The 55,771-nt window shown below is 68.5% G+C and carries 52 protein-coding genes and 7 pseudogenes (1 of these 59 cut by a window edge); 31 read left to right on the top strand and 28 right to left on the bottom strand.

Annotated elements, in window-relative coordinates; all coding sequences use genetic code 11:
- Positions 1-327 carry the 3' portion of an NAD(P)H-dependent oxidoreductase gene (locus AB0D14_RS33605; RefSeq protein ID WP_362786653.1) on the top strand. Its footprint begins 324 nt before the window's first position, so the window shows 327 of its 651 coding nt (coding positions 325-651); the start codon falls outside the window, past its left edge; the stop codon is at positions 325-327.
- Between the two features lie 262 nt (positions 328-589).
- Here AB0D14_RS33605 and AB0D14_RS33600 read toward each other — a convergent pair whose 3' ends face one another.
- The 3 genes from AB0D14_RS33600 to AB0D14_RS33590 all read right to left on the bottom strand — a co-directional run bounded on the left by AB0D14_RS33600 (position 590) and on the right by AB0D14_RS33590 (position 2,882).
- Positions 590-1,075 (bottom strand): MarR family winged helix-turn-helix transcriptional regulator, encoded by a 486-nt coding sequence (locus AB0D14_RS33600; protein WP_362786651.1) that lies wholly within the window; start codon positions 1,073-1,075, stop codon positions 590-592.
- Positions 1,076-1,179: 104 nt separating this feature from the next.
- Positions 1,180-2,094, bottom strand: coding sequence for an endonuclease/exonuclease/phosphatase family protein (locus tag AB0D14_RS33595; protein ID WP_362786649.1), 915 nt, complete (start codon positions 2,092-2,094; stop codon positions 1,180-1,182).
- Positions 2,095-2,441: 347 nt separating this feature from the next.
- Positions 2,442-2,882 (bottom strand): hypothetical protein, encoded by a 441-nt coding sequence (locus AB0D14_RS33590; RefSeq protein WP_362786647.1) that lies wholly within the window; start codon positions 2,880-2,882, stop codon positions 2,442-2,444.
- A gap of 202 nt (positions 2,883-3,084) precedes the next feature.
- Between AB0D14_RS33590 and AB0D14_RS33585 the strand changes: the two genes are divergently transcribed.
- A complete protein-coding gene (locus AB0D14_RS33585; RefSeq protein WP_362786709.1) occupies positions 3,085-3,396 on the top strand; it encodes a hypothetical protein in 312 nt (103 codons plus the stop codon).
- A gap of 36 nt (positions 3,397-3,432) precedes the next feature.
- A complete protein-coding gene (locus tag AB0D14_RS33580; RefSeq protein WP_362786645.1) occupies positions 3,433-4,296 on the top strand; it encodes an aldo/keto reductase in 864 nt (287 codons plus the stop codon).
- A gap of 184 nt (positions 4,297-4,480) precedes the next feature.
- Here the strand turns inward: AB0D14_RS33580 and AB0D14_RS33575 are convergent.
- Positions 4,481-4,594, bottom strand: a pseudogene (locus tag AB0D14_RS33575) (alpha/beta hydrolase); the annotation flags it as partial.
- 150 nt (positions 4,595-4,744) lie between these two features.
- Between AB0D14_RS33575 and AB0D14_RS33570 the strand changes: the two are divergent.
- Together AB0D14_RS33570 and AB0D14_RS33565 are read left to right on the top strand one after the other, a co-directional pair.
- Positions 4,745-4,990, top strand: coding sequence for a hypothetical protein (locus AB0D14_RS33570; RefSeq protein WP_362786643.1), 246 nt, complete (start codon positions 4,745-4,747; stop codon positions 4,988-4,990).
- On the top strand, positions 4,987-5,361 hold the full coding sequence (locus AB0D14_RS33565; RefSeq protein WP_362786642.1) for a fic family toxin-antitoxin system, toxin component: 375 nt from the start codon (positions 4,987-4,989) through the stop codon (positions 5,359-5,361). Before AB0D14_RS33570 ends, AB0D14_RS33565 begins: the two co-directional genes overlap by 4 nt.
- Before the next feature lie 267 nt (positions 5,362-5,628).
- Here AB0D14_RS33565 and AB0D14_RS33560 read toward each other — a convergent pair whose 3' ends face one another.
- The 5 genes from AB0D14_RS33560 to AB0D14_RS33540 form a co-directional block, all read right to left on the bottom strand.
- Complete coding sequence (locus AB0D14_RS33560) at positions 5,629-6,618, bottom strand: S66 peptidase family protein (protein ID WP_362786640.1); 990 nt, start codon at positions 6,616-6,618, stop codon at positions 5,629-5,631.
- Between the two features lie 303 nt (positions 6,619-6,921).
- The gene (locus AB0D14_RS33555; protein ID WP_362786639.1) at positions 6,922-7,458 is read right to left on the bottom strand and encodes a DUF4240 domain-containing protein; all 537 of its coding nucleotides are present in this window, start codon (positions 7,456-7,458) and stop codon (positions 6,922-6,924) included.
- An 80-nt stretch (positions 7,459-7,538) separates the two neighbouring features.
- Complete coding sequence (locus AB0D14_RS33550) at positions 7,539-8,885, bottom strand: hypothetical protein (RefSeq protein ID WP_362786637.1); 1,347 nt, start codon at positions 8,883-8,885, stop codon at positions 7,539-7,541.
- A gap of 123 nt (positions 8,886-9,008) precedes the next feature.
- Positions 9,009-9,335, bottom strand: a complete 327-nt coding sequence (locus tag AB0D14_RS33545) for a helix-turn-helix transcriptional regulator (protein ID WP_362786635.1) — start codon at positions 9,333-9,335, stop codon at positions 9,009-9,011.
- Positions 9,335-9,661, bottom strand: coding sequence for a tyrosine-type recombinase/integrase (locus AB0D14_RS33540; RefSeq protein WP_362786633.1), 327 nt, complete (start codon positions 9,659-9,661; stop codon positions 9,335-9,337). The genes AB0D14_RS33545 and AB0D14_RS33540 overlap by 1 nt, the downstream gene beginning before the upstream one ends.
- 301 nt (positions 9,662-9,962) lie before the next feature.
- Between AB0D14_RS33540 and AB0D14_RS33535 the strand changes: the two genes are divergently transcribed.
- Positions 9,963-10,481: a hypothetical protein gene (locus AB0D14_RS33535; protein ID WP_362786631.1), complete on the top strand. Its 519-nt coding sequence runs from the start codon at positions 9,963-9,965 to the stop codon at positions 10,479-10,481.
- Between the two features lie 336 nt (positions 10,482-10,817).
- Positions 10,818-12,511 (top strand): annotated as a pseudogene (locus tag AB0D14_RS33530) (DUF4158 domain-containing protein); the annotation flags it as partial.
- Positions 12,512-12,570: 59 nt separating this feature from the next.
- Here AB0D14_RS33530 and AB0D14_RS33525 read toward each other — a convergent pair.
- Positions 12,571-12,996: pseudogene (locus tag AB0D14_RS33525) on the bottom strand (recombinase family protein); the annotation flags it as partial.
- Positions 12,997-13,958: 962 nt separating this feature from the next.
- On the opposite strand from AB0D14_RS33525, the gene AB0D14_RS33520 reads away from it, so the two are divergent.
- Positions 13,959-14,141: a hypothetical protein gene (locus AB0D14_RS33520; RefSeq protein ID WP_362786629.1), complete on the top strand. Its 183-nt coding sequence runs from the start codon at positions 13,959-13,961 to the stop codon at positions 14,139-14,141.
- A 156-nt stretch (positions 14,142-14,297) separates the two neighbouring features.
- Positions 14,298-14,528, top strand: coding sequence for a hypothetical protein (locus tag AB0D14_RS33515; protein ID WP_362786627.1), 231 nt, complete (start codon positions 14,298-14,300; stop codon positions 14,526-14,528).
- Positions 14,529-14,687: 159 nt separating this feature from the next.
- Here the strand turns inward: AB0D14_RS33515 and AB0D14_RS33510 are convergent.
- Together AB0D14_RS33510 and AB0D14_RS33505 are read right to left on the bottom strand one after the other, a co-directional pair.
- Positions 14,688-15,777 (bottom strand): annotated as a pseudogene (locus AB0D14_RS33510) (DUF4158 domain-containing protein); the annotation flags it as partial.
- 48 nt (positions 15,778-15,825) lie between these two features.
- Complete coding sequence (locus tag AB0D14_RS33505) at positions 15,826-16,170, bottom strand: MerR family transcriptional regulator (RefSeq protein WP_362786625.1); 345 nt, start codon at positions 16,168-16,170, stop codon at positions 15,826-15,828.
- Between the two features lie 159 nt (positions 16,171-16,329).
- Between AB0D14_RS33505 and AB0D14_RS33500 the strand changes: the two genes are divergently transcribed.
- Positions 16,330-16,680 carry a putative quinol monooxygenase gene (locus AB0D14_RS33500; protein WP_362786624.1) on the top strand — a complete coding sequence of 117 codons (351 nt, stop codon included), beginning with the start codon at positions 16,330-16,332 and terminating at the stop codon, positions 16,678-16,680.
- 411 nt (positions 16,681-17,091) lie between these two features.
- Here AB0D14_RS33500 and AB0D14_RS33495 read toward each other — a convergent pair whose 3' ends face one another.
- Both AB0D14_RS33495 and AB0D14_RS33490 read right to left on the bottom strand, forming a co-directional pair.
- Positions 17,092-17,313, bottom strand: coding sequence for a hypothetical protein (locus AB0D14_RS33495; protein ID WP_362786707.1), 222 nt, complete (start codon positions 17,311-17,313; stop codon positions 17,092-17,094).
- A 74-nt stretch (positions 17,314-17,387) separates the two neighbouring features.
- Positions 17,388-17,432, bottom strand: a pseudogene (locus AB0D14_RS33490) (hypothetical protein); the annotation flags it as partial.
- A gap of 53 nt (positions 17,433-17,485) precedes the next feature.
- Here AB0D14_RS33490 and AB0D14_RS33485 point away from each other — a divergent pair.
- Positions 17,486-17,728 (top strand): hypothetical protein, encoded by a 243-nt coding sequence (locus tag AB0D14_RS33485; RefSeq protein WP_362786622.1) that lies wholly within the window; start codon positions 17,486-17,488, stop codon positions 17,726-17,728.
- Here the strand turns inward: AB0D14_RS33485 and AB0D14_RS33480 are convergent.
- The 5 genes from AB0D14_RS33480 to ilvN form a co-directional block, all read right to left on the bottom strand.
- On the bottom strand, positions 17,718-18,098 hold the full coding sequence (locus AB0D14_RS33480) for a RidA family protein (protein WP_362786620.1): 381 nt from the start codon (positions 18,096-18,098) through the stop codon (positions 17,718-17,720). The genes AB0D14_RS33485 and AB0D14_RS33480 overlap by 11 nt on opposite strands.
- A gap of 189 nt (positions 18,099-18,287) precedes the next feature.
- The gene (locus AB0D14_RS33475; RefSeq protein ID WP_362786618.1) at positions 18,288-19,652 is read right to left on the bottom strand and encodes a dihydrolipoamide acetyltransferase family protein; all 1,365 of its coding nucleotides are present in this window, start codon (positions 19,650-19,652) and stop codon (positions 18,288-18,290) included.
- 32 nt (positions 19,653-19,684) lie between these two features.
- Positions 19,685-20,716, bottom strand: a complete 1,032-nt coding sequence (locus AB0D14_RS33470; RefSeq protein WP_362786703.1) for an alpha-ketoacid dehydrogenase subunit beta — start codon at positions 20,714-20,716, stop codon at positions 19,685-19,687.
- A 2-nt stretch (positions 20,717-20,718) separates the two neighbouring features.
- Positions 20,719-21,816: a thiamine pyrophosphate-dependent enzyme gene (locus tag AB0D14_RS33465; RefSeq protein WP_362786616.1), complete on the bottom strand. Its 1,098-nt coding sequence runs from the start codon at positions 21,814-21,816 to the stop codon at positions 20,719-20,721.
- A complete protein-coding gene (gene ilvN / locus AB0D14_RS33460) occupies positions 21,813-22,328 on the bottom strand; it encodes an acetolactate synthase small subunit (RefSeq protein WP_362786614.1) in 516 nt (171 codons plus the stop codon). The genes AB0D14_RS33465 and ilvN overlap by 4 nt, the downstream gene beginning before the upstream one ends.
- 207 nt (positions 22,329-22,535) lie before the next feature.
- Here ilvN and AB0D14_RS33455 point away from each other — a divergent pair, with 207 nt between their 5' ends.
- A complete protein-coding gene (locus AB0D14_RS33455; protein WP_362786612.1) occupies positions 22,536-22,997 on the top strand; it encodes an Lrp/AsnC family transcriptional regulator in 462 nt (153 codons plus the stop codon).
- A 146-nt stretch (positions 22,998-23,143) separates the two neighbouring features.
- On the opposite strand, the gene AB0D14_RS33450 is transcribed toward AB0D14_RS33455, so the two are convergent.
- Together AB0D14_RS33450 and AB0D14_RS33445 are read right to left on the bottom strand one after the other, a co-directional pair.
- A complete protein-coding gene (locus AB0D14_RS33450; RefSeq protein ID WP_362786610.1) occupies positions 23,144-23,911 on the bottom strand; it encodes a FadR/GntR family transcriptional regulator in 768 nt (255 codons plus the stop codon).
- A complete protein-coding gene (locus AB0D14_RS33445; RefSeq protein ID WP_362786608.1) occupies positions 23,908-25,368 on the bottom strand; it encodes an amidase in 1,461 nt (486 codons plus the stop codon). Before AB0D14_RS33445 ends, AB0D14_RS33450 begins: the two co-directional genes overlap by 4 nt.
- A gap of 132 nt (positions 25,369-25,500) precedes the next feature.
- Here AB0D14_RS33445 and AB0D14_RS33440 point away from each other — a divergent pair, with 132 nt between their 5' ends.
- The 8 genes from AB0D14_RS33440 to AB0D14_RS33405 are packed head-to-tail and all read left to right on the top strand — an operon-like array spanning position 25,501 to position 34,185.
- Positions 25,501-26,574 carry an isocitrate/isopropylmalate dehydrogenase family protein gene (locus tag AB0D14_RS33440; RefSeq protein ID WP_362786606.1) on the top strand — a complete coding sequence of 358 codons (1,074 nt, stop codon included), beginning with the start codon at positions 25,501-25,503 and terminating at the stop codon, positions 26,572-26,574.
- Between the two features lie 5 nt (positions 26,575-26,579).
- On the top strand, positions 26,580-28,091 hold the full coding sequence (locus tag AB0D14_RS33435) for an ABC transporter substrate-binding protein (protein ID WP_362786604.1): 1,512 nt from the start codon (positions 26,580-26,582) through the stop codon (positions 28,089-28,091).
- A gap of 16 nt (positions 28,092-28,107) precedes the next feature.
- A complete protein-coding gene (locus tag AB0D14_RS33430; RefSeq protein WP_362786602.1) occupies positions 28,108-29,058 on the top strand; it encodes an ABC transporter permease in 951 nt (316 codons plus the stop codon).
- Entirely contained in the window at positions 29,055-29,933 is an 879-nt protein-coding gene (locus AB0D14_RS33425; protein WP_362786600.1) for an ABC transporter permease, read from the top strand. Before AB0D14_RS33430 ends, AB0D14_RS33425 begins: the two co-directional genes overlap by 4 nt.
- Complete coding sequence (locus AB0D14_RS33420) at positions 29,930-31,018, top strand: ABC transporter ATP-binding protein (RefSeq protein WP_362786599.1); 1,089 nt, start codon at positions 29,930-29,932, stop codon at positions 31,016-31,018. Before AB0D14_RS33425 ends, AB0D14_RS33420 begins: the two co-directional genes overlap by 4 nt.
- On the top strand, positions 31,011-31,883 hold the full coding sequence (locus AB0D14_RS33415; RefSeq protein WP_362786597.1) for an ATP-binding cassette domain-containing protein: 873 nt from the start codon (positions 31,011-31,013) through the stop codon (positions 31,881-31,883). The genes AB0D14_RS33420 and AB0D14_RS33415 overlap by 8 nt, the downstream gene beginning before the upstream one ends.
- A 5-nt stretch (positions 31,884-31,888) precedes the next feature.
- Entirely contained in the window at positions 31,889-33,382 is a 1,494-nt protein-coding gene (locus tag AB0D14_RS33410; RefSeq protein ID WP_362786595.1) for an aldehyde dehydrogenase family protein, read from the top strand.
- Positions 33,383-33,387: 5 nt separating this feature from the next.
- A complete protein-coding gene (locus tag AB0D14_RS33405) occupies positions 33,388-34,185 on the top strand; it encodes an SDR family oxidoreductase (protein WP_362786593.1) in 798 nt (265 codons plus the stop codon).
- 475 nt (positions 34,186-34,660) lie between these two features.
- Here AB0D14_RS33405 and AB0D14_RS33400 read toward each other — a convergent pair whose 3' ends face one another.
- Complete coding sequence (locus AB0D14_RS33400; RefSeq protein ID WP_362786591.1) at positions 34,661-36,928, bottom strand: arylsulfatase; 2,268 nt, start codon at positions 36,926-36,928, stop codon at positions 34,661-34,663.
- Positions 36,929-37,027: 99 nt separating this feature from the next.
- Positions 37,028-37,897 (bottom strand): formylglycine-generating enzyme family protein, encoded by an 870-nt coding sequence (locus AB0D14_RS33395; protein WP_362786701.1) that lies wholly within the window; start codon positions 37,895-37,897, stop codon positions 37,028-37,030.
- A 638-nt stretch (positions 37,898-38,535) separates the two neighbouring features.
- On the opposite strand from AB0D14_RS33395, the gene AB0D14_RS33390 reads away from it, so the two are divergent.
- Positions 38,536-39,495, top strand: a complete 960-nt coding sequence (locus AB0D14_RS33390) for a threonine/serine dehydratase (protein ID WP_362786589.1) — start codon at positions 38,536-38,538, stop codon at positions 39,493-39,495.
- 123 nt (positions 39,496-39,618) lie between these two features.
- Here AB0D14_RS33390 and AB0D14_RS33385 read toward each other — a convergent pair whose 3' ends face one another.
- Positions 39,619-40,779 carry a transposase gene (locus AB0D14_RS33385; RefSeq protein ID WP_362786587.1) on the bottom strand — a complete coding sequence of 387 codons (1,161 nt, stop codon included), beginning with the start codon at positions 40,777-40,779 and terminating at the stop codon, positions 39,619-39,621.
- Between the two features lie 59 nt (positions 40,780-40,838).
- Here AB0D14_RS33385 and tnpA point away from each other — a divergent pair, with 59 nt between their 5' ends.
- Positions 40,839-41,237 carry an IS200/IS605 family transposase gene (gene tnpA / locus AB0D14_RS33380; RefSeq protein ID WP_362786585.1) on the top strand — a complete coding sequence of 133 codons (399 nt, stop codon included), beginning with the start codon at positions 40,839-40,841 and terminating at the stop codon, positions 41,235-41,237.
- 241 nt (positions 41,238-41,478) lie between these two features.
- Here tnpA and AB0D14_RS33375 read toward each other — a convergent pair.
- Positions 41,479-41,919 (bottom strand): annotated as a pseudogene (locus AB0D14_RS33375) (transposase); the annotation flags it as partial.
- A gap of 150 nt (positions 41,920-42,069) precedes the next feature.
- On the opposite strand from AB0D14_RS33375, the gene AB0D14_RS33370 reads away from it, so the two are divergent.
- Together AB0D14_RS33370 and AB0D14_RS33365 are read left to right on the top strand one after the other, a co-directional pair.
- Positions 42,070-43,392 (top strand): MFS transporter, encoded by a 1,323-nt coding sequence (locus tag AB0D14_RS33370; protein ID WP_362786583.1) that lies wholly within the window; start codon positions 42,070-42,072, stop codon positions 43,390-43,392.
- A gap of 68 nt (positions 43,393-43,460) precedes the next feature.
- Positions 43,461-44,054, top strand: a complete 594-nt coding sequence (locus tag AB0D14_RS33365; protein ID WP_362786582.1) for a TetR/AcrR family transcriptional regulator — start codon at positions 43,461-43,463, stop codon at positions 44,052-44,054.
- A gap of 60 nt (positions 44,055-44,114) precedes the next feature.
- On the opposite strand, the gene AB0D14_RS33360 is transcribed toward AB0D14_RS33365, so the two are convergent.
- Positions 44,115-44,534 (bottom strand): hypothetical protein, encoded by a 420-nt coding sequence (locus AB0D14_RS33360; protein WP_362786580.1) that lies wholly within the window; start codon positions 44,532-44,534, stop codon positions 44,115-44,117.
- Between the two features lie 520 nt (positions 44,535-45,054).
- Between AB0D14_RS33360 and AB0D14_RS33355 the strand changes: the two genes are divergently transcribed.
- A complete protein-coding gene (locus AB0D14_RS33355) occupies positions 45,055-46,332 on the top strand; it encodes a PHB depolymerase family esterase (protein WP_362786578.1) in 1,278 nt (425 codons plus the stop codon).
- Positions 46,333-46,474: 142 nt separating this feature from the next.
- Here AB0D14_RS33355 and AB0D14_RS33350 read toward each other — a convergent pair whose 3' ends face one another.
- Positions 46,475-47,491 carry a LacI family DNA-binding transcriptional regulator gene (locus AB0D14_RS33350; protein ID WP_362786576.1) on the bottom strand — a complete coding sequence of 339 codons (1,017 nt, stop codon included), beginning with the start codon at positions 47,489-47,491 and terminating at the stop codon, positions 46,475-46,477.
- Between the two features lie 284 nt (positions 47,492-47,775).
- Here AB0D14_RS33350 and AB0D14_RS33345 point away from each other — a divergent pair, with 284 nt between their 5' ends.
- The 4 genes from AB0D14_RS33345 (at position 47,776) to AB0D14_RS33330 (ending at position 52,702) form a co-directional block, all read left to right on the top strand.
- Complete coding sequence (locus AB0D14_RS33345) at positions 47,776-49,089, top strand: extracellular solute-binding protein (RefSeq protein WP_362786574.1); 1,314 nt, start codon at positions 47,776-47,778, stop codon at positions 49,087-49,089.
- Positions 49,090-49,199: 110 nt separating this feature from the next.
- Complete coding sequence (locus AB0D14_RS33340; RefSeq protein WP_362786572.1) at positions 49,200-50,195, top strand: sugar ABC transporter permease; 996 nt, start codon at positions 49,200-49,202, stop codon at positions 50,193-50,195.
- A gap of 13 nt (positions 50,196-50,208) precedes the next feature.
- Positions 50,209-51,150 (top strand): carbohydrate ABC transporter permease, encoded by a 942-nt coding sequence (locus AB0D14_RS33335; RefSeq protein ID WP_362786570.1) that lies wholly within the window; start codon positions 50,209-50,211, stop codon positions 51,148-51,150.
- Positions 51,151-51,241: 91 nt separating this feature from the next.
- Positions 51,242-52,702 (top strand): GH1 family beta-glucosidase, encoded by a 1,461-nt coding sequence (locus tag AB0D14_RS33330; protein ID WP_362786568.1) that lies wholly within the window; start codon positions 51,242-51,244, stop codon positions 52,700-52,702.
- A 422-nt stretch (positions 52,703-53,124) separates the two neighbouring features.
- On the opposite strand, the gene AB0D14_RS33325 is transcribed toward AB0D14_RS33330, so the two are convergent.
- Positions 53,125-53,505 carry an AQJ64_40280 family protein gene (locus tag AB0D14_RS33325; RefSeq protein WP_362786566.1) on the bottom strand — a complete coding sequence of 127 codons (381 nt, stop codon included), beginning with the start codon at positions 53,503-53,505 and terminating at the stop codon, positions 53,125-53,127.
- Positions 53,506-53,742: 237 nt separating this feature from the next.
- Here AB0D14_RS33325 and AB0D14_RS33320 point away from each other — a divergent pair.
- A pseudogene (locus tag AB0D14_RS33320) lies at positions 53,743-54,974 on the top strand (IS3 family transposase).
- Between the two features lie 33 nt (positions 54,975-55,007).
- Positions 55,008-55,571 (top strand): dihydrofolate reductase family protein, encoded by a 564-nt coding sequence (locus AB0D14_RS33315; RefSeq protein ID WP_362786564.1) that lies wholly within the window; start codon positions 55,008-55,010, stop codon positions 55,569-55,571.
- The last annotated feature ends 200 nt before the right edge of the window (positions 55,572-55,771 follow it).

Raw genomic sequence — 55,771 nt, 5'->3', positions numbered from 1 at the left:
TGGCTGGACAATGTGCTCCTGCTCGGCCGCACCGCGGGCGAGACCCCCTCGGCCCAGGGCACCCCGGTCATGGTCGTCGCCAGCCGCGGCGGCTCCTACGCGCAGGGCACCCCGCGCGAGGGCTACGAGTTCGTACAGAACTACCTGGAGGCCGTCCTCAAGGGCACCCTCGGCCTGGACCTCGACTTCATCGTCCCGGAACTCACCCTGGCCCCCCGCAACCCGGCCATGTCTGAACTGATCCCCCTCTACGAGGCCTCCCGCAAGCGCGCCTTCGAGGACGCGACCACCAAGGCGAAGGAACTCGCGGAGCGCTTCGCCGCGTAACCCTCGGGCTCTGGGTGCCGCGCAACCTCCGCGCCCTGGACGCCGTGTGACGCCTCGCCCCGGGACCTCACACGGTGTCCTGGTCGCCTGCGCCCTCTCGGAGGGTGACGGTGGAGCTCGGTCTCCGTCGGCGACGAAACCCTGACCGCCGCCCGCGGTCAGGGGGCGCGACGGTGACCGCAGCTCTCAAGGCCGGGTTCGCCGCGAAGGCCGCATGACGCGAAGTGTGGCCACGCGGCAGGCAACCGGTACGCGGGCGCGCCTACGCCCCGCCGCCTGCGGGATGGGCGAACCGGGTCAGCAGTTCCGTCAGCTGCTCGGGCTCGCCGGGCCCGAGCTCGGTGACCAGACGCTCAGCCAGCGGCTCCGCCGACACATGAGCTGCATCGAAAAGTTCGACGCCCTGAGGCGTGATCTCCACCGCCCGCACCCGCCGGTCCCCCGGAACGGTCTTGCGTACGGCCAGCCCCTTACGCTCCAGGTCGTCGACGACCCGCATGATTCCCGCCTTGTCCGACCCCGTCGCCGCCGCCAAGTCCCGCTGCACTGTGGGCCCGCGGTCGACCAGCACGATCAGCACGGCAAAATGCCGCAACTCGATGCCGAGCGGCCGCAGCGCCTCCTCCATCACCGCGGCCGCGCGCCAGTGCGCCCGGCGCAGCAGCAGGCCGAGAGCGAAGGGCGAGGCATCCCCGGGGCGGTCGGTCACACGCGAGGTGGTGGTTCTGCGAGGAACGTCGGCGGTCATGAGGCCACATTACCGCCATCTATTCGTTCGATACGGTCTCATTTGAAACTAAATGTGGCTGCCTCTACTGCCGCCCTGTTCCCTCACAGGGAGCCGGAGGTGAGTCACCAGGAGTCGCGATCGAGGCCGATGTCGACGGCGACGGGCAGGTGGTCGCTGCCGGTGGCGGGCAGAGTCCGGACGTTCGTCACGGTCGCCGAGCGGGCCATGACGTGGTCGATCCGGGACAGGGGGAACGAGGCGGGCCAGCTGAAGGCGAAGGCCTGCCCTGCCGAGTCCATCCGCGAGGTGACCGGGTCCAGGCCCCGGTCGTCCACCGTGCTGTTGAGGTCACCGAGCAGGATCACCCTGTCCAGTTTCTCAGCGGCGATGGCCGCACCCAGCAACCCGGCACTCTCGTCCCGCCGGCCCGAGCTGAGACCGTTCCATCCGAGGCGGACCGAGGGCAGGTGGGCGACGTACACCGCGACATCGCCCCACGAGGTACGTGCCGTGGCTCGCACCCCGCGGCTCCAGCCCTCCTCGATCCCCTCCGGCCTGATGTCCACAAGCCGGACGGCCGACAGGGGGTACCTCGACCACAGCCCGACCGTCCCCTCGACCGCGTGGTACGGGTAGTCCGGTGCCAGGGCTTTCTCGTAGGCAGGCAGCGCGGTGGCCGTCAGCTCTTCCAGCGCGACGAACTCCGGAGCGGCTTCCATCAGGGCGCGTGCGGTGCCCGCAGGGTCGGAGTTCACGTCACTGACGTTGTGCTGGACCGCTGTGAGCTGGTGCTCGCCGCCGTCCTCGGCGAAGAGCCGCCCGCCGAACAGATGCCCCCACACGGCCGCAGGGAGCAGCACGACCACCGACGCGGTGGCCGAGCGGCGCAGTACGGCCAGAACCAGCAACAACGGAACAGCCAGGCCGAGCCAGGGCAGGAACGTCTCCAGCAGACTGCCGAAGCGGCCCACCGTATTGGGCACCGCGGAGTGGAAAGCCAGCAGGGCGGCGGTCAGTACGGCGAGCGACGCGAGCACACGCCCACGCGCCCAGGGCGACCGGCTTTCCGCGTCCGGGCCCCGACGGCGCCGATTGATGCGCCGACGCCACCGTGGGAGCGCCTCAGCTCTCGACGCCGTCGCCGCGCTGCCGTTCGCCGCCCGCTCCACCAAGTCCCACCCGTCTGCCCGGAATCGCCCTCGCCCCACGTCATGAGCGGGACGTGCCCGTAACGACGCACGGCACGGTGATCAGGTTCCCCACCGCGCGACACGCTGAGAGCTCGTGTCCGAGATACCGGCCCGACTGGCGCACGCCGACAGGCCCGCCGGAGCGGAGAACTCCGACGGGCCTGCGAGCAGGTACCTTGGCGGCGTCCTGTCGTTCAGAGACGGCCGCCGCTGAGACGGGAAAGCGGGCCGCGCTGCCGCAGACCGGCGCGGCGGCCCACGGCGTAGGAGCCGAGGACCACCGTTGCGGTTCCCGCGCCTGCGGCGACCGCCACGACCTTCCTGGCTTTCAGGAGAGTCCAGGCCAAGCCGGCCTTCCCGACCGTCTGCTGGGCAGCGGTGGAGACGGTGCCCTGCACTGTCCTGGCCGTTTCCTTGGCCTTCTGCGACGCGGCTCCGCCGAGGTTCACCAGGGCTTCCCTGCTGCCACGGCCGACAGCCCCGGCAGCGTCCCCGGCACTCTTCACCGCCTCGGTGGCAGCCTTCTGTGACTCCTTAGCCGGCGCTGTGGCACCTTCGGTCACGGTGTTCTTCGCCGCTCGCGCGTTCGCGGTGGGCGACTGTCCGTTCGTCGTTTTACTGTTCGCTCCAGCCATGAAACCCGGGTATCCGCCTCCGCGTTCGGCAAACGGGAATTGTGTTCTACGGCTTCACACCGATCCCGTACCGAGCACATGTGTGCGCACCTGCGGGAGGCGATCCGCAGACGCTACGGGGGCTTTGGGAAAGTCCGGGCGGCTCGGGCGGACGGCACCCGGAGCCTCCACCGGTAAGAGAGGTGGGCCATATCGGCAGGGGGTGCGGTATCGGCCGGTGCTCCGTGCGGCGGTGGTCTTCTGGGTGTCGGGCCGCAGCGCGTCGGGCCGCATTGGGAGGCCTGACGCGTGGACGGTCTCGCCAACCGGCAACCTGGACAAGACGGTTCGGGCGTTCGACCCGCACCAGGTCCTGCTGCTGCCCCCGTCGCTGGACGACTGGCTGCCCCAGGACCATCTGGCGGACCATCTGGCACGGTTCATCGACGAGCTGGTCGACGAGGTACTCGATCTGGGCAGGGGTCGAAAGTGGATCTTGGGCGCGAAGTGCCTGAACGCTTCAACCGGCCAGTGAGCGGCGGGGTATGGTCGGCCGCCGAGGGGGAAATTGATGACGTCAGGCACATCGAACCTGTCCGGCACGCCGAGTACGTTCTCTATCGGGGGTGACTACCGGGTATCCCGGCTCGGTTTCGGCGCCATGCGCTTGCCGACCGGGCCCGGCTCCGACCGGGACGCCGCCATCGCGGTGGCCCGGCGTGCTGTCGAGCTGGGCATCACTCTGATCGACACCGCCCACATGTACGGATGGGGAGCCAATGAGGAACTCCTTGCCGAGGCCCTGCACCCGTACCCGGACGGCCTGCTGATCGCCACCAAGGCCGGGATCACCCGGTCCGGCCCTGACGGGTGGGCGCACGACGCACGGCCGGAGAGCCTGCGCGCGCAGGTCGAGCAGAGCCTGTACCGGCTCCGTACCGAGTGCGTCGGCCTGCTCCAGCTGCACCGGATCGACCCGATGGTCCCCCTGGCCGAACAGATCGGCGCACTCCGCGAACTTCAGCAGGAGGGAAAGGTCGGACACATCGGGCTGTCCGAGGTCACTGCCGAGCAGCTCGCCGAGGCCCGGCAGACCGCTGAGATCGCGAGCGTGCAGAATCGCTATAACCTCCTCGACCGAGAGCACGAGCCCGTCCTCCATGCCTGCGAGGCCGCGGACATCGCCTTCCTCCCCTGGCAGCCAGTCGCCGCCGCAGCCTCCGGCCCGACACCCGCGGTACACGCCGTCGCCACCGAACTCGGCGCCACCGCACCCCAGGCCCTGCTCGCCTGGCTGCTCGCCCGGTCCCCGGTCGTCCTGCCCATCCCCGGGACCAGCTCGCTTGCCCACCTGGAGGAAAACCTCGCCGCGGCAGACCTCCAACTGACCGAATCCCAGCGGCAGCGCCTCGACCGTACGGCGTTGCCCGCGTAGGGCGTACATCCAATGTGCTGGTCGCAGCCCCTCGTTGATGGCTGCGACGAGCACGGTCGCCTCGTGGTGCACCTGCTCGGTACGACAAACGCGACTGCATATTCATCGGCGCTCTCACCGTCACCGTGATCCGGCTCCGCGACACCGCCCAAGAGCCATCAGAAACGACCTGGTGCAGGTCGTTCAGGAAAGTGATCAGAGCAGTGGCGAGTTCGGCCGGTGCGTCCTTGGGGACCAGATGATCGGCTCCGGGAATCGTTCGAAGTCTGGCTCCCGGGATTCGGGCGGCGAGTTCCCTCTCCAGCTCGCTGCCGGCTGCCGGGCAAAGGGACGCCGACCGCGACGGGTGGCCCACGGAGCGCACCGATCGGAAGCGAACCTCCGTCACTGAGCGCTCGCGCCAGAAAGAGTAGCTGTAGCAGAGCGTACGGTCCGCTACGCTGTATTCATGGAGCAGAAGCAGATCAATGTGCGGGTGGACGCAGAGACCCACGCCGGCATCGAGGCACGGGCCAAGGCGGCAGGCATGTCCGTGCAGTCGTATGCCAAGCAGGTACTCGCCGACGAGGGCAACGATCTGCGACACAGGTTTCTCACCGCGGGTGCGCACTTCGCGGATGCCTGGGCCGACACCTTCGCCGAGGAGTTCGGAAACGCGGAGACCGCCGACCACGGGCCGGCGGCCGCCGCGTGATCGTACGGATCGACCGTGCGTGGCTCCTCGACCTCGCGCACCGGCACCTGCCCTCCGACCCCGACGTCACTGATTTCGGCACACTCCAGGCCGCGACCTGCCGGCACGCTGACGAGGTGATGGACACGCCCGTCTACACCGAGGCGCACCACCGGGCGGCCGCGCTCATGCACCAGCTGATCCGCTGCCCGGGACTCGCGCACTCGAATGAACTGTTCGGCGCGGTCGTCGCGGCGTCCTACCTGACAGTGAGCGGCGTCATCGTCGACGTGCAGCCCAAGCAGGCTGCCGCTCTCGCGGCCCGAATCAACCGCGACGGCCTGGACGTGCGCCAGGTCGGTGACGAGATCAGGTCCTGGATCGCCCGGTGACCATCGCACCGTCCTGCCGGACGGCCGCCGGGGTGTTCCTGAACAGCAATCCCCTCCGTTCGTGAAGGGCGTATCGGCCCACGGCGAGGTGATCAGTGAGTACCGCAGGTCACCCTGGGTTCGTCGCCGCCCGCTGGGCACGGGGGTTGGAAAAGGCGGTAGGAGTCGATTCCGGTCTCGATGAGGTTACTGCTGGTCGGCGAGTGTGTGCTGATCGAGTCCGGCCCGCAGATCGTCCAGGTCGGTGGTGGTGAACTTCCACCCCACTCAGCGTTCCGCGACCGCCGACTCGAGCAGGGACAGGGTCCGGTTGTCCGCGTCCACGTCTGCGCGGACGCCGAGGGGCAGTGGCAGGTTCGGCGAGGTGTGGCCGAAGTCGACCTGGGCGAGGACGGGGATGTCACGCTGCCCCAGGACGTCGAGCACAACGTCACGCAGACCGATCTGGTCTCCGCCGTCCTCGTAGGGCGTGACCTCACTCGGGATGCCGACCACCATGCCCGCGATCCGGTCCAGCACACCGGACAGCCGCAGGGTATGCAGGTCGCACCAGATCCGCGTGACCGGCCGCTGTACCTCTTCCCAGAACAAGACGGCGCCGTCGAACCGGTCGGCGGCCAGTGCGAATGGTGTCGACTGCAACTGGACCAGGCGGTTCAGCAAGCCGCCGACCAGTGGTCCCTGCGCGCGGCCCGGCTGCCAGGTTTCCCAAGTCTCCCTTGCCGGCAGCATGCCAGGCGCCTCGGCCTTGGTAAGTACACGGGCGTAGAGGTCGACGAGTTCGGACCGACGGGCCTCGTCGCCCAACGTGTACCAATCGCTGCCGAAACCGTGGGTCACGATGTCGGCGTGGAAGCCGACGAGGCCGGTCTTGGCGTACAACGCCATGTGCAGCAGCGAGATGTCGCTGTAGCCGAGGATCGGCTTCGGGTCGGCCCGGACCGCATCCAGATCGATCAGATCGAGATAACCAATCGTCGCCTGGCCGCCGGTGTGCGCGACGACGGCCCGTACCTCCGGATCCCGGAGCAGCGCATTGAGCTCGGCAGCCTGCTCCGCCGGAGCGCCCGCCGCCCACCAGCGGCTCCGCGCGGGGTCGACCATCGGGCTGACTCGCACGCGGAAACCCATCCGCTCCAATATCGCCACACCGCGAGCGAGCAAGGGCTCCTCACCGGGCTCGAGCTGGCCCGAGGGCGCGGTGACAACCACGAGATCGCCGGAACGCAGCGCACGGGGACGACGGATCGCAGGCATAGGGCCTCCTTGTTGATCGATCTTGTTGATAGGCGATAGCGGACAACCACGCAGGCACCGTTGATATTCCGCCTCCTCGACGCGATCAAGCCAGGCCCCGGAAGCCCGACAGGAGGCCGACGGTCGCCGACCACCTCCACGCTGACATGACGGTGACCGGCCTCGGGACTGGTGAAGTCGCATGTCGATGCGTCGCGTATTCGTCAGCGGAGGCAGGTTCTCGTCCTGAGGGTGTGACAGACAGTGATCTTTGGAAGCCTTGCCTTCGCTGTTCGACCGCGCCTCGTGACCGCGAGGCTCCGCTTACTCAAGGTAGAGAGCTGCCAAACGTGGCAGTCGGCGAGTCATTTCGCCCTGGTCGTCGAAGTCGAAGTCCCAAGCGTGGTCCAGCTCCGGGTATCGGATGGTGAACGCGTCGTCAGGGAGTTGCTTACCGGTCGCCGTGACGTGTGCGTTCCAGACGACGCTCAGCGTCTCCTCACAATCGAGATCGATTCCGTCGGCCGCTGAAGCTCGCACGATGGGCACTTCTGCGAGGGCATCGGGGTCAGCGACTACGCGCTCGAAGACCTCGCGTCCCTGCGCGATCAACCAACCGCGGAAGTAGTCGAAGCCGTCGTCAGAGCATCCACCGTTGATCACGTAGGCAGCGGCCCACAGAGGATTCGTGTAGGAGTCGGCCATCAGGTCCCACAACACCTGCTGAGCGGCAACGATCTCCTCGGCCGGGTGTGTGGACAGCAGTGAGGTTGCCCGGCGGGCAACCGCTTCTCCGTCGTTCGGGTTGGACGTCTGGTTGCGGGCTGACTCGATGAGCTGCCAGAACTGCTGTTTGTTCATGGCGCCAGAGCATGCCACCTGGTACTGACACCGCGCCGACCACGAGAGGTCGGCCGGCCAGAGCACCCAGGTCGCCCCGGTCAGCGTGTGTGGTCGCCGGGGGCGTATCGGCTCCAGGTTCCTCCGGCTTCGGTGACCAGTCGGGTGGCGGTCTTGTCGTGGTAGCCGAGTGCCTTTGCGATGACGGGTGCCGGGGCCTGGAGGACGAGGTGCCGGATTGCAGAGGTCCTTCCGCGCTGCGGTGGGACGCCCCCTTTGCGGAGGTGGTCTTGCAGGCTGGCAGGGTTCATCGGTTGCCCTGGTTGGCGGCCGGGGAAGAGCCACCGGGAGCTTCTGCTGCTGGCGCAGGTCAGGTGCTGGTGAGAACGGAGGTAGGAACGCATCAGGTCGGCAACGGGCTCCGGGAGTGGGGACGGCGGGTCTCCGAGGCGGACGGTGACGGTGGTCCCGTCGTCGGTGACGTCGTCGAGGGTGAGGCCGACGATGCGGGTGACGGATTGTGCGTAGAGGAGAACGAGAGCTGCGGCGACGCGAGTCCGCTCGGGCAGGGAGTCGTCGTTGAGAGCCCGCCGGAGCATGACCAGGCGGCGGTGCTGGTGCAGCGGTGCCTGGTCCTGGTTGATGACCTGGGGCGGCAGCGTGAGCCGAGGCATTCGGCCGGTCCTCATGCACCAGCGCAGGAATGTCTGTGCCGGGCGCCGGGTAGCCAGCTTCTCTGTGTGCCAGGCGTCCAGGTCGGCCTGTCGACAATGCTCGATGGTGCCGCTTCGGTCGGCGAGCCAGGCGAGGAAAGCGCCGGCCTGAGTGATTTCCTGCTTGACCTGGTTGGTCTGTGAGCGGCCCAGCGGACTCTTCTCCGCTTTGGCTCGGAGGCGTCGCATCTGGTGCCAGGTGGCGAAGTGGTGCAGGAGCCGACGGTGTTCAGGTTCCTCAATGATGATGAGTCGTTCGGTCAGCCAGCGCTGGTAGAGCATGAGCTGTCGATCGACGCGTGGGAGGACTCCGCTGTCTATCAGCAGGTCTCGCAGGTGGACGACGGTTCGCCAGGGCGTTTCCTGGTGCAGTCCTTCGTGCGTGAGGGGGATGGCACCGGTGGCCAGGCCCAGGAGGAGACGGACAATGTTCGGATTGCGGAGCCAGATCAGTCGGCTCTTGGGTCGGTCCATCTCCAGCAGGGTGGTGACCAGCGGCAGGAGTGAAGGGGCAATACGGCCGGTGCCGTCGTCGAGGAGGCGGGTGAGCGTGTCGGCCAGGGTGCAGCGCTCGCACAGGCGTCTGCCAAGCAGAAGTCCCTCGAAGCCGCAGCGGTCGCAGAAGAAGTCGCGGGTGATGTCCGCGCAGTCGCGGCAGACCGGTGTGCCGTCAGTGTCCCGTCCGGGCAGCAACCGGTCGGTTCCGCAGCCAGGGCAGTGACCGCGCACGCGCATCGCGCGTGCGTAGCACGTCCGGCAGATCGGACCGTCCGACCAGTGGGCCGACTTCGCGGCCCGACGGCCGCAGCGTGCGCAATCGCGGATGTGGTTCCGCTCGTACTCCTCCGGGGTCATCGCTCACCCTTCGGTAGTCAGGCGGACACGCTTGGGCCGGCGAGCGGTCAGGTCGATCGGAACGTCCTCTCCAACCGTCCGCCGAGCCGGGAGGTTCTGGGCTGCGGTGGCGATCAGGTCGGCCGGGGTGCAGTCGAGGATGTCGCAGAGCGTGGCCAGCACGGGTAGCGACAACCGTTCCGGGGTGCCGGAGACCAGGCGGTGGACCTGCGAGATGGACAGGGTGATGCCGCGTTCGGTCAGGTGCGGCATTAGCTCCCCGACGGTGAACATGCCGCGGGTAGCCATCAGTTCACGCAGGCGCCACCGGTAGCTGATCTGGCGTGACATCACGAGGTCCTTCCCGGCCGCAGGGCGGCCTCGATGGTGGCGTCCAGGACACGGCGCAGGGATCGTGTGCGGAAATCGGAGGAGACACAGGTGTAGATCGCGGTGGTGGAAGCATGGTCATGGCCAACCTGCTGCTGGACGAACAGTGGATCGTGGCCGTCCTCGATCAGGTGGGTGATGTAGGACCTGCGCAGTGAGTGGAACTCCAGCGCGAGGTCCAGGCCGATAGCGTCGCGGTAGGTGGCGAAGCGGGAGTCCAGCCGCTGAAGCCCGACCCGCGGGCCTCGCTCGGAAGGCCACACGGCGGGGCCGGTCGAGTGCCGCATCCCGGGCCGGAGCTCGCTGATCCATTCCTCGACCGCTGGGTGTCCAGTGCCAGACGGTCAGCACGCTGCGGCGCTTGGGCGGTGAGCCCTTCTTGGCCTTGCCGTAGCGGACGAGCAGGGTGCCGTACTCGCCGAACTCCCGGCCCTCGGGGTTGCGGCCGAAGTCGGTCAGATCGAGCATGCGGGACTCGTTGCGCCGCAGACCGTAGGCGTACGTGGTCTTGAACAAGGCAGCGTCGCGGAAGGCCGGCAGCCAACCCTTGCGGCCCTTGCCGCGGACACGCAGGACCTCCTCGTCGGCATGGTCGAAGAACGCTTCCAGCTCGGGCCGGGTGAACGCCCGCCGTTCCGGCTCGCCCTCGGCCTCGTCCGCATGCGCGGCCGCGTTCCACTCGTAGACCACCTGCACCGGATGCGTACCGAAGTGCCGCAGGCATTCGTCGGCCCAGCCGTAGGCCGGATTGGTCAGGAAGTCGCAGAACTGGCGTACAGAACCTTGGTAGTTGCGCAAAGTGGAGCGGACGCACCCGTGCACAGCCCGCAAGTCGGCCGACCACTCGTCGACGTGCTGCGGCGTCCATTGCCAGGGCATCGCATTGGCGTGGCGAGTGAAGGCCCGGACCGTACGCTCTTGAACGCCGGCGTATCCCGGCGAGAGATTCCGGGCGAGCTGCTGATTGCGCCACCCCTTCACCATCGCCTCGAAGACCTGCTCGTCCGGCCGCAGCAGGGCCAGACCATCGACCAGGTGCAGCCGAGCGGATCCCGGCACGAGGCCGTTTCCACCCATCCGTCATCACTCTCCGTCCATCGCATCTGATGCGAGAATTTCGCATCAGATGCGACGAGGAGACGTCTTTGCAGCTCAGTAGCTCGATGGAGTGAAGTACCGACAGCGAACCCTCGTCGGCCGATACCTTGGTCCCACTCGACATCGAGGCCACCACTCCTGCTAGGGAAGCTCATTCGGTGTTCGGAGCCGACTTCCAGGACGAGTGTCGCGCATTCGCATCCAATGCAATTAGCGTCGGTAGGAACATCGGTACAGCCGTTGGCGCTGAGAACGGTCATGGTCGGCCAGCACATCGGCTGGAGGCTCCGCCGGGGTTCGCGGAAAGATCGCCAGGCCGGTGCCAGTGCTGGCTGCGGTCCGGTCGTGCCGGTGGAGTTTCTGACTGATGAGCAGGCTGAGGCGTACGGGACGTTCGCCGAGGAGCCGACCCGCCCCGAGCTGGAGCGGTTCTTCTTCCTGGACGACGTCGACCGCGATCTGATCGCGCGGTGGCGCTCCACGCATCACCAACTGGGCTTCGCGCTCCAGATGTGCGCGGTGCGCTACATCGGCCAGTTCCTCCCGGACGGCCCGCTCGACGCCCCGTGGCCGGTGATCGAGCACCTGGCCGCGCAGCTCGGCATCGAGGACCCGTCGGTGGTGGAGTGGTACACCGAGCGGCCGAAGACGGCGTAAGAGCACGCGTGGGAGATCAGGGACGCCTACGAGTACCGCGAGTACGAGGATGCGGAGTGGTCGCGGCGGTTCCGTACGTTCCTGCACGGGCGTGCGTGGACGCATGCCGAGGGGCCGAAGGTGCTGTTCGACCACGCGGTGGGGTGGCTGCGCCGCAACCGGGTGCTGCTGCCGGGGGTGAGCGTGCTGGCCCGGCAGGTGTCGGAGGTGCGGAAGGTCGTGGACAGGCGGCTGCATGCCACCGTCGCGGGAGCCGCACGCCGCGCGGATGCGGCGCTGCCCGGTGACCTGGTGGCGACGCTGAAGACGCCGGAGGGCTCGCGGTTCTCGGAGCTGGAGCGGCTGCGCCGGCCGCCGATGCGGACGACCGGGACGGCGTCTGCCCGCGCGCTGGAGCGGGTGGACGAGATCAGCGCGTTCCAGCTCGGTCGGCTGAAGCTGTCGCAGATCCCGCCGAACCGGATGGCGGCGCTCGCCCGGTACGCGCTGGGGTCGAAGGCGGCGTTGCTGGAGCGGGCGTCGGAGCCGAAGCGCACGGCGATGCTCACCGCGGTGATGCGGCACCTGGAGGCGAAGGCGATCGATGAGGCCCTGGACCTGGAGGCAGTCGAGGAACACGGCACCGACATGGACGGGGCCGCGCTGTGGGCGGTGCTGGAGGAAGTCGCCCCGCGCGCCGCCGTGGTGACCGCGGCGGCCACGGTGGTCTCGCTGGTGCCCGAGGACGAGGGCTCGGCCGAGGTCGCGATGCGGGCCGCGCTCGCGACCCGGTACGCCCGTTCCTGTCACTGCTGGGCGAGTCGAAGGCGCTGGACGCGGCGAGCGCCGGCAAGCGGGTCCTGGCCGGGGTCCGCGGCCGGCCAGCGCTGGCGCGGCGGAAGGTGGGCGTCAAGCCGCTGCTGCCGTGCAAGGTGGACGACAAGCTCGTGCCGCCTGCGTGGCGCACGGCGGTCTACGCCAACCCGGACCTGCCGCAGGGCGCGGTCGACCGGGACGCGTACGTGGTGTGCGTGCTGGAGCAGCTGCACCGGGCCCTGAACAACCGTGACGTGTTCGCCGCCCCGTCGCACCGCTGGTCCAACCCGCGGGCCCGCCTGCTGGAGGGCCCCGAGTGGGACACCGTGTGCGAGGACGTCCTGGCGGCCCTGAGTCTGGACATGCCCGTCGGGGAACACCCGGCGGAGCTGATGCGTGGCCTGGACGCTGGATGGAAGCAGCTCCTCGCACGCCTCGAAGAGGCCGGACCGGCCGCGAAGGTCACCATCGAGGTGCAGGACAACGGGCGGGCGAAGCTGAACGTCGACAAGTTCGGCGCCCTCGGCGAACCGAAGTCCCTGGCCTGGCTGCGGCGGCGGGTCGAGAAGATGCTCCCGAAGATCGACTGGGCGGCGGCTGCGAGGACGGCGAAGAACATGGCGCCCATGCCCTGCGGGTCGTAGATCCCGGTGAGCGGGCCGGTGAGGAGTTCGAGCTGGACCCCGGCGTCCTGGAGCTTGCCGGACAAGGTCATGAGCTCGGCCGCGTTCCTCGCGAGGCGCTTGAGCTCATGGACGGTGAGCACGACTTCCTGGTCGGGGGCGGCTTCCTTGATGTCGTATGCCAGCTTCAGTGCTTTCTCCAGCTCCGGCCGGGTCTTGACCCGGGTGCTGATCTTCTCGGAGAAGATCCGCTTGCAGAGGGGTTCGAGCGCGTCGAGCTGGGACTGCAGTTCCTGGGTGGCGGTCGAGCATCGGGCGTAGCCGATGCGGATGGGTGCGGCGGCCGGCGCGGCCGGGGTCTGCTCGATCGGCGGGCCCGCCTTCCGCGGCCGGCCGGGGCCCCGGTCCTCGGGGACGAGGGCGTCGAGTTCCTCGCGGAGCGCGGGCACCAGGGTGAACCGCGGCGTGTGGTACTTCGTCGCCGTCTTGCCACCGCGGGTGCGGCACGGACTCCCGGCGGGAACCTCGCACTTGGGGCAGTGATGTCGTTCTACCGCGTTTGCTGCTTGATCGGTGTCAGATCCACGCGATCAGTGTGTCAGAACTGGTTCGCAGAACACCTTGGTTTTGACAGGGGTTTCGCGAATGGCGACCTGCGCAAACGTGATCGCCGGAGGGGGTCTCGCAGAACTCTCGCATCTGGATCATTTGTGAGAACGGGGGCGCGTGGGGTGCTGCCCGCCCTCCATACGTGCAGCAGGGCTGCTGACGAACGGTCGTGCGGGTGGACGCGACCGCCAGACCGTGACATCGCTGGCGCCAAGTGAACCGTGCCCGGCACAGAGGCCATTTTGAACCTTGGCGCCCCACCAGCAACGACGAATGCGAGTCATACCGGGAGTACGACGTGCAACGTGAGCACCTACGCATCCCCACTGTCCATTGCCAGGATCAATTCGAACTCACTGTGAGCTACAACAAGAGTCGGGCTCAACTCCATTGATCGCCCGCCGGTCTGTGTGATGCGGTGCGTGTCATGGTCACCGAAAAGGGAGGGCGGTGACATGCCGGGCCCCCGAAACGACCAGTCGGGGGACTTCATCACAACATCACAAGGGGGAAGTCTTGCCTCCACTCGTCCAGCGCCGCCAAGGCTGCGCTGACCAGCACCGTCGTCATAACAGCTCTGCTCATCCCGACGGCCGGTTCCGCGACCGCCGCGACTACGCCGACCCAGGCGCGCGATACGACGGCCGAAGCTGCCGATAGCTTCGACGCGAGGTGCCGGAGCCACAGCCGCACCTACGTCCTGAAGAAATATTACTGGGGGCCCGCCGTGTACACGCTGCGATGCGGCACCAGCACGTGGGGCTGGAAGCACATCAAGGCGAGGCACGGCTGGAACGCTACGATGGACAGGAAGATCAACGCCGCCATCTGGTCCGGTTCCCCCAATGGTCGGGGCGGCTTCTCCGCCTACACCGCTCAGTGCCCGAGTGTCGAGAAGTTCCGCACCATCATCGGCACTCCTGCCGGGCGCAACGATCTCCTCACCGCATACAACGTCACCACCCGCGCCGCCGCCCGGTGTTGACGGGAGCCGAAGGGAAAGGGCCCCATGCCCCGCCGCATGCCAACTTCGACACCTACACCGGCTGAGCGTGCCCTGGGGCGTTCGTACAGGACGGGCGACGGGCAGATCGCGTTCAGCATCACTGATCTGTCCGTCGCTCATCACCCGGACTGCAGCGTGACCTTGACGTACTTGCTCACCGCGGAGCGTCAAGGTCACGAGGCCGAGCGCTGGATGTTCACACTGCTGTGGGACGACAAGTCCTTCACGGATGTGTTCACCTCGCAAGCTCCCGATCCGGAACGGCTTCGCCAGCTCGTGCACCTGGTGCGCGCCCTGCTGGAGGAGTGGTGGGACACGAAGGAACACAATCGGCGGTCGGCGAAGATGGGGCGTCGGCTTCCTTGACGTCGTGTCCGGCCGCACACCGCCCCCACGTGTCCACCGTCATCTTCGGCGTCGCCGTCTGAGGTGTCAGGTTTCCGTTCTTTCTCTGAGTGCCAGGTCGCGGCGACCTGCGGATACACCTTTCGCTTCCCGTAATGTCTGTCCCCGTCGGTTAGCGCCCTCCGGGACCAGGCTCGCCACCAGTGAGACCGCACTTGATATCTGGGCGCGCGGCGCGACTTCCTCCACCGCCCGCCACATCGACGTCGGCGCCGGTCTCCTCGACCAGCTCCAGCTCCTCGATGGGGACCTTCGCAGCGAGCGCCAGGGTGCGCGACGCCTCTCCAGCTGCGGCAGTGTGGAAAGGCGTTTCCTTGTCGGTGCGGCGCTTCGCGGTGCTGATCAACCGGGTGGCCATCAGCACGGTGAACAGGTCCAATGCCTCATCGATGGCCTTCGCCTTTAGGTGGCGCATCACCGCGGTGAGCATCGCCGTGCGCTTGGGATCGCTCGCCCGCTCCAGCGTCTGAGCCTTCGACCCCAGGCCGTAACGGGCCAGCGCCGCGAGCCGGTTGGGCGGCAGCTTGTCCAGCTTGAGGCGGCTCAGCCGGTAGACCGCGATCTCGTCCACCCGCTGCAGCGCCCGTTTCATCGCCGTCCCGGTCGTCTTCGTCGGCGGCCGCCGCAGTTCCTCCAGGTAGGAGAACCGCCTTCCCTCCGGGACCACCAGCAGCCCTGTGAGATCCGCGGGAAGCGACCTGTCCGCCCGGAACGTCGCCTTGGCGACCGTCGCGTGCAGCCGCGTGTCCGCGATCTCACGAACCTCCGACACCTGCCGCGCGAGCACCGACACCCCGGGCAGCAGGACCCGGTTCTTGCGCAACCAGCCCACCGCATGGTCGAACAACGCCTTCGGGCCCTCCGCGTGCGCCGTCCACGCACGGCCGTGCAGGAAGGTACGGAAGCGCCGCGACCACTCCGGATCCTCATACTCGTGGTACTCGTAGGCGTCCCGGATCTCCCACGAGTGCTCGTACGCAGTCGGCTGCCGCTCGGTGTACCGCTTGACCGCCGAGACGTCCTCAATGCCGAGCTGCTCGGCGATGTGCACGATCACCACCCACGGCACATCGAGCGGATCGTCCGGCAGGAAGCGGCCGATGTAGCGCACCGTGCACATCTGCAGCGCGAACCCGAGCGGGTTGTGGTCCCCGCGCCGCTTCGCGATCAGCTTCCGGTCCTCGTCGTCGAGATAGAAGAACCGCTCCAGCCTCAGCCAAGATCAACTGCTTAGCGTTAATCGCTGTACCACTGCTACTCAACTCCGGAACTCGGCGGCGGCGAGGACAGAGTCCAGTCGGGCTCGCGTGGCGGCAAGGTCCCGCATGTGATCGTCGAGGCGGTCCCGCTCCGCGCGAAGCCGGGCGATCATCTCCGGGCCGGCGATACCGGTGTGCACGCACGGCAGGAACTCCACGATCGTCCGGCTGCTCAGCCCGGCAGCGTAGAGGAGCTGGATCCACCGCACTCGCTCGACCGTGTCCGGGGTGTAGAGGCGCTGCCCGCCTGTACTGCGGCTCGACGCGATGAGCTGCTGCTGCTCGTAGTAGCGCAGCGCCCGCGTGCTCACTCCCGCGGCCGATGCCACCTCGCCGATTCGCATCCCGTCGCTCCTTCTGCTCCGCATGCCGCTGGGTCCCGGTTGCTGTCGGGCCGTCCCGGGGTTCGTCACCCGACTTGCCTTTGACGTTAACGTCAACTTTTACACTCCGGCAGCCGGCCATCAGCACCGGCGGAACCGACCATGACGGAGTAGGACCTCATGAGCACTGACGACACGACACCCGACGGCCTCATCCCCGCCGCCATCCTCGCCTCGGACACGCCAGTCGCGGTATATGGATACGCCCGGGCCAAGGCGGGCGGGGAGGGCCGGATGCTGGGCGAGATCCAGGCGATCATCGGCCTCACCCGCAGGGAGGACGGATGCGAGCAGTACGTGGTGCACACCACACCGGACCAGCCGGGCGCCTTCGCCTTCTACGAGCGCTGGTCCTCCGGCGCCCACCTGCTGGCGCACGTTTCGCAGCCGTTCATGCAGACGTACTTCGCCGCCATCGCGGGCCTGGTCGAGGGGGAACTGGAGGCCCACTGGCTGCACCCCCTCTCCTGACCCACGGCACACGGCCGGCCCCGCACCACGCGGGGCCAGCCGCATCCGGATCGCCGTCCGCGATGGCGCGGCATGCGGGCAGAGGTACGGCTGCTGGCCGGTCCACGCTGCGGGCCACCTGTCGGCAAAGGATGGCTGGCGCCGAGGAACGTTCACCGGCACCCCGAGGACGCCCTCGACGGTGCCTGCCAGCCCGACCTCGCCGCCCCAGACCTCTGACGAACCGACGAGGGGGCCACACGGTCTCCGTGCCGGAGGGGTGGCGCGAGGCCCGCGGGATCGTGTCGGGGCGGGGGCAGAAGGCCGCGTTGGAGCGGACGCGGGACATTCACGGGGTGAAGTCCGGTGAGCTGGACCTGTGGCAGGTGCCGCCGGTGAAGCCGGCGGAACCGTGCCGGGCGCGCGGGCGGTCTACTCGGACGGGACCGCGCCCCGGGAGTGTTTCGGAGCGGCGCGTCGGCCGCGGGCGGTGCTGTCCGGTTGTTGCCGCATGTGGTCGCGGACACGGATCATGATGCCGCCGAGCGCGTCGACGTCGGTGAGTGAGGCGAAGAGCAGGCTCCGGGTGACGTCGATGTGGCCGGGCAGGACACGGCGGACCCGGGCGAGGCACTCCTCGGTGAGGGTGACCATCGTGGCGCGCTGGTCCTGGGGGAGGGGCTGCGGGTGATCAGGCCGGCTTTCTCCAGGAGTCCGGCCTGGTGGGTGAGCCCGGAGCGGCTGTAGACGACGCCGTCCGCGAGATCGGTCATGGTCAGTGGTTTGCCGGCGTCGGCGAGGCGTCTTCCCGCTGGAGCTTCCCCACGTGCCGGGGATCGACGTGGCCGGAAAGGTCGCCGGGCTCGGCGACGGTGTCAAGGGGTTCGGCGTGGGCGACGCGGTGGTCGGCTTCCTGCTGATGAACGCGCCCGGCGCTCCACGAAAACGTGAGCCGATAACCGGCATGGCGGTGTCTGCGGGAACGACGCTGGGCAATGGCGCCGCTGACTCGTCAGGCTTCAGTTCCGTGTTCGGAGTGGCATCCAGTGCGGAATGGTTCAGTCTGTGACGGCCACCATGGCAATGGACACCAAGATCCCTGGCCGGTCCACACCCAGTTTGCTCACGCAGCGCGGTGGTCGCACGTCGGGGAAGAACTCGTCGAAGACCTCGATGATGCCGTCGGCCTCTTCGGGGCGCATGAGCAAGGTGTGGACCATGACGGCGTCGCTCAGTTCGGCGCCACCGGCGCGCAGGATCGCCTGGCAGTTGAGCAACGACCGGCGGGTCTGCTCCTGGATCGTGGGTCCTGCGAGCTCACCGGTCGCCACGTCGACTCCGACTGTTCCAGCGACGTAGACCGTGTTGCCGACCTTGACCGCCTGGCTGTAGCTCGGGTACTCCGGCGCCTCGGGGGTGGAGATGATTTCTCGGGGCATCGAATGGGCTCCTGTCTGGAAGGTTTCTGCTCGCCGCATACAGATCGACCTTGGACTTCGGTGGCGCCATGGCCCCCCCTCATCCCGCAGGGCGCCCTCAGGCTCCCACCGCAAGACCTCGGGTGTTGCCAGAACTCAGAATCACCTCGTGCCGGGGCTTCCAGGCCCGCAGTCAGCCCCGTCCAGGAGTCAGTGGTGAAGGGCCATCAGGTCCGGCCGTTCGACGAAACGGGCGATGTCGCGCAGGACGAGCGAACCGAGTTCGCCGTCGACGAGACGGTGGTCGAACGACAGGGCGAGGGTCGCGGTGTCGCGCAGCCGGACGCGTCCCTTGTGTTCCCACGGTGTTCGCCGCACCTGGCCGAAGCAGAGGATCGCTGCCTCGCCCGGGTTGAGGATCGGTGTTCCGCCGTCGATGCCGAACACACCGATGTTGGTGATCGTGAACGTCCCGTTTCTCATCCGCTCGGGTGGCGTCCTTCCGGCGCGGGCCTGATCGATGAGGTCGGTGAGCGCCGAGGTGATCTCGCGCAGGGAGAGTCGCTGGGCCGCGGCGATGTGGGGAACGATGAGCCCTCTCGGTGTCGCCGCGGCGATGCCGAGATTGACGTCGGAGTGCTGGACGATCTCCCCGGCCGCGGCGTCCCACTTCGCATTGATCTCGGGATGCCGCGCGACGGCGGTCAACACTGCCTTGATGACGAGGCACAGCGGTGTCAGGCGTACCCCCTCGAACGCCTTGTCGGCGCGTGCCCTCTTCAGCAGCTTGAGGGACCGCGTCACGTCGACGGTGACCCATTCCGTGACGTGCGGAGCGGTGAAGGCGCTCTTGACCATGGCCTCCGCGGTGTGTTTGCGCACTCCGCGAATCGGCGTGCGCACCACGTCGTCACGGGTGGGGACCGGGGCGTTCGGCGCGGTTGCCTGCTGCTCGGCGAGGCGGTGGACATCCTCGCGCGTGATGCGTCCCGACGGGCCTGTGGCAGTCACGAGGCGCAGGTCGACTCCGAGGTCGCGGGCGAGCTTGCGCATCGGCGGGGTGGCGAGGGAATTCCTGGTGGAACGGGTGGCTGGTATGACGGTCGGCGGCTCGGGCTTCCTCTTTCGCGGGCGTCGGGTTTTCTGCGCGTGCGCCGGCCCGTAACCGACCAGGACGGGCTCGCGGACGGGAGCGGGCGGCTGCTCGTCCTGGTCGGACGGCTGGTCGTCCTGGGCAGGCGGATCGGCGTGCTCCCGGAGTGTGGCGTCGGGTTCGGGCCCCGCCTCCGGGCCGGCGCTGTCGTCCTCGACGCCGGCGCTGTCGTCCTCGACCTCGACCTCGAACGTGATGATCGGTGCTCCGACGGCCACCGCCTCGCCGGCGGCACAGAGGACTTCGGCCACGGTCCCGGCGTACGGACTGGGCAGTTCCACCACTGCCTTCGCCGTCTCGATCTCCACGATGATGTCGTTGACGCCGACCGCGTGGCCGGGTCCCACGTGCCACTCGACGATCTCGGCCTCGGTGAGGCCCTCGCCGACATCGGGGAGATGGAAGTGCTTGGTTACGAGCAACGTGTTCTCCAGGAGAGGTTCACCGGACGGAATCAGGGTGCTTCGGGGGCGCACACCCGGTCGACGGCGTCGAGAACCCGATCGAGATCGGGCAGGTAGTCGTCCTCCGCACGCGCCGGCGGATAGGGGATGTTGTAGCCACCGACCCGTTCCACGGGGGCTTCGAGGTCGTAGAAGCAGTGCTTCATGACCGTCGCGGCGATTTCGGCGCCCAGACCGACGTTGACGGGCGCCTCGTGCACGACCACGACGCGTCCCGTCTTCGACGCCGAGCGGCACAGTTCCGTGGTGTCGAGCGGCGACAGCGAGCGGAGGTCCAGGACCTCCAGAGAACGGCCTTCGGCGGCGGCGACCTCGGCCGCGTTGAGCGCGACCGCGACCGTGGGCCCGTACGCGACCACGGTGACGTCGGCGCCCTCGCGCAGGACCCGGGCGCGCCCCAGCGTGTCACCGTTCACAGGGCGGCCGAGGTCGACCTCGGCCCGGTCCCAGTACCGGCGCTTCGGCTCGTAGAAGATCACGGGGTCGTCGCAGGCGATCGCGGCGCGGAGCATGTCGTACGCGTCCTGGGGATGGCCGCATGCCACGACGCGCAGCCCGGCCGTGTGGCAGAAGTACGCCTCGTTCGACTCGCTGTGGTGCTCGACCGCGCCGATCCCGCCCCCCACCGGGATCCGGATGGTGACGGGAAGCCGCAGCAGCCCGCGGGACCGTGCCCGCATCTTCGCCAGTTGGCTGACGATCTGATCGAAGGCGGGGTAGACGAAACCGTCGAACTGGATCTCGCAAACCGGCCGGTACCCCCGCAGGGCCAGACCGATCGCCGTCCCGACGATCCCCGACTCGGCCAGCGGGGTGTCCACGACGCGGTCGCCGAACTCGGCGGCCAAGCCGTCGGTCACCCGGAACACCCCGCCCAGGGAAGCGATGTCCTCGCCGAGCAGAACCACCCGTTCGTCCTCGCGCATCGCCTGCCGCAGGCCCTCGTTGAGTGCGCGTCCGAGCGTGGTCGTGGCGGTCTTGTCCTGGGCGTCTTTCCTGGCCGGGGCGGCCGCAGCGCTGATGGTCACAGGAAGGACTCCTTGAACGTCTCGAAGCTTTCGCGTTCGCGCCGCAGGGCCTCGGTCTCCTCGCACAAGGTGGTGCGGAAGGTGTCGCTCAGGGACGGCTCCGGCAGGGCACGGCACTCCCGGCGCGTCCGCGCCGCGAGCTCCTCGGCGTCGGACGCGACCGCGGTGAAGTAGTCCTCGTCGGCCCAGCCGCGCGCCGTGAGCAGAAGGCGCACGCGTTCCACGGGGTCGTGGGCCTCCCACCGGGCGAGCTCGGCCTGGTCGCGATAGCGCTTGGGATCGTCCGACGTGCTGTGTCCGGACATGCGATAGGTGTGCGCCTCGATGAGCCCAGGTGCTCCACCGGCCCGGACTCGCTCGACCATGCGCTGTGTGGCGGCGTGGACAGCCAGTACGTCGTTGCCGTCCACGGCCACCGCGTCGAGTCCGAAGCCCCTGGCACGTTCACTCAGCGGGCGGGCGTACTGCTTGCTCGCGGGTGTCGAGATCGCCCATCCGTTGTTCTGGCAGAAGAACACGATGGGTGCCGACGTCACCGCCGCCCAGTTGAGTGCCTCGCTGGCGTCCCCCTGGCTGGACGCACCGTCACCGAAATAGGTGAGTACGACGCTGTCGGCGGCGTCGTACCGAACGCCCATCGCATAGCCGACCGCGTGCAGTGTCTGCGTCGCCAGCACAAGACTGTAGATGTGGAAGTGATACCGCTCGGGGTCCCACGAGCCATGGCTCGCACCACGCCACTGCGACAGCAGTTCTGTCGGTGGGACACCACGGCACAGGGCCGCCACGTGCTCGCGGTAGGACGGGAAGACCCGGTCGTCCGCTCGAAGAGCGCGGATCGAGCCGGCTTGTGCCGCTTCCTGCCCGAGGGACATCAGCCAGAGCCCGAGCTCACCCTGGCGTTGCAGGGAGTACGCCTCCTGGTCGAAGCGGCGCCCGAGCACCATGTCGCGGTACAACCCCCGTACCAGTTCGTCGGTCACGTCGAGCATGCCCGCGGCCGCCTGTTCGTTCAGCGTCCCGGCAGGATCGACCAGCTGCAGGACGTCGTCGGCGCGTGGCGCCGCGGATGTCCCCGTCGCGTTCGCGCTCATTGCTGCCCCCAGGGCTGCGCGTGGTCCACGGCGCCGTAACCCTTCCGGTGTGGGCGCGATATCCGCAGCGGCGCCGCCATCACGAGTTCCCGGATGGTGAAGCCGGAGAGCGCTTTGACGAGGGCGTCGAGACGGGCGGGCTCCGCCGCGGCGAAGAGCGTGCAGCGCGTCCGGTCGGCTTCCACGACCTCGGCGGAGAACGCCCGAGCGATGGCGACGGCTTCGGGGAGTCGGCCTTCGGGGAAGGTGACCGTCACGAACGCCCCGCGCCGGTTGTGCGACCTGTCGTCGGAGAGGTGGACGACCTTGACGACGTCGGGTGACCGGTTCAGGAACTTGACGAGCTGCTCCAACCTGATCTCGTCCGCCGTGTCCACCTCGAGGGTGATCCTCCGCAGCCCGTCGACGGGCGCGGCGACGTCCATGGTGAGCACCTCGAAACGGCGATGCGCCAAGATCGTTGCGACGCGGGCGAGGGCCAGGGGCATGGCGACGACATCGAGTCGCAGCACGGAACCACCCTGGTGTGTGCCTGGCTTCACCGCTTCGGAGGGGGCAGCGTGTGTTGCTGGTTGTATCGCGGTTGACATGACGGACACGGTTCCAAGGGTCCGGGCCATGCACAACAAAGGTGCGCACAGCGATGCGAAGCAGCTCCTTTTGAGCAGTCCACCCGGCCAGGAGTGAGTGTTGAGGGAAGTCTCGCTTACACTTTCGGCATGCCAGCATCCGTACATCTCGACTCGGTCGATCTGCAGATCCTGGAGTTGCTGCGAGCCGACGGGCGGCGCACCGTTCGTGACATCGCACGCCAGGTGAAGCTCTCGCCGGCGCCGGTCCGTCGGCGCATCGCTCGTCTCGAGGAGTCGGGAGTCATCACCGGCTACACGATCACGACGGATCAGGCCAAGCTCGGTCAGGGCCTGCAGGCGGTCACGGAGTTGCGCTTCACGGGCGACACGGATATCCACGACATCCTGGAGTTCGCGTCGACCCTGCCGGAGGTCGACGAGGTGTTGACGCTCACCGGCGATGTGGACGCACTCGTCCGCTTGCATGTCGACAACGTCGACGACCTGCAGAAAGTGGTCAATCGTCTGCGCCGTAAGGGCGTGGGGGTGCTGCAGACGAAGACGTTGATCGTCATCGACTCCTGGCAACGCGGAACTCCCGTGCCCTGAGCCCGGGTTGGGCGCACGGGGTCTTGGGGCGGTTCTGCGTCAGGGAGCAGCGCGCTGGAACATGAACGGCTCGCCCGCGCCCGGTCGCGGCGCGGGGTCACCATGGCGTCGGGTTGTGGGGTTCTGGGGTTGTGGGGTTGCCGGGTTCAGGACTCTTCGTTGTCCATCAGCGCGAGCAGCGGCCCACGCTCGTTCTCGGGGACGTAGCCGGCGTAGTACTCGTAGAGCTTGCGTCGCGAGATGCGTGCCGCTGCCAGGCCGTCACCCGCCCGGATCGCCTCAAGCACCTCCTGGTGGTGCTGGAGTGACTCCCGCATGAGCGCCGTGCTGTTGGGCGCATGGGCGACCTTGTCCGCTATCAGCGAGAGGACAGCGCCCCGGACCACTTGGTTGCAGACCTCGATGAGAGAGTTGCGGCTGGCCACGGCCACCGCCTCATGGAAGGCGACGTCCGCCTTGCCGAACTCCTCGTACCCTGCCTCGATCGCGTCCGACATGACGGCAAGCGTCCGTTCCATGGCGGCCAGCTCGTCCTCGGACCGCAGCCGGGCCGCCAGGAGGCTCGCCGACCCGTCGAGGATCATGCGGAACGAGATCAGCTCGGCCATCGACATGTTGTCGAACTGGACGAGCCGGGTCATCTCCTTGGTCAGGCCGGCCGACGAGAACGGCAGGATCTCCGGGCCGTTCGGGTCGCCCGGGCGCGAACGGACGAGGCCGCTGCTCTCCAGTACGCGCAAGGCCTCGCGCACCGTGGGCCGGCTCGCCCCGAACTGCGTCACCAGCTCTCGCTCGCTCGGCAGCCGCTCGCCGGGCTTCAGGTCACCTCGCGCTATCGCTTCCTCGATCTGCTCGACGATGCGCTGGTAGAGCCGTACCGTCGAGACCTGCCGGAACTGTGCCCCGTTATTCACGGCTTTTCCCCTTCGAGCGTGGTCCATGTGGTCCTCTCCCGGGTGGTCGCCCCGGGGTCGCTGTCCGGCCAGTGCGGAACCGCCTCGGCAGGCCGGTTCTGTTCGTACCACGCCGCCGCCCTCAAGACGCCGAGATCGTCGAAGCGGCGGCCTGCGATCTGTACCCCGATGGGCCGACGGTCCGCCGTGAAGCCGCAGTTGACGGTCGCCGCAGGCTGCCCCGACATGTTGTACGGCGCGGTGAAGCCGATGTGGGACATGGTCTTCCTGTCTTCCAGGAACGGCATCGGCTGCTCAGCCGGAAACGCCGCCACCGGAGCTACCGGCGAGAGCACCAGATCGTACGGGACCGTCGCCGCCACGGTTCGCGCCCGGATGTGCATGATCTGCTGGTAGCACTGGAGCACCTTGGTACCCGGCACGTCCGCGCCGCCCTGACACCACCGGATGATGTGGGGGTGGACGCGCAGCGCGGCCTCGGGCGCCAGCTCGCGCAGGTCGTTCCAGGACCGCACCCGCCAGAACAGGTCCAGGTCGTCCAGGAGATCCTGGCTCATGAACGGCTCGACCGGCTCCACAACGGCTCCCGCCGCCTCGAAGAGGGCGGCGGCACTGTTCACCGCGGCGAGGATCTCCGCGTCGCACGGCTCCCCGCAGCCGGCGTCCAGGTGCACCCCCACCCTCAGTCCGCGTACCTCGCCGTCCAGCGCCGACCAGTCGATGTCCTGCGGCGGCAGGCTCGACCAGTCCCGGGGATCCGGCCGGCTCAGGACACGCATGAACAGGGCCGCGTCCGCCACGGTGCGCGTCATGGGGCCGGCGGCACGCCCCTGGTACGGGGTGTCCAGCGGGACCCTTCCGTAGCTGGGCTTGAGCGTGGCCAGCCCCAGCCAGGTGCCCGGCAGCCGGATCGAGCCCCCGATGTCGGTGCCGACGTGGAGCGGACCGTATCCGCCGGCGGCCGCGGCCCCCGCCCCGGAGCTGGAACCGCCCGTGGTCCAGGCGGAGTTCCAGGGGCTGCGTGAAATACCGTGCCGGCTGGAGACTCCGGAGGAGAGCATGCCCCAGTCAGGCATCACGGTGGACCCGAGTACCACCCCACCGGATTCGACGACCCGCGCGGTGATGGGTGCGTCCGCCTCGGGGACGACCGGCTCGGTCCCCGCGTTGCCCGCAGACATGGGGACGCCCCTGCGGGCGACATTCTCCTTCAGCGTCACGGGCACGCCGTCGATGGGCCCGAGCGGTTCCCCCGCCGCCCATCGGGCCTCGCTGGCCAGGGCCGCCTTGCGGGATGCGTCCGGATCCCGCACCCAGAACGCGTTGAGCACGTTCTCGCGCGCCTCGATCACCGAATGGACGGCGTCGTGGACCTGGACCGGCGACAGCGTGCGGTCAGCGAATCCGGCCACCATCTCGACCGCCGATATGGCGGCCAGGCCCTGTTCAGTGGGCATCCGCACTCTCCCTCGCTCGCGATCTCTGGGGTGTTCGACAGCATGCGACCCCTTGACAAGAACAGTTTCGGTCGCCACGGTACCTGGAAAGTGAGCTTACTGGTCAGGCCAGTCACAGGAAAGGTGGCGTCCATGACGCGGGACACCCAGGTCGTGCGGCTTGCCGTCATACCGGGCGACGGAATCGGCCCCGAGGTGGTCGCGGCGACCGTGCCCGCGCTCCGGGCCGCGCTGGAGGCCGACGGCCACCGGCTCGACGTGACCTCGTACGACTGGGGAGGCGAGCGGTTCCTCCGGCAGGGCGCGGCGATGCCGCCCGATGCGGCCGACCTCGTCAAGAAGGCCGACGCCGTGCTGTTCGGCGCCGTCGGACGTCCCGATGTGCCGGAACACGAACTGGTCTGGGGCCTGATCATCGGCCTGCGGCAGAAACTCGACCTCGCCGTGAACCTCCGCCCGGTGCGCGCGTTCCCCGGCGTTCCCACCAAGGTGCGCGACACCGACGGCGTCGACCTGGTGATCGTTCGTGAGAACACCGAGGGCGAGTACGTCGGCGCAGGCGGGGTGGCGCACGCCGGCAGCGGACACGATCTCGGCATCGAGGTCGCCGTGCACTCCCGTCGCGCCATCGAGCGGGCGGCGCACCAGGCCTTCACACTGGCCGGCCGGCGGTCGGGGCGCCTGTGCCTGGTGACCAAGTCCAACGCGATGCGCCACGGCTATCCGCTGTGGGACCGGGTGGTGCGCGAGGTCGGCGAGCACTACCCGGCGGTCCGGCTGGAAACCGTACTGGTCGACGCCATGGCGGCCCGCATGATCCAGGCTCCGCGATCCCTCGACGTCCTGCTCGCGAGCAACCTGTTCGGCGACATCCTGTCCGATCTCGCCGCGGTGCTCGCCGGCGGTATGGGCATGGCGCCCAGTGCCAACGTCCTTCCGGGCGGGGACGTGCCGGGCATCTACGAACCTGTCCACGGCTCCGCACCCGACATCGCCGGGAAGGGCGTGGCGAATCCGGTGGCCTGCATGCTCTCCGGCGCGATGCTGCTCGACGACCTCGGACACACCGGCGCGGCCCGCCGGGTCCGCGACGCGGTGGCGGCCACCTTGCGAGACGCCAGGCACCACACGGCCGACCTCGGCGGCGACGCCACCACGGCGGCCGTCGCATCCGCTGTCCTGCACGCGATGGAAAGTCAGGGGTAGAACAGATGAGACACAAGCGGCTGATGCGGCACACCGGAACCGTCGCGGCCACACTCGCTTGCCTGCCGCTGGCGGCCTGCTCGGCCGGGTCCACGGTGTCCGGGAACAAAGGCGGCAACACCCTGCAGATCGGCCTCACCGCCGAGCCTGCCAACTTCGACTTCACCAAGACCGAAGGTGCCGCCATTCCGCAGGCACTGCTCTACAACGTCTACGAGAGCCTCGTGAAGACCGACCAGTCCGGGAAGATACAGCCCGCCCTGGCCACATCGTGGAGCCTGTCCAAGGACCGCAGGACGTACGTGTTCCAGCTGGTGAAGGACGCCAAGTTCAGCAATGGCGCACCCTTCACGGCCCAGGACGCCAAGTTCTCCATCGAACGCGTCCCGGCCGACTGGACGGTGGCTCAGAAGGCCCAGATGGACGTCGTCGACACGGTGCGGGCGGTGTCGCCCACCGAACTCAAGGTCACCCTGAAAAGGCCGAGCAACGACTGGCTGTACCGGATGACCACCCGCCTCGGCGCGATGTTCAGCCGGACCGGCGTGGGCAAGCTGGCCACCGAGCCGGTGGGCACCGGCCCGTACGTGGTGAAGAAGTGGAACCGCGGCGACTCGATCACCCTGGTCCGTCGTGACGGCTACTGGGGGCGCGAACCGCAGTTCGCGTCGGTCACCCTCAAGTACTTCAAAGACCCGACGGCCATGAACAACGCGCTGCTCACGGGCACCATCAACGTGATCGGCGTGATGCAGTCGCCGGAAACGCTGTACCAGTTCGAGAACAACTCGAAGTACAAGGTCATCGAGGGTTCGACCAACGGCGAGGTGGTCCTCTCCCTCAACAACGGCTCGGGCCCGCTGCGAAATCCGAAGGCCCGCCAGGCAGTCCGCCATGCCATCGACCACAAAGCCCTGCTGGACACCTGCTGGGCGGGCCGGGGCAAACTCATCGGCAGCATGGTCCCGCCGACCGACCCGTGGTACCAGGACCTCACGAACCAGTATCCGTACGACCGCGACAAGGCCAGGAAGCTCCTCAAGGAGTCCGGCCAGGCCGGCCGTACGCTGCGGCTGCGCATTCCTACGCTGCCTTACGCCACCGCGTGCGGCACCGTGGTCAAGAGCCAGCTCGAACAGGCCGGGTTCAAGGTCAAGCTCGACCAGCTGGAGTTCCCCGCCGCCTGGCTGACCACCGTGTTCAAGAACGCCGACTACGACATGTCCATCATCGGCCATGTGGAACCCCGCGACATGCAGACGGTGTTCGGGAACAAGACCTCCTACATCCGCTACGACAGCCCCGAGTTCCGCGCCTTGCTGAAGAAGGCGGACGAGGGCACCCAGAAGCAGCAGGTCACCTACATGCGGGCGGCTGCCCGGCTGCTGTCCAAGGACGCCGCGGCCGACTGGCTGTTCCTGCTGCCGAACCTGATGGTGGCGGACAAGGACATCACCGGCCTGCCCGTGAACAACGTCTCCGAGTCACTGGATCTCACCGGCCTGGGCCGGTCATGAAAGGCGGCCTCACCTCATGATCGTCCGTCTGATCCGGCGGATCGCGGTCCTCCTGGCCAGTCTTGTCGTGAGCTCCGTGCTGGTGTTCGCGTTCATGGCGGTGCTGCCGGGAGACCCGGCCCGCGTCGCCCTCGGGACCAGCGCATCGGACTCCGCCGTGGCGCAACTGCGCGGGGAGTTCGGGCTCGACCGGCCGCTCGTGACCCAGTACCTGAGCTGGGTGCACGGACTGGTGACCTTCGACCCCGGGAACTCGTACGTCTCACACACGTCGATCGGCCCGCAGCTCGCCGACCGCCTCCAGGTCACCCTGTGGCTCGTCGGCACCGGGATGGTGATCGCCTGCATCCTGGCGATCCCCATCGGCACACTCATGGCCGTGCGGCACCGCAGGCCGTCCGGGCTCATTCTCTCCGCCCTGTCCCAGGTCGGCGTGGCCGTCCCCGCCTTCCTCGCGGGCATCCTCATGATCACCGTGTTCGCGGTGGGGCTCGGGTGGCTGCCCGCCAACGGCTGGACACCCCCGGTGGAGGATCCGGTCCTGTTCGTCAAACAGCTGGTGATGCCCGCGCTGGCCCTCGGAGTGGTGCAGGCGGCCGTGCTCACCCGCTATGTCCGCAGCGCCGTGCTCGACGTCCTCCGGGAGGACTACCTGCGCACTGCTCGCGCCAAAGGACTTCGTCCGATGCAGGCGCTGCTGCGGCACGGCCTACGGAACGCGGCGGTCCCCGTGGTCACCGTCCTGGCGTTGCAGCTCGCCACGTTGCTGGTGGGCGCCGTCGTCATCGAACGGGTCTTCGTCATCCCCGGGCTCGGGAGCCTGCTGCTGGACAGCGTCTCCAACCGGGACCTCATCATGGTCCAGGACGTGGTCATGATCATCGCAGTGGCGGTGCTGCTCGTGAACTTCTTGGTGGACACGGTCTATCTGATGATCGACCCGCGACTCAGGGGAGGTGCCTCATGAGTGCTCCGGACACAAAAACCGACGTCACGTCCGCGGTGTCCGACGGCCGTCGGCGGCGCCGCCCGATGACGGGCAGCCTCCTGGTGGGCGGTCTCATCGTGACGGTCGTGGTCGTCATGGCGCTGCTGTCCTTCGTGTGGACCCCGCACGATCCGACCCTGGTGAACCCCGCGGTACGGCTGCAGAAGCCGTCGCTGGACTACTGGTTCGGCACGGACAAATTCGGCCGCGACGTGTTCAGCCAGATCCTGCTGGGCTCGCGCACCACGCTGTTCGTCGGCTTCGTGGCGGTGGGGGTCGCCGCCGTGGTCGGAGTGCCCCTCGGCATCGTCGCCGCGATGGCGCCCCGCTGGTTCGGCGAGTTGCTGATGCGCGGCAACGACCTGCTTCTCGCCTTCCCCGCGCTCCTGCTGGCCATCATGTTCGCCGCCGTGTACGGCGCCAGCACGCTGGTCGCGATGGTCGCCATCGGCATCGCGTCCATTCCCCACTACGCCCGGCTGATCCGCGGCGGCGCGCTACAGGTCATGAAGACCGAATACGTCACCGCGGCGCGCGCGGCGGGCCGCGGGCCGTTCTCGATCGGCCTGCGGCATGTCCTGCCCAACGTCAGCAGTCTCGTCATCGTGCAGGCCTCGGTCGGTTTCGCCATCGCCGTACTCGCCGAAGCAGCGCTGTCCTTCCTGGGCTTCGGAACCCCGCCACCCACACCCTCCTGGGGCCGGATGCTTCAGGAGAGCCAGGAGATGCTGTCGATCGCCCCCCGGCTCGCCGTGTTCCCGGGCATCGCGATCGCGGTGGCGGTGCTCGGATTCAACCTGCTCGGTGACGGCCTGCGCGACCGTTTCGACCCCAAGCTGGAGGACCGCCGATGACCCCGGCACCTGACACGGCACCGGCCCCCAAGCCGGCACCCGACACAGAATCGGCATCCGGGCCAAGCTCGCCCGACGACGTACTGGCCGTGCGGAATCTCGACGTCACGGTGGGCGGGCGCAAGCTCGTCGAGGACGTCGACTTCACCATCCGGGCCGGCGAACGGGTCGGCCTGATCGGTGAATCGGGATCGGGCAAGTCCCTGACCGCGCTGAGCGTCATGGGCCTGCTCCCCGAGGGGCTCCGGGCCACGGGTTCGGTACGGCTCGCCGGAGTCGACCACGACCTGGTGGGCGCCGACGAGGCGCGGATGTCCCGGGTACGGGGCAAGGAGATCGCCATGGTCTTCCAGGAGCCCATGACCGCTCTGAACCCCACGATGAGAGTCGGGCGGCAGATCGCCGAGGTGCTGCTGATCCACCGGACCAGGCCCGACCGCGCGTCCGCCGGGGCAGCCGCCGTGGAACTGCTCGCCCAGGTGGGGCTGCCCGACCCCGCGGCCGCCGCGCACGCCTACCCGCACCAGTTCTCCGGAGGCCAGCGGCAGCGGGTCGTGCTGGCCATCGCCCTCGCGAACGACCCCGCGCTCCTGGTCTGCGACGAACCCACCACCGCGCTCGACGTCACGGTGCAGGCGCGGGTGCTCGACCTGATCGTGCGGGGCGTCCAGGACCGCAGGTCGGCCATGCTCTTCATCACCCACGACCTGGCCGTGGTGGCCACCGCATGCGAGCGGGTCATGGTCATGTACGGCGGGCGGGTGGTCGAATCCGGCCCGGTCCGGGAGGTGTTCACACGGCCCCGGCACCGCTACACCCAGGGCCTCATCGGCTCGTCGGACCTGACCGTCGTCGACGACCGCGGCCGCCTGGTCACGATCGGCGGGTCGGTTCCACCGGCGGGCCGGTTCCCCGCCGGATGCGTCTTCAGAAACAGGTGCCCGGAGGCGACCGAAGAGTGCGCCACGAGGCCGGAATGGATCCCGACCGGACCGGATTCCGGCTACGCCTGCTTCCACCCGGCACCCGAGAGCGGCGCACCCGGGTCCCGCATCCCCACGAACGAGGAGGCCGACCGTGACTGAGCAGGCGACCGGTGTGCCCCTCGCACCCGAGTCGGGGACCGGCCCCGTGGACGCCATCAGCGTCCGGGACGTCACGCGCGACTACCGACGGCCACGGACCTCGCTGCGTCACCCCAGCCCGCCGGTGCACGCCCTGCGCGGCGTCAGTTTCGACATCCCGCAGGGGCAACGGTTCGGCATCGTGGGCGAGTCGGGGTGCGGCAAGTCGACCCTGCTGCGGATTCTGGCCGGGCTCGACCGTCCCACCAGCGGCAGCGTCGCGGTCGACGGCCGGGACATCACCGGGCTGAGGGAGAGACAGCTGCGGTTCGTCCGCGAGCGGCTCCAGCTCGTGTTCCAGGACCCGATGAGTTCACTGGACCCGCGCATGCGGGTCGGTGACATCGTGGCCGAGCCGCTCGTCGCGCAGGGGCACGGCAACCGCAAGGAGCGGGTGGCCGAGTTGCTCGACGCCGTCGGCCTGCGAGCCGACGCGGCGGACCGGTATCCGCACCAGTTCTCCGGCGGCCAGCGCCAGCGCATCTCGATCGCGCGTGCTCTCGCCCCCCGCCCGAAGATCATCGTGGCCGACGAGCCGGTGAGCGCCCTGGACGTGTCCGTACGGGCCCAGGTACTCAACCTCATCGCCGACCTCGTCGACGAGTTGTCCCTCACCCTGGTCTTCGTCTCCCACGACCTGTCCGTGGTCCGCCATGTGTGCGACCGGGTCGCGGTCATGCATGGCGGACAGATCGTGGAGAGCGGGCCCACGGAGCAGGTGTACGAGGATCCGCAGCATTCCTACACACGCAGGCTCATCGCCGCCGTTCCGACTCTGGGCAAGGCCTTGTCCGGGGTGTCGGCGGCCGACCTCAACCGGGAGTAGCAACCTTGACTACCCACGTCGAACCCGTCGGCGGCGACAGCCTCGTGGTGACGGAGTTTCCCGAGGGCCTTCCCATCGGCGACCACTGGGTGGAGGCACCCGCCGCCGAGGACATCCGTTTTCCCTACGACGGGACGCTCGTCGCGCGGGCGCCGGTCGGGGACACCGCCCTCGCACGCCGAGCCGTGGACGCGGCCGTCGCGGTCCGCGACCGGGTCGGCCGACTCCCCTCACACACCCGCAGGGCGGCGCTGCTCGCGACGCACGAAGCGATCGCCGCCCGACGCGCGGACTTCGAGCAGCTCCTGGTCCTGGAGACCGGCAAGCCGCTTGTCGACTGCCGCGTCGAGGTCGATCGCACCCTGCTGACGCTGCTGACCGCGGCCGAGGAAGTGGCCCGGCTGCACGGGGAGACCGTGCCGCTGGACCTGCTGCCGTCGGGGGAGGGCCTGCTCGGCTTCTGGACCCGCAAGCCGATCGGCGTGGTGGTGGGCATCTCGGGCTTCAACTACCCGCTGCTGCTCTCCGCTCACAAGGTCGCGCCCTCGCTGGCCGCCGGCTGCCCGGTGATCGCCAAGCCCGCCCCGCAGACACCCCTTTCCACCCTGTGGCTGGTGCACCTCCTGCGCGAGGCCCTGCACGCCGGCGGCGCGCCGCGAGCCGCGGTGCAACTGGTGACCGGGGGCCCCGAGGTGGGCGTCGCGCTGACCACCGACCGCCGGATCGGCGCGGTGTCCTTCACCGGTTCCGCCGCCGTGGGCCACCGGATCGCCCGGGACGCGGCACCCACCAAGGTGCTGCTCGAACTCGGCTCCAACGCCGCCCTGGTCGTGGCCGCCGACGCCGACCTCGACGCCGCCGCCGACGCGGTGGTGCGCGGCGGGTACTACGCGTCGGGCCAGGCCTGCATCAGCGTGCAGCGGGTCATCGTGGTGGACGCCGTACGGGAGGAGTTCGTGGCCCGCCTGACACAGCGAGTGCCCCAGGTGGTCGTGGGCGATCCCCGCGACCCGGCGACGAGAGTCTCGGCGCTCATCGACCAGCGGTCGACCGAGCGGGTGTGCGCGTGGCTGGACGAGGCGGTGAAGGCGGGGGCGTCGCTGGTGGCCGGAGGCAGGGTCACCGACGGGGTGATCGAGCCCGCCGTGCTGCTCGACGCGGACCGCGACCTGCCCGTCTGGGACGAGGAGGTCTTCGGCCCCGTGGTCGCGGTACGGTCAGTCCCCGATCTGGAGACGGCCTTCGACCTGGTCAACGACTCGCGCTACGGACTGCACGCGAGCGTCTACACCAGCGCCCTCGACACGGCGTTCGCCGCTCTCGACCGCCTGGAGGTGGGCGGAGTGGTCGTCAACGAGGTTCCCGGCTTCCGTTCCGACGTCATGCCGTACGGAGGCGTGAAGGACTCCGGGGCCGGAAGGGAGGGACCGAGGTTCGCCATCGAAGAACTCACCGTGACCCGTATGGCAGTGATCCGTCCGACGACAACGAAGCCGTGAGGACCATGCAAGCAAAGGACCGCACCGATGCGGTGGGAGAGTACTCCCGCCTGTTCAGGCTCGATGGCCGCAGGGCCCTCGTGGTGGGCGCGGGCAGCGGAATCGGCCGCGAGAGCGCCCTGGCCCTCGCCGCGCACGGCGCCACGGTGGTGTGCGCCGACCGTGACCTGACGGCGGCCAAGGAGTCGGCGTCGATGGGGCCGGACCTTTCCGCGTACGCCCTCGACGTTCTCGACGGCGAGGCGGTCGCGCGTGCCGCCGAGGAGCTCGGACCCGTCGACGTGCTCGTCTTCACCGCCGCGACGAACGTGCGCAAGTTGCTGCTCGACTACACGGCGGAGGAGTTCGAGCGGGTCGTGGCGCTCAACCTGCGCGCGTCCTTCGACCTGGTGCGGGCGTTCGGCCGTGGCATGGCCGAACGCGGCCGGGGAAGCATCATCGGCTTCAGCTCGATCCGCGCGGTGACCGTCGAGCCGGGACAGGGGGTGTACGCGGCCACGAAGGCCGGCCTCGTCCAGCTGCTGCGGACCGCGGCGGCCGAACTGGGCCCGTCGGGCGTAAGGGTGAACACCATCGCCCCCGGCATCGTGGACACCCCGCTGACCGCGCAGATCAGGGCGGTGCCGGAATGGTCGGAGGCCTACGCGACCAAGAGCGCCCTGGGCCGCTGGTCCCGGCCCGATGAACTGGCCGGCGCCGTCGTCTACCTCGCGTCGGACGCGTCATCCTTCGTCACGGGGAGCCAGCTCTTCGTGGACGGGGGCTGGACGGCGATCGACGGGCGCTATACGCCGCCCAACTGACCGGGCGCCGGGCGGGCCCGTGCCCACCGATCCGGGGCGGTCCGCGCGGGAGGGAGAATCCCGTTGCGGGCCGCGGTGGCGTGCACCAGGCTGACTCCAGAGCGGTGCCCCGGGCCGCGTGCGGGGCTTCAGTGCGCGCGGGTCGATGTCGGTCGGCAGAAGCCGGGCGGACGTCGGCGCCGTCCGCCGCTCGCGCGGGCGGAACGCCGGCCGGACCGCGGTTCAGTTCCAGCACGTGCGCCGCGCGGAAACCCTCGCCGGGGCAGCCCGATCCCGGTGCTCCGCTTCCGTACGACGCTCAAGGCCGCCACCGGCCGCCCGGTGGCGGCCTTTTGCATATCGCAGTGGACCGCCCCTGCATTCGGCCGATTGTCCTTCGCGTTCGGCCGCCTGCGAACCTGCCCCCGGCGCAGGTGGTGACCGCTCGTTCCTCCGGCTCCCGCACAGGGAGCCGGAGGAACGAGCGGTCAGCGAGTCAGTCGATTCGCTCGAAGGGTTCCGTGCCCTCTTCGTCCGGTGCGACCGTGAAGACGACCTTCTCGAACCCTCCGGTGAACGCGAACTCGCCCTCGTAGCCGGGTGAGGAGGGCGACAGGGTGTCCCGGCCGACGTCGAGGCCCTGCCATCCCAGGAAGTGGGGGAGGACCCGCGGAATGGCCTCGGTGCCGACCGGTTTTCCTGACACGTACAGGTGGCCAACGCCCCGCATGTCACCGGTCTTGACGAATTCGAAGGCCAACTCCGCCGGGCCGGTCGGGAGTTCCTCCACCGAGGTCACCGCGTACCGGGTGCCGAGGAAGTTGTACTCGTAGACCAGCCGGTTGTCCTTGACGTACAGGACGTATCCGCTGCTGATGTTGCCCAGGGACACCAGGACACCCTCGTCCGACGCGGCGGCCCGGTCGACGAACGCGGTGATGCGGTGCGCGCGGTTCATCACCGGGGGCACCGCGGCGCCGGGCAGATGGGCCATGCCGGGGTAGTAGGTGAAAGTGGTGCGCTTGCGCGGTGAGCCGGGCCGCGGAATCTTCGCCCGGTAGGCGAATCCGTTGTCGTCCAGCGGCAGCACATCGTATTTCCCCGCTTCCACCCAGAAGCGGGAGACCATCTTCTGCAGTTGCCCGGGCCGCTCCTGCGCCAGGTCGTTGCATTCCGAGAAGTCGGAGTCGTGGTGGTAGAGCTCCCACTGGTCGTCGTCGAAGGACGTTCCGCGCTGGTGGTAGGCGACGGCCTTCCAGCCGTCGTGCCAGATCGCGCGGTGCCCGAACATCTCGAAGTACTGGGCTTCCTTGCGCGTCGGCGCGGTCGGCGAGCCGAAGGTGTAGGCCATGCTGACACCGTGGACCGGCAGCTGCGGGATGCCGTTGTGGACTTCGGGAGCCTCAAGGCCGAGCAGTTCGAAAAGGGTCGGGACGATGTCGCTGACGTGGTGGAACTGCTGCCTGATCTCCCCGGTGCGCGGCAGCCCCCGGGGCCAGTTCACGATGAGCGGGCAACGGACGCCGCCTTCGTGGGTGTTCTGCTTGTACCGCTTGAACGGCGTGTTGCCCGCCTGCGCCCAGCCCCAGGGGTAGTTGGCATGAGAGCGTGTGGTGCCGATCTCGTCGATCCGCGCGACCATCTCCTCGAAGTCCTCGGAGATGCCGTTCTGGAACGCGGTGGGGTTGAGCGAACCCTTCTGCCCGCCTTCCTGGCTGGCCCCGTTGTCCGAGAGCAGGATGGTGATGGTGTTCTCCATCTGGCCCACCTGCTCCAGGAACTCCATGAGCCGGCCGATGTGGTGGTCGGTGTGGTCGACCATCGCCGCGTACGCCTCCTGGAGGCGTACGGACAGCTTCTTCTCGTCGTCCGACAACTCGTCGAACGGCTCGACCCCGGGGTTGTGCGGCGCCAGTTCGGTGCCCGGCGGCAGGATGCCCCGTTCGATCTGGCGGGCGTGCCGGGTGGCGCGCTCGACGTCCCAGCCATGGTCGAACCGGCCCCGGTACTTCTCCAGGTATTCCTGCGGAGCCTGGTGCGGGGCATGCGCCGCACCGAACGCCAGGTACATGAAGAAGGGCTTTTCCGGAGTGACCGACGTCTGGTCCCTGACGAACTCGATCGCCCGGTCGACCAGGTCCTCACTGAGGTGATAGCCCTCTTCCGGGCTCTTCGGCGGAGCCACGGGGTGGTTGTCGTAGAACAGTTCCGGATAGAAGCTGTCCGTCTCGGCTTCCAGGAATCCGTAGTAGCGCTCGAACCCGCGGGACAGCGGCCACTGGGTGTACGGCCCGGACGCGGTGGTCTGCTCCATCGGCGCCAGGTGCCACTTGCCCACGGCCATGGTGTTGAAGCCGCTGTCACGCAGCACCTCGGGCAGTGTCGCGGCGGCCGTGGTGATCCGACCGCGACCGCTGGGGAAGCCGGTGTCGAAGTTGGACAGCATGCGCATACCGACGGAGTGGTGGTTCCGGCCGGTCAGCAGGGAGGCCCGGGTCGGCGAACACAACGTGGTGGTGTGGAAGTTCGCGTAACGCAGGCCGTCGGTGGCGAGGGCGTCCATGGCCGGGGTGTCGATGTCCGAGCCGAAGCAGCCGAGGTCGGAGAAGCCGACGTCGTCGAGCACGATGACCACGACATTGGGCGTGTCCTCGGCAGGCGTCCGCGGATCCGGCCACCACGGAGTCGACTCCTCGTAGGTCGTGCCGATCCTGCCTTGGAAAGCACCGCTCGCGGACGTGGGGTACGGAGAGGCGTTGGTCATCAAAGACGCTCCTTTGGCGTGGACATTCGGGCGTGGACGTTCGAACGTGCGCTGCGCCCACCTGAGGGGAGGGGTGGAGACGGTTGCCCGAGCGGCCCGTCAGCCTGACCGGGGCAGGTCCGCAGCGCAGCGGAACCCCATGTGCCCGGTGCTGCTGTCGGGTGTGTTAGACGTGCGCGCGGCGACGCGGTAGCGGTTGCAGTACGAGGCATGGCACAGGTAGGAGCCGCCGCGGATCACCTTCGCCTCCCCCTCGGGAGGCCCGGCAGGGTCCCTACGGGTCTCCGGACGGTCGGCCGCGTGCCAGGTGGTGCTCCACCAGTCGGAGCACCACTCCCAGACGTTGCCGGAAGTGTTGTACAGGCCGAAGTTGTTGGGCCGGTAGGACTTGACCGGCGCGGTTCCCAGATACCCGTCCTCGCCCGTGTTGTCCTGCGGGAACCGCCCCTGCCAGATGTTGCAGCGGTGCTGCCCCCGGGGCAGGAGCTCGTCCCCCCACGGGAAGCGGGAGCGTTCCAGGCCCCCACGCGACGCCATCTCCCACTCCGCCTCCGTGGGCAGGCGCTTGCCCGCCCATGCCGCGTAGGCGGACGCGTCGCGCCAGGAGACATGGACGACAGGGTGGTTCGACAGCTCGGTCCAGGACGACCCCGGCCCGTAGGGGGCCTGCCAGCACGCCCCCTCGACCGCGAGCCACCAGGGTGCCTGCTCCACCGTGCCGTCACGCACCAGGTGCCGGGCATCAGGGTGGACGAGTGCGTAGAACACGAACGACCAGCCGTAGAGCTCGGCATCGGTCCGGTAGCCGCTGCTGCGCACGAACGTCGCGAACTGCCTGTTGGTGACGGTGGTCGCGTCGATGAGGAACGGTGACAGCTCCACCGCCCGGACCGGGCCTTCACCGTCCTCGGGAAACGCGTCGGCGTCATCGCCTCCCATCAGGAACGTTCCCGCCGGGATACGCAGCATGGCGCCCAGCGCCTGTGCCCGGTCCCGCCCCGGGGTCTGGAGCCGCACGGCGGACGGCTCTGGGACCTCCTGGCCGCCCCCTGACCTGGGGGCGCAACATGCGCCTGACATCGCTCCTCCGACCACGGCAGTTGTTCTCGCCCGACCACACATTCACCCGTGATCTTGAGAATGCGCCCCGCCGCGCCCGCCCCGGCCGACGGCCTGGAGGGCTCTCGAGGTGACTGGTCCGACCAGTAGCCTATCCTGACTAGTTTAAAGAGTGTGTTTCGGTCTCGTTGCCGCTGTCAAGGCTCGGGGGCGCATCGTGCGGGGGAGGCACCGAGCGCTCATTGCTTCGCGCAGCCGTCAGCCGTCAGCCGTCATCCGGACGCCAGAACGGCCCGCCGTTACGGATTTCGGAGCGTCCGGTCCGAGCGGAGCCCGCTCGTCCGGTCCGAGCGGAGCCCGTGATGACCTGCGCGGCGGCGCGGGAACGGCCATGGACGTGTCAGACGCTTCACGTCGCTTGCTGCAACATCAAGTCGTGTGGCGCTGGCTAATGTGTCACCTGCAGGGAATCGCAGCACCGCTGCTTGCGCTGCAGCCTCTGCTCTGGTCGTCTCACGTCTCAACCTCACGCAGGAAGGTGGCCGGCCTTGATCAGCATCTCGGACGTCCAAGCCGCGGCTGAGCAGATCGCCGAACACGTCGTACGCACTCCCACTGTGGCGAGCCCTGGGCTGACCGCGCTGCTGGGTGTCCCGGTCACCGTGAAGCTGGAGCTGTTGCAGCGCACCGGCTCCTTCAAGGCACGCGGGGCGACGGCGCGGCTGCTCGCACTCTGCGAGGCGGAGCGGGCGGCGGGCGTGGTGGCGGTGAGCGGAGGCAATCACGGGATCGCACTCGCGGTGATGGCCGCCGCGCTCGATGTCAAGGCAACCGTGGTCATGCCGATGTCGGCGCCCGCGCGTTCCGTCGAGATGGTGAAGGCGGCAGGCGCGTCGCTGCGGTTGACCGACGACATGGACGGTGCGTTCGCGCTCATGACGCGGTTGCAGGCCGAGGGACTGACCCTTGTCCACCCGTTCGACGATCCCGTGGTGATCGCCGGTCAGGGCACCGTCGGCCTGGAGTTCGCCGAGGACGCCGGGGATCTCACCGACGTACTCGTCAGCATCGGGGGCGGCGGCCTGATCTCCGGTGTCGCGTCCGCGCTGCACGCGCTTCGGCCCGGGGTACGGATCTGGGGCGTGGAGACGGAGGGCGCGCAGGCCATGTCGGAGGCGTTGGCCGCGGGCCGTCCGGTGCCGGTCGCGCTCTCCTCAGTCGTCACCACACTCAGCGCGCCCTCCGTGTCACAGCTGACGTACGACCATGTATCCGCCCTGGTCACCGAGGTGCTCGTGATCCCGGACCGGGAGGCCGTCCAGGGCACCCTCGACCTCGCCGACCACGCCAAGGTGTGGACCGAACCCGCTGCGGGCTGTCTGCTTCCCGCGGCCCGACGCGTGCTGGAGCATGTCGGCGGCGGAGCCCGGCTCGGGTTGGTTCTCTGCGGGGGCAACACGACCACCAGAGAGGTCATGGGCTGGGTGGAACGCTTCCACCTGCGCTGACCCCACGTCGACTACTCGGCCGTGAACGACCGAGCTTGGTGACTCGGTTCGATACGGCTTCGCTTATGCTCCCGACTGCCCCCTACGACGGGGCGGTCACGGGTCACATCTACCGCTTGCGGCTCAGGCCGGGGGCGGATCGGGCATGTTGACAAATACCCACGCCGAGCGTGCGCGGTTGCGCACGTTGACCCCGGCGACGTGGTCGGCCGGCCCAGCGAGGCCGCACCGACGACAGCGGAACAGATCCCGGGTGGGGCGGTTGCCCCGCTCGGTGTGTCCGCAGCGCGGGCAGCGCTGCGAGGTGTAGGCCGGATCCACCTCGATGAACGGCACACCGGCCCGGCGTGCCTTGTACGCGAGGAACGCGCCGAGTTGGCGGAAGGGCCAGGAGGACAGACGGGCCCGCTGGTCGCGAGGAACCGTGACCCGATCGCGGATCCCCTGGAGTTCCTCCAGGGCGATACCGCGCTCGGTGCGTTGCGCGACGGCAACCGTCTGCTTGGCGATCTTGTGGTTGATGTGGGTGGCGTGCCGAGCCTCCCGGCGGGCCCGCTTCTTCAGTAGCTGCTTGGCCGACCGGGTGCGCTTGGCCTGGAGTTCGGCCTTCTTCTTCGCCTGCCATCTGCGGTAGCGGCCCAGACGGCGGCCGGAGTGGTTGGTCCCGTCGGACGTGGTGGCGAGGTTGACGATGCCGCGGTCCACCCCGATGAAGTCCACCGGTTCGAACGCCTCGGGCTCGGGAAGGTCGATGGTGGCGATCAGGAACCACTTGCCGTCCCGGAACACCAGATCCGATTCGCCCTTACGGTGCTCGGCGAGCTGCTTGAGCGCGTTGGGCGAGCAGACGAACCGCACACTCTTTACCCGGCCCGAAACCGTCCAGATCGAGATGGTCTTGGCGTCGTACTGCCAGGACGCACAGCGGTCGTCATAGGTGTGCGCCGCATCCGGACGGAAGGCGATGGCCCTGGACTCCGCCTTGAGGCGGTGCCTTGCGCCTTGCGGGCCGAGGTTCCCGTTGCGGATATTCGCCCGCAAGGTCGCATACGCGTCCGCGACCCGCTTGATGACGTGCTGGGCGGCCTGCGCCCCCAGTCCCCGGGCTTTGAGCTCGCCGTAACACAGGGCCCGCAGCGGGGTCTCCCGACCCTTCAACCCGAAAGCCTCGAACGCGGTGGCTGCCACCCAGTTCGCCGCCTCATTCACCGAGCGCACGGTCGTCTCAAGTGCCGCCGCCTGTACGGGCGTTGGCATCAACTTGACCTGCACCACGAGTTTCACCCCGTCAGGCTAACGGCTAGCATTGATCTGTGTCACCGAGATGGGAACCAAACCTCGATATGAGGAGGGGCAGAACAGTTGTCTACGCCCTCCACGCGCACTTGGTCTTCACCCCGAAGTACCGTCGCGGAGTGTTCACCGACGAGATCCTCACGCGCTGCGAGGAGATCATGCGGGATGTCTGCACCGACTTCGGCGGCGAGCTACGGGAGTTCAACGGCGAGCGCGACCACGTCCACCTGCTGGTGCATTACCCACCCAAGGTCGCGCTCTCCCGGTTGGTCGGCTCCCTCAAGGGCGTCTCGGCACGCCGCCTGCGCCAGGAGTTTCCCGAGCACATCCACCGGTTCCTGTGGGGTGAGCACTTCTGGTCCCCCTCCTACTTCGCCGCTTCCGTCGGCGGAGCCCCACTCGGCGTCGTCAAGGAGTACATCGAGAACCAGAAGCGCCCCGACTGAGACGCGAGCATTCTCCGGCTCCGCCGGACAGCCCTACGGGCGCTCCGCGACCGAAACCCCCGGACGCTGCGACGCTCCGCGTCACCGCTACGGGATGCGATTCCTCCCAGGCGTAAACGCCTGGGGTTCCTCGCAAGAGCCTCGCTGAACTTCCTCGTTCAGGTGGGGCGTGCCGAGCGTCGCTACGCCGCGGAGACCCACCAGAAGACCCTAGATGATCGATTCCAAGGGGCCAGTGGTCGTCATAGGCGGTCAGTGAGCGCAGGACGGGCTGTCCTGTGTGGTCGTTGTGCCAGATCGCGGCGGTCAGCGCGAGGATGCACTGCATGACGCGGACGACGACACCGCCGGGCGTGCGCCCTCGGTGCTGTTCGAGGTCGAGTTGACCCTTGAAGGTTTCGTTGACCGACTCGATGATCTGCGGCAATGGCTTGAACAGTGGTACTCCGGGCCGTTCCGGCTCGCCCTTGCGGGCTGGCCGGAGCAGCCGGACGTCCTGCTCGGCTAGTTCGTGTTCCAAGCCCCCGCCGAAGTAGTTCTTGTCGCCGATCAGCGTCTGGGCGGGACGTGCGGCAACGAGGCCGGGTTCGGCGGCCAGGAGGTCCAGCAGAGTCTCGCGCTCGCCTGCCTTGGCGCCGGTCAGCGCGAACGCGGTGGGAAGCCTCTGGAGGGTGCACGTCACACGTCAGGGGCACCCGGCCCGGTCGGGCGTTTCCCGTGAGCCCGCCCCGAGCGATGCTCGCCTCTCCCGCTTGACGTGAGTAGACCTGTCTGTCTAGTCTAATTCGCGATTAGACAGACAGGTCTACTCATACTTCGGACGGGAATGGTCATGACGAATCTCTCGGTCGTCCCGGCGTCCAAACCGGCGCGTACCTCGGATGCGGCGCCTGCCGACGCCGGATCCGCTTCCGGATCCGACTCCGCTGCCGTATCAGCGCGGGGCCGGCAGCTGCCGCCGAACGTGGCGCTGTACGTACTTGCCTCGATCACCATCTCGTTCCTGGCGGCCTCCAGCGCGCCGACCCCGCTCTACGCGGTCTACCAGGCTGAATGGGGCTTCGACCCGATCACCACCACCGTGGTCTTCGGCGTCTACGCGGTGGCCGTGCTGCTCGGGCTGCTCACCATGGGCAAGGTCTCCGACCACGTCGGCAGGCGGCCGGTGCTGCTGGCCGCGCTGGCGGCCCAGGTCGCCTCGATGGTCGTGTTCGCCACCGCCGACGGCGTGTCGGGGCTGATGGTCGCCCGGATCGTCCAGGGGCTGTCGACCGGCGCCGCGCTCGGCGCGATCGGGGCGGGGATGATGGACATCGACCGGCCGCGCGGCACGATCACCAACGCGGTCGTCCCGGGCATCGGCACGGCCGCCGGCGCGCTGGTCTCCGGCCTCGTCGTCCAGTTCCTGCCCGCCCCCACTCATCTGGTCTACCTCGGGCTGATGGTGGTCTTCGTCCTCCAGGCCGTCGCCGTCGCGCTGATGGCGGAGACGGTGAGCCGCAAGCCGGGGGCGCTGGCCAGTCTGGCGCCGGAGATCAAGCTGCCGCGCGCCGTACGCCGCCCGATGCTGGTGGCCGCACCGGTGCTGTTCGCCGTCTGGGCGCTGGCCGGGCTGTACGGATCACTCGGTCCGTCCCTGGCACGGGAGTTGACCGGTTCCAGGTCCGAAGTTCTCGGCGGGCTGAGCCTGTTCGTGCTCGCCGGGGTGGCCGCCGTCTCGGTGCTGGTCCTGCGGAAGGCGGCGACCCGGACGGTGATGCTCACCGGCATCCTCGCGCTGATCGCCGGGGTGGCCCTCACCCTCGTCTCGATCCGTGACTCCTCCCCGACCGGCTTCTTCGTCGGCACCGCCATCGCGGGCGTCGGCTTCGGCAGCGGGTTCCAGGGCGGCATCCGTACGGTGATGCCGCTGGCCCGGCCGCACGAGAGTTCCGGGGTGCTTTCGCTGCTCTTCGTCGTCTCCTATCTGGGCATGGGGGTGCCCGCCGTGATCGCCGGGTTCCTCGTCGTCCACGCGGGCGGACTGACCGTCACCGCGCAGGAGTACGGCGTCGCCGTGATCGTCCTCGCGGCGTTCGCACTGCTCGGGCTGCTGCGCGGCGGCCGGGGCGGGGCGGCGGACCTGCCGGTCGAGCAGGTCGGCGGCAACGCCTGAGGGGTGGCCTCCGGCCGGGACTCGGCCGGAGCATAATGTAGACAGATCTGTCTGAAGGAGTGACCGTCATGGCGAGTGTCCAGAGCACCGCGAAGCCGTCGGCGCGAGAGCGCCTGCTCGCCGCCGCGAACGAGCTGTTCTACGCCGAGGGCGTGCAGAGCGTCGGGATCGACCGGGTCATCGAGCACGCGGGCGTGGCCAAGGCGTCGCTGTACAACACCTTCGGCGGCAAGGAGCAGCTCGTCCGGGCGTACCTCGACACCCGGCACGCGGCCACCGCCGACCGGATCACCCGGGCCGTCGCGGAGCGCGACACGCCCCGCGAGCAGATGCTGGCGGTCTTCGAGTCCCAGGGGCGGCAGTTCGACCGGCCCGACTTCCGCGGCTGCGCCTTCATCCGCGCCGGCGCCGAGGCCAGCCCCGGCGGGCTGGTCCAGGAAGCGGCGGACGCCTTCCGCGGCTGGATGCGCGAACTCTTCACCCGCCTCGCCGCCGAGGCCGGCGCCGCCGACCCCGACGCCCTGGGCTGCCAGCTCCAACTCCTCTACGACGGCGCCGGCATCTCCGCCCTGATGGACCACGACTCCACGGTGGCCGCGACCTCCCGCGCGGCGGCGACCGCCCTGATCGCGGCGGCGACGAGCGCACCCGCCGAGGCATGAGCGGCGCTCGGCACGCACGCGGGCCGGGACCCCGAGCGTGAACCACGCAGTGCGCGAGGGCTACGGACCCCAGTCGAGTTGGTGCTCGGGGGTCCCAGCAGCTCGGCCCCATGCGACTGCTTCCGCTCTACCTGCTTGGTCGCCCACGCGGTAACGGAAGTAACGTCCGGAAAACGCGATCACGTGCTCAGTGTCGTTGACGGTGAAGTCGGCCCACCAGCCAAGGTCTGGTTCAAGGGCATCCGTGAGGGCCTGAGCAAGGTCGCCGGCAAGAGAGTCCGGACCCTCGAAATCGATGAACGTCCAAGTGGGCGGCTGGCCGTCGACAGCTCCGTGCTGGTCATCGCCACCGGAGCGTTCCTCCGCCGGTAGCGTCGACGAGGACACGTCATGGCGGCCGAGGCGGATGAGCCTGAGTTCGGGCAGCTGAGTGTCCGCGCCGGTTCGCAGGCTTTCAGCGATGATGCGTCCTCGAATCATGAGTCGATCCTCGCAGAGGCTTGAGTCGTCGTCTCGCCCGGCTGACGAGGAAGCAGGGGCAGAACGACCACGGGTCGACTCATCGCGACGGCCGCCGGCCCGACTGCCAGCCTCGATCTGGCCGGGGTGGCGCGCCGGAGCGGAGACCAGTCCGGCCCAGACCCGGCGGGTTCGCCGGATGGCGGGATGGCGGGCAGGTCGGCTCTGGTCGCCGGGCCCTCGGCCGTCAGCGCGGCCAGCGTCTTGCCATACGTGGCGGTGGATGGTCGATGTTGCGCCCCTGAACATCGCGGCGATGCTGGGGGCGGGGTGGCCCACAGCGTCCATGTGCCGTGCGAGGTCGGCCTGTTCGGGGGTGAGCTCGGGAGGGGGCCCAAGACGTTGTCCGCGTGCTCGCCCTCTTGCTCACGGCACTGCCCATCCTGATCCTGTACGTGGCGGGCCACCGTCAACTCTCGTCCGCACCGCCGGGATCGGCACATAGCCGCGATGAAGCCTCCCCACCACATAAGGAGTCCGCATGGCAACACCGATCAGCCGTCGCACCATTCTGGCCGCCGGCACGGGCGCCGCCGCCGGTCTGTCTCTGCCGGGCGTCGCCGCGCATGCCGACGACCACGCAGCCACCAGCGTGAGATTCACCCTGAACGCCCAGGTGCTCGACGGTGGCGAACAGGTCACCTCGATCACCCTCAACACCGCCCGGATCGGCCCGATCGACCCGGCCAGCCTGACCACCGGCACCTTCACCGTGCACGCCAGAGCCACCAGCCCGGTCCCCATCGCCGCCGACGACGTCATCTTCAGCGAGTACGACCTCGACCGCACGGTGACCGCCGTCCGGCTCGACCACCGCGGCAACATCGTCCTCGACCTGAGCTACGCCGAAGGCCAGACCGGCGGCAGCACTCTCGGCTACATCGCGGGCAGGGGCCGCAACGTAATGCTCGACCTCGCCTACACCATCACTCAGCAGGCCCCGATCGCCTTACGCAATCACCGACCGATCACCATCAGAAACTTCGTGCAGGGCCATCGACTGTCAGACCCTGAGGTCGACGCGTTTAGCTCCCACGTATCCGGCTCGGGAATGAAGTACCGGCTGTACTCACCCACCGGCTCCCACTCCTCCCGACGGGGCAAGCACCCGCTGATCGTCTGGCTGCACGGCGGAGGTGAGGGCGCCTCGCTCCCCGACAACTACTACGACAACGAGACCACGCTGCGAGCCAACCGCGGTGCACTGGGCTTCGCCACCCCCGAGGCGCAACGCATCTTCAACGGCGCCTACGTTGTCGTCCCGCAGAGCACCTCCGCCTGGATGCTGGACGGCCCCCGCTTCGCTCCCCTCATCCACGAGATCATCGGCGACGTCACGCGCGGCAACCGTGTCGACCGCGACAGGATCCATGTCGCCGGCTGCAGTAACGGCGGCTACATGAGCATGAAGATGACCACCGTCTATCCCACCCTGTTCGCTGCTTCCGTGCCGATCTGCGGCGTTGTCACGTCCTTCCCGACCGGCGGTGCACCGCTGATCCCCGACAGCGAGCTGGCAAAGATCAGCACTCCCAGCTGGCTCGTTGCCTCCCGAGACGACACCACTGTGGACCCACAGGCCAACACCGCCCACGCGCACGACCTCATCCCCGGCTCACTGATGACGCTCTACGACCACGTCGTCTGGAATGGCTACCAGTTCGCCGGCCATTGGTCGTGGATCTACGTCGCCCGCAACGACCCCAGCATCAGCGGAACACACATCTGGCAGTGGATGGCCGCCCAGCATCGGCGCTGACGGAAGCCCACGTTCGTCGGCCCCCGCGCCCGGTTGCGCCGCCGGGTCGTCGGGGGAGTCGGCAGAGCGGCGACGGCGGGGCCGCCGACCGGGGCGGCGTCGGTGTTCTGTGGGGCCCCGATCCGGCCGGTGCGCGGCAGATTCATGACGATTCGCGTACCACGAGTTCGGTAGGAAGCACGACGTGCTGATGCGGTTCCCCGGGGTTGCTGATCTCTTCCAGGAGGATGCGGGCGATCGTGTTGCCGATCTCCTCGACGGGCTGACGCACGCTGGTGAGGGGCGGGTTGGTGTGCCGGGCGATGATGGAGTCGTCGAATCCGACCACCGCCACATCGTCGGGAACGCTGCGCCCTTGCCTGCGCAACTCCGCCAGCGCTCCTGCTGCCATGACGTCCGAGGCAACGAACACGGCGTCGAGCGTAGGGAGTTGTTCAAGGAGTGAACGCATCGCCGCCTCGCCGCCCTCCTCGGTGAAGTCGGCCGAGACCACGAGGTGCTCCGTGGCTCCGTGGCCCGCCTTTTCAAGCGCCTCTCGCCACCCTTGGAGCCGGCTGCGTGCCACGTCCATGTCGAGGGGGCCGCTGATCGTGGCGATGGTCCGGCGCCCGCGGGTGAGGAGGTGCCTGACGGCCGTCGCGGCTCCGCCCGCGTTGTCGGAGTGCACATGGCTGAGCGACTCGGCGGGGGAGCGGCGCCCGGCGAGCACCGTGGGCAGACCCATGTCCTCCAGGAGACCGGGCAGCGGGTCGTGCTCGTGCACCGAGACCAGGAGTACTCCGTCGACCCGCCGCTCCGCCACCGACTCGGTGAGCTGGTCCCGTTCGGCCTGGTCGCGTACAAGGACCAGCTGGAGCTGTGTCCGGGTCTTGGCGAGGGCGGTGCTGACCCCGCGGATGACTGCCGAGAAGTAGGGCTCGGCGCCCAGTCTGCTCTCCGACTCGGGAATCACGAGTGCCACGGAGTTCGTCCGGCTTGTCACGAGTCCCCGGGCAACCGAGTTCGGAACGTAGTTCAGCTCGGTGATGGCGGCGAGCACAGCGGCCTTGGCCTTGTCGCTGACGAGCTCCGAGCCGTTGATGACTCGTGAAACCGTGGTCCGTCCGACCCCGGCACGCGCGGCCACGGTCTTGATGGTCGGACGTTGACTGCCCCCCATGTCGCCTCCTCGCTTGCGCGGCGCCCGAACGGCTTCCACCAGCGCATTGTGCCAGACCCGCCAAGAGCGTCCGGCGGGTCCGGGCGCAGGAACGCGACATCTGCCGGCAACGAAGTTGCTTCAACTTCTTGACAGAGCCTTTTGCGGCGGCCACGCTTCGTGGCTCCGAGTGGGTACGTTCCCATCGCAGTTTGGGAACGTACCCACTCGGGCAAATCGGGTCCTACGGAGCGGACCGTGGGGCTCGAACTCCGGTGCGTCAGCGCCGCCGCTAGGAGGACTGAATGGGCAAGGCCCGAAGGAAGTTGCGTACACGAGCCGTGGCCGTCGTATCGGCTGTGTCGGCTCTCGGCCTGGTCGTGGGCTGTGGAGGCAGTGACAGCGGGGGGACCGGTGGCGGGAAGAAGGACGGCAAGGTCACCATCACCATGGGGCTGTTCGGCGTCATGGGCTTCAAGGAGACCGGTCTGCTCGACAAGTACATGAAGGAGCACCCGAACGTCGTCATCAAGGCGGATGTCGCGGGTGACGAACAGACCTACTACACCGCCCTGCAGACCCACTTGGCCGCCGGCAGCGGGCTGAAGGACATCCAGGGCATAGAGATTGGTCGGGCCAAGGAACTGTCCGACACGCAGAAGGACAAGTTCGTCGACCTGGCCGGCGTGGCCGGGACGGACCACTTCCTGCCGTGGAAGCAGAGCCAGGTCACCACCGCGGACAAGAAGGTCATCGGCCTGGGGACCGACATCGGCCCGATGGCGGTCTGCTATCGCAAGGACCTTTTCAAGCAGGCCGGCCTGCCCACCGACCGCGACGAGGTCGCCAAGTTGTGGGAGGGCGACTGGTCGAAGTACGTCGACGCGGGCAAGCGGTTCAAGCGGAAGTCGAAGGCCGACAAGGTCGCCTTCATGGACAGCTCCAGCGGGCTGTTCAACGCCATGATCTACGGCGACTCCCAGCAGTTCTACGACAAGCAGGGCGAGCTGATCTACGCCACCAACCCTGTCGTGAAGGACGCGTGGAAGCTGGCCTCCGAGGCCGCCACGTCCGATCTGACCGCCAAGCTCCGCCAGTTCCAGCCCGGCTGGGACCCCGGCCTGGCCAACAGCACCTTCGCCACCACTGTCTGCCCGGCGTGGATGCTCGCGCACATCAGCGAGAAGGCAGGACCGAAGAACAAGGGCAAGTGGGACGTCGCCAAGGCGCCCCAGGGCGCCAACTGGGGCGGAGCGTTCCTCGGCGTGATGGAGAAGAGCCCTGTCAAGAAGGAGGCGCAGGAGCTCGTCGCCTGGCTCACCGCCCCTGAGCAGCAGGCCTACCTCTTCAAGAAGATCGGCAACTTCCCCTCTTCGCAGACCGCGTTGGGGATGCCCGAAGTGGTCGATGCCAAGTCGGACTACTTCAGTGGCGCGCCCATCGGGAAGATCTTCAGCGCCGCGGCCCAGGAGATCCCCGACGAGCAGGTGCTCGGTCGCAAGGACGGCACCATCAAGGACATCTTCTCGCAGGGCCTGACCTTGATCGAGGCGCAGAACAAGAGCCCGAACGAGGCATGGAAGACCACGAACAAGCGCATCGAGAAGGCCGCCGGCTGACCTCGGGCCCCATCGCCCACCTCCGCAGCAGCCCGGCGTCCCACGCACCGCCCCGAGTGGGCCGCCGGGCCCCTGCCTTCCCCGTCACCCTCCAGGAAGGACGCCTTCCGGTGGCCATCTCCACCCCGACAACCCCAGACGGTGCGCCCGGCGCCGCCCCGCCGACCGGGCCCGACACCGGTGCGGAGCGCCGGCGTCGCAGTACGTTGCTGCACCGTCTCGACGTGCGCGGCGCCCCGTACGCCTTCGTCGCCCCGTTCTTCGTCGTCTTCGCCGCCTTCAGCTTCTACCCGCTCGTCTACACCTCGTGGATCTCCCTGCACCGCGTCGAACTGTCGACCCTGAACCTCATGGAGTGGGTCGGCTTCGACAACTACACGGCCCTGTGGGACGACGACCGCTTCTGGAACGCACTGCTCAACACGATCACCATCGGTGTCCTGTCGACCGTGCCGCAGCTGCTGATGGCGCTCGGGCTGGCGCACCTGCTCAACTACCGGCTGCGCGGCTCGACGTTCTTCCGCGTCGCCGCCCTCACGCCGTACGCCACGTCAGTAGGCGCCGCGGCCCTGGTGTTCACGATGCTCTTCGAGCGCGACTTCGGCATGATCAACTGGATGTTGAGCCTGGTCGGCGTCGACAACGTCGACTGGGAGAACAACAAGTGGGCCGCGCAGACGGCCATTTCCACGATTGTCATCTGGCGCTGGACCGGCTACAACGCCCTGCTCTACCTCGCGGCGATGCAGGCGATCCCACGCGACCGCTATGAAGCCGCGGCCATCGACGGCGCCTCGCGGTGGCAGCAGTTCCTGACGGTCACCGTCCCCGGCATCCGCTCCACCATCGTGTTCACCATCGTCCTGTCCACGATCGGCGCCACCCAGCTCTTCGGCGAGCCCCTGATCTTCGGCCAGGGCCCGAACGGCATCACCGGGGGAGCGGACAACCAGTACCAGACGCTGGGACTGCTGCTGTACGAGGAGGGCTGGAAAAACTATCAGATGGGCCGGGCCGCCACGGTCGCCTGGGCGATGTTCCTCCTGCTCATCGTGGTGTTCGTCGTCCAACGACTTGTCGCGCGCGCCATCGCGCGCAAGGGCTGACCGGGAGATCTCCATGACCACAGACAGCATCCCGGTCCAGGCACCGGACGCACGCTCCGACACCGCGCGAAAGGCACGGAAGGACACCCCGCGCGGCGGACGGAGCCGACAACTGTTCCGGCACCCGGGTGCCGGACGGCAGCACCACGCGGGTCCTGTCGCCTACATTCTGCTGGGGATCGCATCGCTGTTCTCGCTCTTCCCGCTCTACTGGACGATGGTGGCGGCGTCGAGCGACAACACTCGCGTCACCCAGACGCCTCCGCCGTTCCTGCCGGGGCCCCATCTGCTGGAGAACCTCGGCAAGGCCTGGCAGGACGCCGCGCTGGGCAAGGCCATGCTCAACAGCCTGATCGTGGCCGGCGTGATCGCCCTGTCCACGGTGCTGTTCGCCACCCTTGCCGGCTTCGCCTTCGCGAAACTCCGCTTCAAGGGCCGCAACATCCTGCTCATGCTCGTGATCGGCACGATGCTGGTGCCGCCTCAGCTCGGCGTCGTACCGCTGTTCATGATGATGACGGAACTGGGCTGGGGCCAGCAGTTGCCCGCCGTCATCTTCCCCACGCTCGTCAGCGCCGTCGGGGTGTTCTTCATGCGGCAGTACCTCAGTGAGGCGCTGCCCGACGAACTCGTCGAGGCCGGCCGCGTGGACGGTGCGCACTCCCTGCGCATTTTCTGGAGCATCGTGCTGCCGATCGCGCGGCCGCCCATGGCCGTCCTGTTCATGATCACGTTCGTGCACGCCTGGAACGACTTCTTCTGGCCGTTCATCGTTCTCGACATGTCCAACCCGACCGTGCCCGTCGCACTCACCCAGCTGAGCGCGGGATACATACGCGACCAGTCGCTGATCATGGCGGGCGCCCTGCTCGGCACCCTGCCCCTGCTCGTCATGTTCATCGTCTTCGGCCGTCAGATCGTCGGCGGAATCATGCAGGGAGCGGTCAAGGGATGAGTGCCCCGCCGCCCCCTCGTTGCCGCGCCCCTCCGGTACCCGCCACCCCGCTCCGCCCCTCCCACCCCGCAGTACATCTGGAAGGACTCACGTGACCACCGTTACCCGACGTGTCGCGCCCGCCCCGGAAACCACCAACGCCATCCGATTCCCTCAGGGATTCACCTGGGGCACGGCGACCGCCGCGTACCAGATCGAGGGTGCCGCCTCCGTCGACGGACGCACCCCTTCCATCTGGGACACCTACTCGCACACGCCCGGCAGGGTGCGCAACGGCGACACCGGTGACGTGGCCACCGACCACTACCACCGCTGGCGCGAGGACGTCGCGATCATGGCCGACCTCGGCGTGAGCGCCTACCGGTTCTCCCTGTCGTGGCCGCGGGTGCAACCGACCGGCCGCGGCCCGGCCGTACAGAAAGGCCTCGACTTCTACCGAGCCCTGACCGACGCCCTGCTGGAGAAGGGCATCGAACCGGTCGTCACGCTCTACCACTGGGACCTGCCGCAGGAACTGGAGGACGCCGGCGGCTGGCCGGAGCGCATCACCACCGACCGGTTCGCCGACTACGCGAGCCTTGCGGCCCGTGCGCTGGGGGACCGGGTGAAGACCTGGACCACCCTCAACGAGCCCTGGTGCAGTGCCTTCCTCGGATACGGCTCCGGTGTCCACGCTCCCGGGCGCACCGACCCGGTCGCGGCCCTGCGCGCGGCGCACCACCTCAACCTCGCCCACGGCAAGGCCGTTCAGGCACTGCGCGCCGAGCTGCCCTCCCGCGCGCGGACGTCCATCACGCTCAACATCCACCAGGTCCGAGCGCTGACCGAGGCCGCCGAGGACCTGGACGCGGCCCGCCGGATCGACGCGCTGGCCAACCGCGTCTTCACCGGCCCTCTGCTGGAGGGCGCGTACCCGCAGGATCTCCTCCAGGACACGGCAGGCCTGACCGACTGGTCCTTCGTGCAGGACGGCGACCTCGCCACGACCCACCAGCCGCTGGACTTCCTGGGCGTCAACTACTACACGCCCACCCTCGTCTCGGCCGCCACCGGCGAGGCGAGCCACGGCTCCGACGGTCACGGGGCCAGCGAGCACAGTCCCTGGCCGGGCGCCGACCAGGTCGCCTTCCACCGTCCCGAGGGCAGCACCACCGCGATGGGCTGGGCGGTCGACCCCAGCGGTCTGTACGACCTGCTGATGCGGCTCAAGACGGACTACCCCGCGATGCCCTTGACGATCACCGAGAACGGGGCCGCGTTCGACGACTACGTCACCCCGGAGGGCCAGGTGAGCGACCCTGAACGCATCGCCTACCTCCACGGCCACCTGTCGGCCGTGCAGCGGGCGATCGTGGCCGGCGCCGACGTACGGGGCTACTTCCTGTGGTCCCTGCTGGACAACTTCGAATGGGGCTACGGCTACAGCAAGCGCTTCGGTGCCGTCTACGTCGACTACCCGACCGGCAAGCGCATCCCCAAGGCCAGCGCACGGTGGTACGCCGACGTGGCCCGCACCGGCACGTTGCCGGACCGGGACGGTGAGAATCGGTGAACTCGCGTGTGACGGCGGAGCATGGCTGGGGACCAGCGGATCACGGTCCAGTGGTGGTGCAGGGCGGTTCCTCGATTGAGCTGAACCGGATTTTGTAGAGGCCCTGGAGATGGCGTTGTGGCGGCGCGGCATCAAGAAGGGCTCCGGCCTGATTCATCACAGCGATAGTGAGTATGTGCAGTACCGGATGTCCCGGGCCTCTTGACCCGCACAGCAATGGACGCGCCAGGATGCCGGTGCCGGGATGCTCTCGCGGCCTCCTGACCCGCACTCCGATCGACGACGCTGTCCTTCCTCGGACTTGTCGGTGGCCCGGGAACATCCCGGCGAGGCGCTCGCCTCGCCGCCGGGAGTGACTTGGCCGGGTAGCCGGGTCACGGCCACGTGACCCGGCTAAGTAAGTGCCCGAAACAGGATGTGTGTCAGGTGCCAGGGCGAGCACGCCACGCGTTCTGGAGCGCCGACTGCACGTCTTCCCCGAGAACGAGGTGTGTCGTCCTGCCTGGCAAGGTGGGCAGCTCAGCCCAGTGAGTCACCGTGTCGTCGTCGGCAAGACCGTAGGGCAGACGGACATATCCGTCGGAGTCGACGAAGCAGTCCCTGTGTTCCGTTCCGTCCTCACTGAAGTGCCGAGTCGTGAAGTACATCGGCCTTACCAGCCAGAACGCCTCCTCCAACGCGTTCTCGGACTCAGCGCTGTCGGCTGGGTACCGGCCCGTGATCGCCGCTGCCACCGGTACACCGTCCCGCGGCAGTCTTTCACGTGCGTCGACCCAGGTCGCCTGGGTGTTCAGATCCGCCATCCCTCTCCTCAGCCAAGCGTTCGGATGCCTGTTTTCTGCCCATGCGCCCGCACATCGGCAAGACCGCTGTACCGATCTCGGCATCCGGTAGGACTGCCCAGCGCTTGCGCAGGTTGAGTGAGCCGGAACGAACGCGGACCGAACACTCCCGACTGTCTGCCCTCCGGGTCCTCCCCCTTGATCGTGGACATCTCGGAGACTGGATCATGAGTGGTCCAGGGAGGAGAGAGGTCCCGAGTGGAGACGTACAGATATCCGGCGGAGTTCCGGGCTGACGCGGTGGCGCCGGTGCGCTCGTCGGACCGGCCGGTCTCTCGCATCGCCGCAGAGCTCGGCGTGAACGGGGAGACGCTGCGCCAGTGGGTGAAAAAGGCTGACATCGTGGAGGCTGCTGGCGTGGCGGTCGGGCAGGCGTCGCCGGTTCGGACCGCGACGCCGGTGGAACCGGCGAAGGACGCGGAGATCAGCCGGCTGCGTCGGCAGGTCCGCGAGCTGGAGATGGAACGGGACATACTCCGGCGGGCTGCGAAGTATTTCGCGAAGGATACGAACTGGTGAGTTGGTTCCAGTTCGTCGAGGACCACCGCGGCGCGTTCGGCGTCAAGCGACTGTGCCGGGTGCTGGAATGCTCCCGGTCCGGGTTCTATCGCTGGCTGGCCGGGGCCACGGCCCGCGTCGCGCGCAGGCGAGCCGATGTGCGGCTGGCCGAGCGGATCAGGGGCCATTCACGCCGCCTCGGGCGGCACCTACGGCTCCCCGCGGATCACGGCCGAGCTGGCCGACGACGGGCTGGCGGTCAATCACAAGCGGGTGGAGCGGGTGATGCGTGCCGCCGGGATCGTCGGGGTGCATCTGCGCAGGAAGGTCCGCACCACGATCCCGGTGCCCGATCTTTTGCAGCGTGATTTCACCGCGGCCACGCCGAATACCCGCTACGTCGGCGACATCACCTACCTGCCCGTCGGTGATGGCCAATTCCTATACCTAGCGACGGTGTTGGACCTGTGCTCGAAGCGGCTGGTGGGCTGGTCCATCGCCACCCACATGCGCACGGAGCTGGTCACCGACGCGCTCAAGGCCGCCGCCGCGATTCGGGGCGGACGCCTGGACGGGGCGGTCTTTCATAGTGACAACGGAGCGCAAGGCGGATTCAACTGGTCGTCGCGAGGGACTTCGCGCAAGTCTGCGAGGAGCTGGGCGTGGTCCGCTCCCGCGGCGCGGTGGGGACCAGCGCGGACAATGCCGCCGCGGAATCGTTCAACGCGCCCCTGAAGAGAGAGACCCTTCAGGGTCGAAAGAGCTGGTCAGGGGCGCGAGAGGCCCGCCATGCGGTCTTTCGGTGGGTCACCCGCTACAACACCAGAAGGAGACACTCCAGCATCGGTCAGATCAGCCCGATCGCCTACGAGCAAAGATCCAATACGTTGTGCCCGATGAGTAAGGCAGCCATGCCAGGTCTACAGCATTGAAACCAGTCTGGATCGATACAACAGGAGATTGAAGTGTCTATATCAGTGCTCGATATGTCGGTGTCTCTCGACGGGTACATCGCCGACCCTGACGACTTCCTCGGCGGTGAGGACGGGGAGCGGCTGCACAAGTGGGCCGACGCCAAAGGAGATTCCGCTCGGACCGCCGCGCGGTTCCAGGAGGAATGGAACGCGGCCGGTGCGGTACTCGCGGGACGGCGGACCGCCGAACTCATGGATCACTGGGGTGGTGATCATGGAGGTCTCCCGATCTTCGTGCCCAGTCACCGCCCACCCGGCCCGGCCGCCCGCTGGGGCTATCCGTTGGTGACCTACGTGAACGACGGGATCGAAAGCGCGATGGCCCAGGCCAAGGCCGCCGCCGGCGACAAGGACGTGCAGGTGCGCGGTGCGTACACGGGGCAACGAGCGCTGGAAGCCGGAGTCCTGGACGAGGTGCAGATCCACCAGATCCCGGTGCTGCTCGGCCGCGGACGACGACTGTTCGACGTCCTGCCCTCGGAGATCGAGCTGGAGATCGCCCAGGTGATCGACACACCGGAGGCCACCCACATCCGCTACCTTGTCCGTCGCTGATCCGGTCGCCCAGCAGAGCAGCCCGATCGCCTACGACCAGAGATCCATTACGTTGACCATGGCTGCATGACAATCGGTGTCCACGATCAAGGGGGAAGCCCCAAGGCCGGGTAGTTAGCGTTTTCGCAGGTCACGCAAGTGGGGCTGGAGACCACGGTGTTGCGGCGTAGAGGCCGGGGCCGAGCTTGTGGATGAGGCCG

The sequence above is a fragment of the Streptomyces sp. NPDC048484 genome (assembly GCF_040651415.1).
Lineage (GTDB): Bacteria > Actinomycetota > Actinomycetes > Streptomycetales > Streptomycetaceae > Streptomyces.
This window is presented reverse-complemented; position numbering and strand designations above follow the sequence as displayed.

What these genes read in the sequence shown, in the direction of transcription:
- AB0D14_RS33600 (WP_362786651.1), bottom strand. Translation starts at nt 1,075, where the DNA reads ATGACCGCCGACGTTCCTCGCAGAACCACCACCTCGCGTGTGACCGAC.
- AB0D14_RS33590 (WP_362786647.1), bottom strand. Translation starts at nt 2,882, where the DNA reads ATGGCTGGAGCGAACAGTAAAACGACGAACGGACAGTCGCCCACCGCG.
- AB0D14_RS33580 (WP_362786645.1), top strand. Translation starts at nt 3,433, where the DNA reads ATGACGTCAGGCACATCGAACCTGTCCGGCACGCCGAGTACGTTCTCT.
- AB0D14_RS33570 (WP_362786643.1), top strand. Translation starts at nt 4,745, where the DNA reads ATGGAGCAGAAGCAGATCAATGTGCGGGTGGACGCAGAGACCCACGCC.
- AB0D14_RS33560 (WP_362786640.1), bottom strand. Translation starts at nt 6,618, where the DNA reads ATGCCTGCGATCCGTCGTCCCCGTGCGCTGCGTTCCGGCGATCTCGTG.
- AB0D14_RS33555 (WP_362786639.1), bottom strand. Translation starts at nt 7,458, where the DNA reads ATGAACAAACAGCAGTTCTGGCAGCTCATCGAGTCAGCCCGCAACCAG.
- AB0D14_RS33550 (WP_362786637.1), bottom strand. Translation starts at nt 8,885, where the DNA reads ATGCGCGTGCGCGGTCACTGCCCTGGCTGCGGAACCGACCGGTTGCTG.
- AB0D14_RS33545 (WP_362786635.1), bottom strand. Translation starts at nt 9,335, where the DNA reads ATGTCACGCCAGATCAGCTACCGGTGGCGCCTGCGTGAACTGATGGCT.
- AB0D14_RS33540 (WP_362786633.1), bottom strand. Translation starts at nt 9,661, where the DNA reads ATGCGGCACTCGACCGGCCCCGCCGTGTGGCCTTCCGAGCGAGGCCCG.
- AB0D14_RS33535 (WP_362786631.1), top strand. Translation starts at nt 9,963, where the DNA reads ATGGTCGAAGAACGCTTCCAGCTCGGGCCGGGTGAACGCCCGCCGTTC.
- AB0D14_RS33520 (WP_362786629.1), top strand. Translation starts at nt 13,959, where the DNA reads ATGGACAGGAAGATCAACGCCGCCATCTGGTCCGGTTCCCCCAATGGT.
- AB0D14_RS33505 (WP_362786625.1), bottom strand. Translation starts at nt 16,170, where the DNA reads ATGCGAATCGGCGAGGTGGCATCGGCCGCGGGAGTGAGCACGCGGGCG.
- AB0D14_RS33500 (WP_362786624.1), top strand. Translation starts at nt 16,330, where the DNA reads ATGAGCACTGACGACACGACACCCGACGGCCTCATCCCCGCCGCCATC.
- AB0D14_RS33495 (WP_362786707.1), bottom strand. Translation starts at nt 17,313, where the DNA reads ATGGTCACCCTCACCGAGGAGTGCCTCGCCCGGGTCCGCCGTGTCCTG.
- AB0D14_RS33480 (WP_362786620.1), bottom strand. Translation starts at nt 18,098, where the DNA reads ATGCCCCGAGAAATCATCTCCACCCCCGAGGCGCCGGAGTACCCGAGC.
- AB0D14_RS33465 (WP_362786616.1), bottom strand. Translation starts at nt 21,816, where the DNA reads ATGAGCGCGAACGCGACGGGGACATCCGCGGCGCCACGCGCCGACGAC.
- AB0D14_RS33455 (WP_362786612.1), top strand. Translation starts at nt 22,536, where the DNA reads ATGCCAGCATCCGTACATCTCGACTCGGTCGATCTGCAGATCCTGGAG.
- AB0D14_RS33445 (WP_362786608.1), bottom strand. Translation starts at nt 25,368, where the DNA reads ATGCCCACTGAACAGGGCCTGGCCGCCATATCGGCGGTCGAGATGGTG.
- AB0D14_RS33440 (WP_362786606.1), top strand. Translation starts at nt 25,501, where the DNA reads ATGACGCGGGACACCCAGGTCGTGCGGCTTGCCGTCATACCGGGCGAC.
- AB0D14_RS33435 (WP_362786604.1), top strand. Translation starts at nt 26,580, where the DNA reads ATGAGACACAAGCGGCTGATGCGGCACACCGGAACCGTCGCGGCCACA.
- AB0D14_RS33430 (WP_362786602.1), top strand. Translation starts at nt 28,108, where the DNA reads ATGATCGTCCGTCTGATCCGGCGGATCGCGGTCCTCCTGGCCAGTCTT.
- AB0D14_RS33425 (WP_362786600.1), top strand. Translation starts at nt 29,055, where the DNA reads ATGAGTGCTCCGGACACAAAAACCGACGTCACGTCCGCGGTGTCCGAC.
- AB0D14_RS33420 (WP_362786599.1), top strand. Translation starts at nt 29,930, where the DNA reads ATGACCCCGGCACCTGACACGGCACCGGCCCCCAAGCCGGCACCCGAC.
- AB0D14_RS33405 (WP_362786593.1), top strand. Translation starts at nt 33,388, where the DNA reads ATGCAAGCAAAGGACCGCACCGATGCGGTGGGAGAGTACTCCCGCCTG.
- AB0D14_RS33400 (WP_362786591.1), bottom strand. Translation starts at nt 36,928, where the DNA reads ATGACCAACGCCTCTCCGTACCCCACGTCCGCGAGCGGTGCTTTCCAA.
- AB0D14_RS33395 (WP_362786701.1), bottom strand. Translation starts at nt 37,897, where the DNA reads ATGCTGCGTATCCCGGCGGGAACGTTCCTGATGGGAGGCGATGACGCC.
- tnpA (WP_362786585.1), top strand. Translation starts at nt 40,839, where the DNA reads ATGAGGAGGGGCAGAACAGTTGTCTACGCCCTCCACGCGCACTTGGTC.
- AB0D14_RS33370 (WP_362786583.1), top strand. Translation starts at nt 42,070, where the DNA reads ATGACGAATCTCTCGGTCGTCCCGGCGTCCAAACCGGCGCGTACCTCG.
- AB0D14_RS33365 (WP_362786582.1), top strand. Translation starts at nt 43,461, where the DNA reads ATGGCGAGTGTCCAGAGCACCGCGAAGCCGTCGGCGCGAGAGCGCCTG.
- AB0D14_RS33360 (WP_362786580.1), bottom strand. Translation starts at nt 44,534, where the DNA reads ATGATTCGAGGACGCATCATCGCTGAAAGCCTGCGAACCGGCGCGGAC.
- AB0D14_RS33355 (WP_362786578.1), top strand. Translation starts at nt 45,055, where the DNA reads ATGGCAACACCGATCAGCCGTCGCACCATTCTGGCCGCCGGCACGGGC.
- AB0D14_RS33350 (WP_362786576.1), bottom strand. Translation starts at nt 47,491, where the DNA reads ATGGGGGGCAGTCAACGTCCGACCATCAAGACCGTGGCCGCGCGTGCC.
- AB0D14_RS33345 (WP_362786574.1), top strand. Translation starts at nt 47,776, where the DNA reads ATGGGCAAGGCCCGAAGGAAGTTGCGTACACGAGCCGTGGCCGTCGTA.
- AB0D14_RS33335 (WP_362786570.1), top strand. Translation starts at nt 50,209, where the DNA reads ATGACCACAGACAGCATCCCGGTCCAGGCACCGGACGCACGCTCCGAC.
- AB0D14_RS33325 (WP_362786566.1), bottom strand. Translation starts at nt 53,505, where the DNA reads ATGGCGGATCTGAACACCCAGGCGACCTGGGTCGACGCACGTGAAAGA.